This is a genomic window from Pleomorphomonas oryzae DSM 16300 (assembly GCF_000422965.1).
Taxonomy (GTDB): domain Bacteria; phylum Pseudomonadota; class Alphaproteobacteria; order Rhizobiales; family Pleomorphomonadaceae; genus Pleomorphomonas; species Pleomorphomonas oryzae.
Window position 1 is genome coordinate 173,015 of the sequence record NZ_AUHB01000009.1, and the last position, 56,610, is coordinate 229,624.

The following is a 56,610-nucleotide window of genomic DNA, read 5'->3' on the forward strand; positions in this document are numbered from 1 at the left end:
TCGGATTGGCGCCTTAGCCCAATAAACAGAGCCGCCGGCGAAGAGGCATCGCCGGCGGCCTGATTTTGATGGGAGACTTATCGCTTGCGAGGCTGTGCCGTCGAGCCAGCGATAACCAGCTCGACTGGCAGTTCAATGACCCGGTCGCCGATACCATCGGCCTTATCACCGAGAATCATCTCCACAGCAGCCTCCCCCTTGCCGATGGCCGGCTGGCGGATCGTGGTGAGCGGCGGAACGAAGCTTGAAGCCTCTTCGATGCCGTCAAAACCGATCACCGAGAAGTCGTCGGGCACCTTGCGGCCGAGCGACTGCAGATAGGTTATGACGTGAAGCGCCACGCGGTCCGAGGTGCAAACGAAGGCGGTGGTTTCCGGATGGGCGGCAAGAACGGCATCGACGCCGGTACACACGCCGTCGTACTCGGAGCCGGTTTCGAAGACCGGTTGTGGTGGCAGGCCGGCAGCGTGGAAGACGTCGCGGTAGCCGGACAGGCGGCGCCGAACCACTTCGAAGGTCGACCGTTCGGCCCGGAGGTCATCGACGAAGCCGACGCGCACCTCTTTCTCGGTTTCGAAGGTGAAAACGGCGAAATGCCTGTGACCGAGGTCGACAAGATGCTGCGCCGCCTCGCGGGCGCCGCGATAGTCGTCGATCTTGACGACGTCGAGGCCGGGGCCGACCGGGAAATCCACCGCCACGAAAGGAAGGCCGCGCTTCTTCGCCAGTTCGACCAGCGTGTTGCCCTCGTTGAGGCAATGCAGGATGAAGCCGTCGACCAGTGCCGTGCGGATGTTCCAGGCGGCGATCTCGTCATCGGTCGCCGACACCAGGGAGATGCCGGCGCCGCGCGCTTCGCAGGCCCGGGCAACGCCGGACAGGAACAGGCGGGTATATTGATCGTCGAAGAAGCAATTGAGCGGCCCGATGGCCACAACACCGATAGCGTTGACGCGCCCTGCCCGCAGCAGCCGGCCACGCGGATCGGGACCTCGGTAACCAAGTGATCGCGCCGCTTCCTCGACCCGCTCGCGGAGTTGTTCTGAAACAAGACTCGGCCGGTTGAAGACGTTGGAAACCGTTCCCTGGCTGACGCCGGCGGCCCGCGCCACATCGGCAAGCTTCACGGTTTTGTTTTGCGAAGTTGAACTTTCACCCATCTGTCCGTCCGATGCACCGGAACTCCGGCTGTACTGACGAGGGACAACGGCGTCTCTCTTCCCGAGATCGCGACCTAAACCCGCGCAACGCCCGCCGGTCAAACCGGCAGGCGCCACCCGGAAGTCTGCCGCCCATGCCCCCCGGCGAACGTCAGACTGATCAGCTCAATTGATGCGACCGATCTCGTTGAAACGATATACGCAAAACCCTTGAGAACAACAAGAAACTTGCGTTTCGCAATCATCTCGATCGGTTAAGACTTGAGAAGCATGCCGTTCCCGAACTCAGGGTCGGCACCCGCAAGCCTAGCCGTTCGTCGCGACTGACGAAGGACGTTTCCTCCGGAGAAGGCGTTCTCCGGAGGAAGCACTTAGAGAATGAACCGGCTGAGGTCGGTATTGTGGGCGAGGTCGCCGAGCGCCGCTCTCACCGCGGCTCCATCGACGGTGATCGTCTCGCCGGCGCGGTCAGGGGCCGAGAAGGAGATATCGTCGAGAATGCGCTCCAGCACCGTCTGCAAACGTCGAGCACCAATGTTTTCGACGGTGGCGTTGACGTGGACGGCGATCTCGGCAATGGCGTCGATGGCATCGTCGGTGAAGGACAGTGTCACCCCTTCGGTCTGCATCAGCGCCACATATTGCTTGATGAGGCTCGCCTGCGGCTCGGTCAGGATGCGGCGGAAGTCGTCCTTGTCGAGTGGCTTCAACTCGACGCGGATCGGCAGACGGCCTTGAAGCTCGGGCAGCAGGTCCGATGGCTTGGCGACGTGGAAGGCACCGGAGGCGATGAACAGGATATGGTCGGTCTTCACCGAGCCGTGCTTGGTGGATACCGTCGTGCCTTCGATAAGCGGCAGCAGGTCACGCTGCACGCCCTCACGCGACACCGATCCGTCGCGACCGTCCTTGGCGCAGATCTTGTCGATCTCGTCGAGGAAGACGATGCCGTTGTTCTCGACCGCGTCGATCGCCTCGGCGACGATCTTGTCCTGATCGATCAGCTTGTCGGCCTCCTCGGCGGTGAGCAAATCGTGGCTGTCCTTGACGTTGACGCGGCGGGTCTTCTTCACGCCGCCCATCATCTTCTGCATCATCTCGGAAAGGTTGATGACCTGCCCGCCCGGCATGCCTGGGATTTCCATGCCGCCGGGACCAGGGCCCGTGGCCGTCAGTTCGATCTCGATCTCCTTGTCGTCGAGTTCGCCGGCCCGAAGCTTCTTGCGGAAGGTGTCTCGGGTCGAGGGGCTCGCCGACGTGCCGACCAGCGCGTCGAGCACCCGCTCCTCGGCGGCAAGATGTGCCTTGGCCTCGACGTCCTTGCGCCGCTGCGTCCGAACAAGCGAGATGCCGACCTCAAGAAGGTCGCGGACGATCTGCTCGACATCGCGGCCGACATAGCCGATCTCGGTGAATTTGGTGGCTTCGACCTTGACGAAGGGCGCGTTGACCAGACGGGCGAGACGACGGGAGATCTCCGTCTTGCCGACGCCGGTGGGGCCGATCATCAGGATGTTCTTGGGCAGCACCTCTTCGCGCAGCGAGGAGTCGAGCTGCAGGCGGCGCCAGCGGTTGCGCAGCGCAATGGCGACGGCGCGCTTGGCGTCCTTCTGACCGACGATGTGACGGTCGAGTTCGGAGACGATTTCGCGGGGCGAGAAATCGGGCATGTCTTTATCCTTAGGTGGAGCGGTCCGGAGTGGCGCACGAGGGCCAGCAACCCGGACGGATGGAACTCAGGCCTTGGGCAGGCTTTCGACGATGACATTCTCGTTGGTGTAGATGCAGATGTCGGCGGCGATCTTCATGGCCTTGCGGGCGATCGCCTCGGCGTCATTGCTGCTGTCGGCAAGCGCGCGGGCGGCGGCGAGCGCGTAAGTGCCGCCAGAGCCGATACCGGCGATGCCGCCCTCGGGTTCGAGAACGTCTCCGGTGCCGGTCAGCACCAACGTCACGCTGGCGTCGGCGACGATCATCATCGCCTCAAGCTTGCGAAGATAGCGGTCGGTCCGCCAATCCTTGGCAAGCTCGACGCAGGCGCGCATCAGCTGGCCCGGATACTGCTCCAGCTTGGCTTCCAGCCGCTCGAACAGCGTGAAGGCGTCGGCGGTGGCGCCGGCGAAACCGGCGATGACGTCACCGCGGCCAAGCGGCCGCACCTTGCGCGCCGTGTGCTTGATCACCGTCGCGCCAAGGGTGACCTGCCCGTCGCCTGCGATCACCACCTTGCCGTCCTTGCGGACCGATACGATGGTGGTGCCGTACCAGGTGGACGGGTTCGTATGTTCCATCATGAGATGCTCCTTGCGGCAACGGCCGTCCGCCCGTGGCGCGGAAGCCGTCCCTGAATGACGCCTTTATGTAGGACAGAAATGCCTCTATGCAACTTGCCTCTGGCAAAGCCCGCATCACGGTTCCGAAACCGTCAGGAGACCCATCGATGAAGCTCATGGCCTTCGGCCTCGGCTATAGTGCCACGGCAGCTCTGCGCCGCCTCGCCCCCAAGGATGCCGTCGGCACGACGCGCTCGACAGCAAAGGCCGCCGCCCTCGCCTCGCTGGCCGACATGCACCTGTTCGACGGATCGCGCGAAGCGGCCGAAGCCTTGAGGCCCGCGCTGTCGGGTATCAGCCATATCGTCGTGTCTATCGCGCCCTCCGAGGGACCAGATGGCGGTGATCGTGTGTTGCCGGTGCTCGCCGAAGCCCTCGCCGACGAGAAATCGCTTGTCTCCATCGCTTATCTCTCGACGGTCGGCGTCTATGGCGACCATGACGGCGCCTGGGTGGACGAGACCTCCGAATGTCGCCCCAGGAGTGCCCGATCGCTCGCTCGCGTGAAGGCGGAAAACCAGTGGCTGGCCTTTGGCGAACAAGTCGGCGTGCCGGTGGCGGTGCTGCGCCTGTCCGGCATCTACGGACCGGGCCGCAACGCCTTCGTCAACCTGACGGACGGCAGCGCACGTCGGCTCATCAAGCCGGGTCAGGTCTTCAACCGCATTCATGTCCAGGACATCGCGGCAGCCGTGGATCGCGCCTTCGCGACAGGGGCCAGCGGCCCCTTCAACATAACCGATGACGAGCCGGCGCCACCGCAGGACGTTGTCGCCTATGCGGCCGATCTGATGGGCGTGGCGCCGCCACCTGAACAGGATTTCGAGACGGCCGAGCTGTCACCGATGGCCCGCAGCTTCTATGGCGAGAACAAGCGGGTCGCCAACAGCCTGAGCAAATCCACTCTCGGACTTACCTACGCCTATCCGAACTATCGCGCCGCCTTCGCCCGCATGTGGGCGGAGGGAAGCTGGCGCTGAACGACAAACCGCCCCATCGATGAACAACGGGGCGGTTGGAATGATGGCGAAACTATTTGATCAGGCGAGCGTTGCCGCCGCCTTCTGCAGCTTGTTGGCGGCTTCATCGATCGATTGCGTCGACCGGCTGATACCATCCAGTGCCTTGGCAATCTCCTCGACGCCGCTCGCGGCGGTATGCATGCTGCCGGACATGTTCTGCGTCACGGCCGCCTGCTCCTCCACCGCGGTGGCGATCGACGACGATATCTCATTGATGCGGCCGATGATGGCCGTGATGCCGTCGATGGATTGAACCGCCTTGGAAGAAATGGTCTGTACCGCCGCGATTTCACTGGCGATTTCGTCAGTGGCGCGGGAGGTTTGAGCGGCGAGCTGCTTCACCTCGGATGCGACCACGGCGAAGCCCTTGCCCATTTCGCCAGCGCGTGCCGCCTCGATGGTGGCGTTGAGGGCCAGAAGGTTGGTCTGGCCGGCGATGGTGTTGATCAGCTCGACCACCTGATCGATCTTCTGCGCCGCCGTCGCCAGACCTGAGACGACCTTGGTCGCCGTATCGGCCTGGGTGACGGCCTCCTGAGACACCGACAGGGCGACGCTCACCTGACGGCTGATCTCCGCGACAGAAGAGACAAGCTCCTCCGCTCCGGCGGCCACCGCCTGAACGTTGGAGGCGGTGATGCCGGCGGTCGAGTTGGCGCCTGTGGCCTCGGTGTTCGATCGGGCGATCATGTCGGCGACTTCGCCCAGTTCGCGATTGATTTCCGCCTGGGCGGCCTGACGCTTGCGTCGCCGCTCCATGACGGCGGTGATGTCGGTCGCAAACTTGGTGACGCGAACAAGATGGCCGCTGAGATCGAAGATCGGATTGTAGGTCGCCTGTAGGAAAATATCCCGTCCACCCTTGCCGACGCGGTGGAATTCGTCCGACTTGAACTCGCCGGCCCTGAGGTCTTCCCAGAACTTCTTGTAGGCGGGGCTGTTGCGTTCCTCAGGTGTGACGAACATCGTGTGATGTTTGCCGACGATCTCCTGAAGACGGTAGCCGAGCGCCTTTTGGAAATTCTCGTTGGCATCAATGATGGTGCCATCCGGGTTGAAGGAGATGACAGCCTGGGCGCGGTTGATGGCGTTGATTTCGCCCTGAATCCTGGCATCTTCCAGCTTGCGTTCGGTCACGTCGGAGGCAAACTTCATGACGCGATAGACCTTGCCGGACTTGTCCAGCAGTGGGTTGTAAGTGCCTTGGATCCAGACCGAGCGCCCTCCCTTGCCGATGCGTCGAAACTCGGCCGACACGAACTTGCCGGCCTGCAGATCGCGCCAAAAGGCAGTGTAATCCGGACCTTTCACTTCCGTTGGATCAACGAAAATCGAATGATGCTTGCCGACGATGTCGGCGAGCTCATAGCCCATGACCTTCAAGAAATTGGCGTTGGCAGTGAGGATTCGGCCCGTCGGATCAAATTCGATGACCGCCAGAGAACGGTCGAGAGCCGCAAGCACCGCCGCCTCGTGACTTGAAAAAGGCCACATCAATCTCAGCTCCTACCCTGCCCATCGACCAGCAGCGTCAAGCAATGGTCCGGGATCTGGCCGAGAAATATGCAGATCGCATATAATGAGAGCCAACCGGAAAATATCACGCGCGGCCGAGGCTACATTGCCTGTCACAATCACTTAACTGATTATTTATTTACGGAGCGTTTACGCCACCTTAAGCACGGGTAGATCGGACCATCTGCTTTCCGCTGCGTGGCTAAAACCACTCTCGGAGAATTCGTAACGCTCACCATTAGTAGAAATACTTCGTGACCACCCGACCAACCCGCCTGCAAAGCGTTACCTGTCTTCGGTCATCGCAAACCTGTCCGGCGCCATAGGACTGGCGCCGATCCATCGAGCCGTATAAGAAATGGGCGCCTTTTCAATCGCGGTGACCCCAATGCTGAAAGCACGCGTCATCCCCTGCCTCGACGTCAAGGACGGCCGGGTGGTCAAAGGGGTCAACTTCGTCGACCTCATCGACGCCGGTGATCCGGTCGAGGCCGCCGCCGCCTATGACGCGGCCGGCGCCGACGAACTCTGCTTCCTCGACATCACCGCCAGCCATGAGAATCGGGGCACCATCCTCGACGTGGTCCGCCGGACAGCCGAGCGCTGCTTCATGCCGGTCACGGTGGGTGGCGGTGTTCGATCGGTCGAGGACATCCGCGAGCTGCTACTCGCCGGCGCCGACAAGGCGTCGATCATGTCGGCGGCGGTTCGTGATCGCGATCTGGTGCGCCGCGCCTCCGAGAAGTTCGGCGACCAGTGCATCGTCGTGGCCATCGATGCCAAACGCGTCTCCTCCGATAACGGCAAGCCGCGCTGGGAGGTGTTCACCCATGGCGGCCGGCAGGCGACCGGCATCGATGCCGTCGAATATGCTCAGGAAGTAGTGTCGCTCGGCGCCGGGGAGCTTCTGTTGACCTCGATGGACCGTGACGGCACCAAGATCGGCTTCGATCTCGAGTTGACCCGCACCATCGCCGACTCGGTGTCTGTGCCGGTGATCGCCTCGGGTGGGGTCGGCACGCTCGACCATCTCGTCGAAGGCATTCGCGACGGACATGCCGGCGCCGTGCTGGCCGCCTCGATCTTCCACTTCGGCACTTTTACAATCGGCGAGGCCAAGGCGCATCTCGCTGCGGCCGGCGTTCCGGTCCGCCTCCAGGGATGAACGGCATGGCTGACAGCACTTTCACGCTCTCCGATCTCGAAGCGATCGTCGCCGACCGCCTCAAGAATGGCGATGTCACGTCCTACACGCGCAAGCTTGCTGAAAAGGGCCTCCCCAAAGCAGCTCAAAAACTTGGCGAGGAGGCGGTGGAGACGGTGATCGCGGCGCTTGGCAGTGACACCGACGCCGTGACTTACGAGAGCGCCGACCTCCTCTATCATCTTCTCGTCGTGCTCGCGCTCAAGGGGATCCCCCTCGAAGAGGTTCTCACCGAACTGAAGCGCCGCACCGCCCAGTCCGGCTTGCAGGAAAAGGCCAGTCGCTCGGGCGACTGACCCAGAGCCTTGGTGCGTCGGCTTCGGCCGACGGCCATTTGCCGCATGCATCTGAAATCAGCGGATCGCCAAGCAACGATCCGGAGATGGTGACGAATGGAACAATTCGTGCGGAAAGCGTTGTCGCCTTACGAAGTCTATACCCGCGCCGATTGGGCCGTCCTCCGGGCCGGCATGCCTCTGACATTGACGCTCGACGATGTCATTCGGCTGCGCTCCCTCAACGACCCGGTGCAGCTCGACGAGGTATCCGACATCTTCCTGCCGCTGGCGCGGCTATTGTCGCTCTATGTCGAATCGGCCCAGTCGCTGCATTCGTCGACGCGCCGCTTCCTCGGTCGCTCCGACGCCAAAAAGCCGTTCATCATCGGCATTGCCGGCTCTGTCGCCGTCGGCAAGTCGACGACCGCCCGTATTCTGAGAGCCATGCTGGCCCGCTGGCCGTCGTCGCCGAAGGTCGATCTCGTCACCACCGACGGTTTCCTGTTTCCCAACGCGGTGCTGCGTGAGGAAGGCCTGATGGAAAAGAAGGGCTTCCCGGAAAGCTACGACCGGGCGGCACTGCTTTCGTTTCTCACCGATATCAAGGCTGGCAAGCCCAATGTCTGGGCACCGGTCTATTCCCACCTCGTCTACGACATCGTCCCGGACGAACGGATTGTCGTGGACCAGCCGGACATCCTGATTCTTGAGGGGCTCAACGTTCTGCAGACTGGCAAGCTGCCGCGCGACGGACGCGCCATTCCCTTCGTCTCCGACTTCTTCGACTTTTCGATCTTCATCGATGCCGACGAAGCCGACCTGCAGCGGTGGTATGTCGAGCGGTTCATGCGTTTGAGGCAAACCGCCTTCCGCGATCCCCAATCCTACTTCCGCCGCTACGCCGAGATTTCCGAAGAGGAAGCGTTGGAGACCGCCATCGGTCTCTGGACGCGCATCAACCTCGCCAATCTCCGCGAGAACATTCAACCGACCCGCCTCAGGGCCGATCTGGTGCTGCGCAAGAGCACCAACCACGCCATTGAGCAGGTCATGCTCAGGAAGCTCTGAGGCGTCGTCTGCGCAAAAGACGGTCTCTCATGCCGAATGCGCCTTCTGACCACCGATCCACGTCGATTGGAGATCGAAAGTCGGGGTCATCAGCAGGAAATCGGCGTCGAAGCCGGGAGCGACCCTGCCCTTGCGATGTCCGACACGCATGGCTTCGGCCGGATAGAGAGTGGCCATGCGGATCGCCTCGTCGAGACCGATGTCGAAATGCTCGGCGGCATAGCGCACCGAGGAGAGCATATCGATGTCGGCACCGGCCAGCGTGCCGTCGGCGAGCGCCAGGCGGCCGTCGCGGCGGAAAATGGTTCGGCCGTTGAGCTCGAAATCGGCCAGATCGGTGCCGATGGTCAGCATGGCGTCGGTGACCAGGAATATCCGTCCAGGTCCGCGCTTCGCCCTGAGGGCTATCCGGGCCGCCGCCGGATGCACGTGAATGCCATCGGCAATGAGGCCGGCAGAGATGCCGCTTTCGAGGATCGCGCCGACCATGCCCGGCGTGCGATGGCCGAGCGGGCTCATGGCGTTGAAGAGATGGGTCGCCGTGGTGGCGCCGGCGGCGATGTAGGCCAATGCCGTGTCATAATCGCAGTCGGTATGGCCAAGACTGATGACACCGCCGGCAGCGACAAGACGCCGCACAGCGTCGACCGGCGTCGATTCAGGAGCAACCGTCAGCATCGTCGGGCCGGCACCGGCGAGCGCACCCATGAGTTCCCTGATATCCGTGTCGTCCATGGGGCGCACATAGGCCGCCGCATGGACGCCTCGCTTGGTGGCGGAGAGATGCGGCCCCTCGAGATGCAGACCGAGAAAGCCTGGCACACCGGCCGCCCGCGCCGCCTTGCCGGCGGCAATGGCCTCGGTGCGTGCCTCGCGGCGGTCGGTGATCAAGGTGGGCAACAGCGCCGTCGTACCGAAACGGGCGTGGGCCGTGCAGATCCGCTCGATCGTCTTGAGCGAGGGCGCATCGTTGAAATTGATACCGCCGCCGCCGTTGACCTGCAGATCGATGAAACCGGGCACCACGAGAAGGCCGCGGGCGTCGATCACCTCGGCGCCGGCCGGCGCATTGCTGGCGGGAACAAAGCGACCGTCGGCCACGGCAATGACTGCGTCGTCGCGCCAAGTATCGCCGTCGAACAGGCGAGCACCGCGAATGAGAAGGGCGGACATTGGAACGTCTCCTTAAGTGGTGACGGATCAGGACTGAGGGAGCGTCAGCTCGGCGACGAAGTCGTAGGCGTCGGCTCGATAAAGCGACCGGGTGAATTCCACCACCCGGCCGGAAGCGAGATAGGAAATGCGCTCGATGGACAGGCCGGCGTCGCCGGTCTGGACGCCGAGCAGCGCCGCATCATCGCCGCGAATGTTGCAGGCGGAGATGCGTTGCACCGCGCGCACCGGTCGGTGACCGCTCCGGGCCAATACCTCGTACAGCGAGCCAGTGACGGCGGCGGGGTCGGGCAGGACCTCGGCCGAGAGCGACGCCCTTTCAAGGGCAAGCGGCAGATCGTTGGCGATCCGGAGGCGTTCGAGCCGGGCAACCAGCCCCCCGCCGGCAAGTCCCAGCATCATCGCCTCCTCCGGCGATGGCAGGTGCAGCCCCCGATCGAGCCAACGCGAGCTGGCTTTGAGGCCGCGCCGCGCCATGTCCTCGGTGAACGAGGTCAGCAGCGACAACGATTGCTCCACCCGCTGCACCGGCTTCACCACGAAGGTGCCGGAACCATGGCGCCGCACCAGGAGACCGGCTTCGACCAGATCGTCAACCGCCTTGCGCACGGTAACGCGGCTGATGCCGGCGAAATCGGCGATCTCACGCTCCGGCGGGAGCGCGTCGCCATGCTTGAGCTGGCCGGCATTGATTGCCGTCTCGATGGCTTGCTTGAGCTTGAGGTAGAGCGGCCCGGTGCCGGCTGCCTGCAATTGCTCGGGAGAGAGAAGGCTGGAAATGTCGCCGCTCATGCCGCCCCTCCCTCATGTCCAAAAAAATGCCGAACGGCCAGGGCCACCGCCCCGGCAAGTGCGTTGCTGATGGGAGCAACCAGGCGCGGCAGATGCCGCTTGGCGAGGTAAGCGGGATAAAGCGGTGCGAGGCCACCCAGTAGCGCGATGCGGTCCACACCATCGGCAGCGATGCGATCGAGCGCCATGTCGACCGACGCGGCCGCCTTCCTGACGATATCGAGCCCGATGGGATCACCACTCTCCGCCGCCGCAAAAACGGCCGGCGCAAAACGCCCGAAATCACCCGGCGTTGCCGTTCTGGCAAATTCGACCATGGGTCCGGGCGCGCCGCCGAATTCGGCGAGCAGCCGATCGGAGAGGGGCGAGCCGGCAATGATGCGATCGTAGGCGAGCAGCGACGCGGCCAGGGCTGCACGGCCAAGGCTGGCGCCAGAGCCGAAGTCACCAATGACGAATCCCCAGCCGCCGTAGGAGCGAACCAAGTTGCCCTGTCGCGCAAAAAAGATCGAACCCGTTCCGAGAATTGCCACTGCGCCGTCAGCGTCGCCAAGAGCGCCCTCAAGGGCGATGAGGCCGTCCGAGACCACCTCCACGCTGCCGGCCGGCAACGATGACATGATGAAGGCGGCGGTATCGCTGACATTGCTGCCGGCAAGGCCCAGCAGCACGCCGGAACGCTGGAGTGTGTTGTTGTCCAATCCCGCAGCCGCGATAGCCGCGTTGATGGCGACCAGGATGTTGGCCAGCGCCCCGGCGCGATCGCTCAAAACGTTGGCGGCGCCACCAGCGCCAGTGGCAATGACGCGCCCGTCAGGGCCTGCCACAGCCGCCCGGCAACCGGTTCCACCCCCGTCGACGCCAATTACGAAATCCACCATGGACGCCCTCCTCCTCAGAAAGTACCAAAAAAATACCATTTGCCAATCGGCTTGTTGGTGGCTCCCACCGATTTTTTGAAGAGATTGCCTTATTTATTTGATTTTACGAACAAAAATCATAGACGCCGCTCTTGGCCACATCGTCATCACGGCAAAAATGAATGAATTATGATTGCCCCTCTAGACAAGTGGTAGCTTTTTGGCATTATTGCCCCAGTGGGGAGTGACACAATGACGGCACAGCTCGGCACCGAGGATCGTGACAGCCATGCGAGAGGGTTCGACACCCTGCCGCCAGCGCGGATACTCGAAGTGCTGGCCGCCGCCCAGGTTGCTGCCGCTCGGTCCGTCGAAGCGGCCATTCCCGCCATAGCGGATGCCGCGAGCCTGGCCGCCGGAGCATTGGCCTCGGGTCATCGCCTCGCCTATGTCGGCGCCGGCAGCTCCGGCCTGATGGCGCTCGCCGACTGTCTGGAATTGCCTGGCACCTATGGCATCGGCCTCAATGAGGCCATCGTCATCCTGGCCGGAGGTCGTGACAGCCTTGTCGACATGTTGGGGTCAGGTGAAGACGACGTGGAGGCCGGCGCGGCCGACCTCGCAGCGTCCGCCATCGGCCAGGGCGACTGCGTGATTGCCGTCTCCGCCTCGGGCTCGACGCCCTATACGCTGGCCGCCGCTCGTGCGGCCAAGGCGCGTGGTGCCGCAGTGATCGGTATCGCCAACAACAACGGGGCGCCGCTTCTCAGCGCCGCCGACGTCGCCGTTCTACTGAAAACTCCGCCCGAGGTGGTGTCCGGCTCAACGCGCATGGGCGCGGCAACTGCGCAGAAGATCGCTCTCAACATGCTGTCGACGCTGATGGCCGTCCATCTCGGCCATGTGCATGACGGCCATATGGTCAACGTCAGGGCTGACAACGAAAAGCTCCGCATGCGCGCTGCCCGCATCGTGACCGACATCACCGGTATTTCGACCGACACGGCATCAGGGCTCCTCAAGGAGAGCCGTGGTTCGGTCAAGCACGCCATTCTACTCGCCGCCGGCGCGGGAGATATCGAGGCGGCGGATGCCGCTCTCGTCGAGGCCGGCCAAAACCTGCGTCGGGCGATGTCGCTCGTCGCAAAATCATAATCGGGGTTCTCACGCGCGTCTTCGAGCGCGAACAAAGGGAGACGGACGATGTATCGTACTACGTTGCAGGGTATCCTGCTGGCATCGAGCATCCTTGCCGGCGTCGGTGCGGCCGCCGCGGCCGACGTCACGCTCAATATCGAGAGCTGGCGCAACGACGACCTGCAGATCTGGCAGGAAAAGATCATTCCGGCCTTCGAGGCCAAGCACCCGGGCATCAAGGTCACTTTCTCGCCGAGCGCGCCGACCGAGTATAACGCGGCGCTCAACGCCAAGCTTGACGCCGGCTCAGCCGGTGACCTCGTCGCCTGCCGGCCGTTCGACACGTCGCTCGAACTGTTCAACAAGGGCAAGCTCGAGGATCTGACGGCCCTCGAAGGCATGAAGAACTTCTCGGACGTCGCCAAGGCCGCCTGGTCCACCGACGACGGCAAGAAGACCTTCTGCGTACCGATGGCCTCGGTCATCCATGGCTTCATCTACAACAAGGATGCCTTCGCGAAGGCCGGCGTCGAAGTGCCGAAGACCGTCGACCAGTTCTTCGCGGTCCTCGACAAGATCAAGGCCGAAGGCAGCTACATCCCCATGGCCATGGGCACCAAGGACATGTGGGAAGCCGCCACGATGGGCTACCAGAACATCGGCCCCACCTACTGGAAGGGTGAGGAAGGCCGCAAGGCGCTGATCGCCGGCGCGCAGAAGCTGACCGACGACCCGTGGGTCGAGCCCTATCGCGTGCTCGCCAAGTGGAAGCCTTATCTCGGCGACGGTTTCGAAGCCCAGACCTATCCGGACAGCCAGAACCTCTTCACGCTTGGCCGCGCCGCCATCTACCCGGCCGGTTCGTGGGAGATCTCGCTGTTCAACACCGCCGGTCTGAAGCTCGGCGCCTTCCCGCCGCCGGTCGTGAAAGACGGAGACACCTGCTACATCTCCGATCACAACGACATCGGTATGGGCCTCAACGCGGCCAGCAAGAACAAGGACCAGGCCAAGGTCTTCCTCGAGTGGGTCGCCTCGCCCGAGTTCGCCTCGATCTATGCCAACGCGCTGCCGGGCTTCTTCAGCCTGAACTCGACAGCCGTCGAGATGAGCGACCCGCTGGCCAAGGAGTTCGTCTCCTGGCGCGAGAAGTGCAAGCCGACCATCCGCTCGACCTACCAGATCCTGTCGCGCGGCACGCCCAACCTCGAGAACGAGACCTGGACGGAATCGGCCAACGTCATCAACGGCACCGACACGCCGGAAGCCGCTGCCAAGAAGCTGCAAGCCGGCCTCGACAGCTGGTACAAGCCCGCCAAGTGATGTGAAATGCGAGCGACGGCGCGGTCTTCGCGCCGTCGTCCTCTCCACTCCCGGTCCCTCACCGACCAGCCGCTGGCGCCCCAGAGATCGACATGACTGACCTTGCACCCGAACAGGGCACGGAAGCCGCTCGGCGGCGACCGCGGCGCTGGCACATCTTCGTCTTCCTTGCTCCTGCCGTCGTCGTCTACACGGCGGTGATGATCCTGCCGCTGTTCGAAACGCTCCGGCAGTCCTTCTTCAATACGGTCGAAGGCGAAAAGGTCTTCGTCGGTTTTGCCAACTTCGCGACGCTATTCGGCGACCCGCGCTGGGCGGCCGACTTCTGGAACGCGTTGCGCAACAACTTCATCTTCTTTCTGATCCACATGGCCGTGCAGAATCCGATCGGCGTCGCCCTAGCGGCGTTGCTGTCGCTGCCAGGCTTGAAGTTCGGCGCCTTCTATCGCACCGCCTTTTTCCTTCCGACGCTGCTCTCCTTCGTCATCGTCGGCTTCATCTGGAAACTGATCCTGTCGCCGATCTGGGGCGTCGCGCCCTGGCTGATGGATCTCGTCGGCCTGAAGTCTGCTTTCGGGCCCTGGTTGGGCAAGCCCGGCTCGGCGCTGATCGCCGTGTCGCTGGTCTCCGTCTGGCAGTTCATCGGCATTCCGATGATGCTGATCTATGCCGCGCTTCTCAACATTCCCGAGGAGGTCATTGAGGCGGCCGAGATCGACGGCATCGTCGGTTGGGGGCAGTTCTTCAAGATCAAGCTACCGCTGGTGCTGCCGGCCATCGGCATCATCTCGATCCTGACTTTCGTGGGCAATTTCAACGCCTTCGACCTTGTCTACACCATGCAGGGCGCACTGGCCGGGCCGGACAAGGCGACCGATATTCTCGGCACCTTCCTGTACCGGACCTTCTTCGGCTTCCAGCTGCAGCTCGGCGATCCGTCGATGGGCGCCACCATCGCCACCATGATGTTCCTGATCATCCTGACTGGCGTCTGCATCTACCTGTTCGGCATCCAGCGGCGCATCCGCCGCTACCAGTTCTGACGGGAGGAACGCATGTCCAAGGCAAGACAATCGACACTGCGCACCAGCCTCGTTCATGTGGCGCTGATCGCCTATACGCTGGTGGCGCTGTTCCCGGTGTTTCTAACCATCATCAACTCGTTCAAGAGCAAACAGGCGATCTTCGGCCAGCCGCTTCGCCTGCCGGGTCCCTCGACCTTCAGCCTGATCGGCTACGAGACCGTGCTGAAGCAAGGCGACTTCATCACCTACTTCCAGAACAGCACCATCGTCACGGTTGTGTCGATCTTCCTGGTGCTGCTGCTCGGCGCCATGGCCGCCTTCGCGCTGTCCGAATATCGCTTCCGCGGCAATACACTGATGGGGCTCTATCTCGCCATCGGCATCATGATCCCGATCCGCCTGGGCACGGTGGCTTTGCTGCAGGGCATGGTGGCGACCGGCCTCGTCAACACGCTGACCGCTCTCGTGCTGGTCTACACGGCGCAGGGGCTGCCGCTCGCCATCTTCATTCTGTCGGAATTCATGCGGACCGTATCGGACGACCTCAAGAATGCCGGACGCATCGACGGTCTTTCCGAATACGCCATCTTCTTCCGTCTGGTGCTTCCGCTGGTGCGGCCATCCATGGCGACGGTGGCCGTCTTCACCATGATCCCCATCTGGAACGATCTGTGGTTCCCGCTGATCCTGGCCCCCAGCGAGAGCACCAAGACGGTGACGCTCGGCGCCCAGCTGTTCATCGGCCAGTTCGTCACCAACTGGAACGCCGTGCTGGCGGCGCTGTCGCTCGCCATCTTCCCGGTGCTCATCCTCTACGTCATCTTCTCGCGGCAGCTGATCCGCGGCATCACCTCGGGAGCGGTCAAATGACATCGCCCGTTCGCGTTCTTTCCGCCGGCCTTGGCAACATGGGCCGAAGCCACGCCCTCGCCTACCACCGCAATCCCGGCTTTGAGATCGTCGGGCTGGTCAACCGCACCAAGGTGGCGGTGCCGGACGAACTCAAGGGCTACGACATTGCCCCCTCGTTCCCCGAGGCCCTCAAGGCGCTGAAGCCGGACATGGCGTCGATCAGCACCTATTCGGAGAGCCACGCCGACTATGCGGTGATGGCCATGGAACAGGGCTGCCACGTGTTCGTGGAGAAACCGCTGGCCACCACGGTGGCCGACGCGCGACGGATCATCGACTGCGCCATCGCCAACCGGCGCAAGCTGGTCATCGGCTATATCCTGCGCCACCATCCGTCGTGGCAGCGCTTCATTGTCGAGGCGCGGACGCTCGGCGGCCCCTACGTGTTCCGCATGAACCTCAACCAGCAGTCCTCCGGCAAGACCTGGGAAACGCACAAGGCGCTGATGAACACCACGCCGCCGATCGTCGACTGCGGCGTCCACTATATCGACGTCATGTGCCAGGTGACCGACGCCGAGCCTGTGGAAGTGCGCGGCATGGGGCTTCGTCTCTCCAACGAAATCGCCCCCGACATGTACAACTATGGCCACCTGCAGGTGCTGTTCTCCGACGGCTCGGTCGGCTGGTACGAGGCTGGCTGGGGACCGATGATGTCGGAGCAAGCGTTCTTCGTCAAAGACATCATCTCGCCGAACGGCTCGGCCTCCATCGTCATGAAGGAAGGCAAGTCGGACGATGTCGATGCGCATACCCGCACCTCGACCATCCGCATCCACAAGGCCGCAACCGGCCCTGACGGGGCTTTTCTCGCGCCCGATGCCGACTACACGATGACCGGCGAACCGGGCCATCAGGAGCTCTGCGAGCTGGAGCAGGCCTATATGCTGAAGGCCATCGTCGAGAACATCGACCTCACCCAACACATGAACGACGCGTTGAAATCGCTGGCCGTCTGCCTTGCCGCCGACGAGAGCGTTCGCACCGGCAAGCCGGTTAAACTGCAAGGATGACGCCCCGTGGGATCGCTTGAACTCAAGAACATCAGGAAGTCCTTCGGCTCCATGGAAGTGCTGAAAGGCATCGACCTCCAGGTGAAGGACGGCGAGTTCGTCATCTTCGTCGGTCCGTCGGGCTGCGGCAAATCGACGCTGCTGCGCTCGATCGCCGGCCTCGAGGACGTCACCTCGGGCACCGTGCTGATCAACGGTGAAGACGTGACGGTGACGCCGCCGGCCAAGCGCGGCATCGCCATGGTCTTTCAGACTTATGCGCTCTATCCGCACCTCAGCGTGCGCGACAACATGTCGCTCGGCCTCAAGCAGGCTGGCACGCCCACCGCCGAGATCGACGTCCGCGTTGCCAAGGCAACGGACATGCTGTCGCTGGAGCCCTATCTGAAGCGCCGGCCGGCCGAACTGTCGGGCGGCCAGCGCCAGCGCGTCGCCATCGGCCGCGCGCTGGTGCGCGAGCCGGAACTCTTTCTGTTCGACGAGCCGCTCTCCAACCTTGACGCCGCGCTGCGTGTACAGACCCGCGTGGAGATCGCTCGCCTGCACCGCCAGCTCGGCGCCACCATGATTTATGTGACGCATGATCAGGTGGAAGCGATGACGCTGGCCGACCGCATCGTGGTGTTGAATGGCGGCGTCATCGAGCAGATCGGCTCGCCGATGGAACTCTACAATCGCCCCGCCAATATGTTTGTCGCCGGCTTCATCGGCTCGCCGCAGATGAATTTCATCGAAGCGGCGCGAGTTGGCGAGGCGGGCGCCACCATCGGCATCCGGCCGGAACATCTCGGGGTATCCCCCGCTGAAGGGCGGTTCCGCGGCAAGGTGATCCACGCCGAGCATCTCGGTGCCGACACCAATCTCTATCTTGAGACCGAGAATGCCGGCCTCGTCACGGTGCGCCTGTTCGGCGAGCATCGCTATACGGCGGACGACATCGTGTATGCCACGCCGGAGGCGGGCAAGATCCACCGCTTCGATGAGAACGGCAAAACGATCGTTGCCTGACACTGTCCTTGAAACGCCACCTCCGGGTGGCGTTTCTTTTTGGCTGCCAGCAATTGCGATCAAGCGATATCTTTTGGCCCAGGGCATGAAGAGGACGCCTCTCAACCCGCGAGGATGAAAATGGGCGTCCTGGAAAAGGCGATCTGGTACCTGGAGCTGAACGTCGGGCGACCGATGACGCTTGCCGAGCTGGCGAAGCTCTGTTCGGTCAGCCCCTGGCATCTGGCACGTCTCTTCCAGACGAATGTCGGTCTCGCACCGATGAGCTATCTGAGAACCCGGCGGCTTGCGATCGCCGCCGAGGCTTTGGCGTCAGGAGACCAGGAGATCCTGCCCATCGCTCTCGATGCCGGCTACAGCTCCCATGAGGCGTTCACTCGGGCTTTTGCCAGTTGCTTCGGCGTGCTGCCGAGCACCGTTCGGCAGACCCGAACCACAAGCCAACTGACCTTGATGGAGCCATGGACCATGCACAAGGACATGATCGTTGACCTAGCCGCCCCCAAGATGCGCGAGCGCGGCGCGTTTCGCGTCATCGGCCTATCGACGCGCTGCACGTTCGAGACCAATGCCGTCATTCCTCGCCTCTGGGGCGATTTCAATCCGCGCTGCGGCGACATCCCATCACCGGTGGGCAAGGCTGCCTATGGCGTCTGCTGCGACATGGAAGCAGACGGGCATTTTCGGTACGTCGCGGGCCTCGAATCGACGTCGACACGCGTTCCCGAGGGGTTCGATTTCGTCGACATCCCGGCCAGCCGATATGCCGTGTTCGAGCACGTCGGCCATCTCTCGGACTTCAACAAGACCGTCTACACCATCTGGAACAAGGCGCTGCCGGATGCTGGGCTAGAGCCGGCCAAGACCCCGGACTTCGAGCTTTACGACGAGCGCTTCCATCCCAAGACCGGCGATGGCGTGGTGGAAATCTGGATTCCCATCGCCCGATAGAAGAGACGGCACCGCCCTCCGTCGCGCAAGACCGACTACCTGTGCCGTACGGAGGGCGTCCTCAGCGTCACCAGTTCCTCGGACGCGGTGGGATGAACGGCCATGGTGCGATCGAAGTCGCGCTTTGTGGCGCCCATGGTCATCGTAATACCAACGACCTGGATCATCTCGCCGGCTTCCGGTCCCATGATGTGGACGCCGAGCACGCGGTCGGTAATGGCATCGACGACGACCTTCATGAAGGTGCGTTCGTCGCGGCCGGCGAGAATGTTGCGCATCGGCCGGAACTCAGTCTTGTAGATATCCACCGCCTTATAGGCCGCGCAGGCCGCTTCCTCGGACAGACCGACGGTGCCGATCTCCGGCGTGGTGAAAATCGCCGTCGGCAGGATCGAATGATCGGCGAAGCTCTCCTTGCCGCCGAATACCGTATCGGCGAAAGCGTGACCTTCACGGATTGCTACCGGCGTCAGTTGAGCGCGATTGGTGACGTCGCCGACGGCGTAGATGCCGGAGATCGACGTTTCCGACAGCGCGTTGACGACGATGGCGCCATCCTGATCGAGCGCCACACCCAGGTTTTCGAGGCCGAGCCCGGTGGTGTTCGGCTTGCGGCCGGTGGCGGCGAGAATGAGATCGGTGTCGAGATTGGCACCGTCCATCAGCTCGACGGCGAAACCGACCGTCGTCTTGTCAATGCGCCGCGCCTGGACGCCGGTCCTGAGGTCGATGCCACGCGCCCTCATCGCATCGGCGAGCTTATCCCTCACCTCGCGGTCAAAGCCGCGCAGCACCTGCTCGCCGCGATAGAGCACGGTGGTGGCAACGCCGAGGCCATTGAGGATGGATGCGAATTCGAGAGCGATATAGCCGCCGCCGACCACGATGGCCTTTTCAGGCAGGGCCGGTAGATCGAACATATCGGTCGAGGTGACGGCATGTTCCATGCCAGGAACGTCCGGCAGAACCGGGCGATTGCCGGTAGCGATCAAGATGCGGTCGGCCGTGATGGTCCGCTCCTCCGCCACAAGGCGGATTTCATTGGGGCCGGTAATGACCGCACGATCGCGGATGACCTCCACGCCGGACCGCTGCAGGTTGCCGACATAGATGCCTTCGAGGCGGGTGATCTCGCGTTCCTTGGCCGCTCTCAGGGCCTGCCAATCGAAGGTCCGATCGCCGACCGTCCAGCCGAAACCGGCAGCGTCATTGAACTCACCGGCAAATCGGGACGCATAGACCAGCAGCTTCTTCGGCACGCAACCGCGAATGACGCAGGTGCCCCCCACCCGGGATTCTTCGGCAATGGCCACACGAGCGCCGTAGCCTGCCGAAATGCGAGCGGCGCGAACTCCGCCGGAGCCCGCGCCGATGACGAAGAGATCATAGTCGAAGGATGCCATCACCAACCGCCGTATAGAGGAACCAATGTCCTCATATCACGCCGGCGGTCGGTCGTGGCAACCGCGTCACTTAGAAGTTATAGCCACGCTTGTTGAGCTCATCACGCGAACGGGTGACGATCTCGGTGGAGATGGCGTCGCGCCAGATGCCGGCGGAACGCATCGAATCCTGGATGATCACCGGGGCCATCTGGCCATATTTCTCGCCGACCGGCGACTTGAAGAATGCCGTGATCTGCTTGAGTTCCTCTTCGCTGAACCGGCCGGCCCAGACGCGCTCGAGCTCGCGATCGAGCTCCGGACGACGCTTGGCAAGATCGAGAGCGACGGAGCTCACCACTTCCTCGATGTCCTTGGCGGCGCCCGGGTTGGAACGCTGGAACAACGCCTTGGTCTGGTCGGCCAGGGCGATGAGAATTTCGTTGAACTGCTCGGACGCATGGGCCGCGGCGATGGTCTCGCGGGCTGCGGCGATATGGGACTCGGTGAAGTCCTCAGAAAGGGCCGGAGACGCCAGCGCGGCGATCACCATGGCCGCCGCCAGTGGGCGGCGGAGAAGGTTCAGGGTCCGGTGCATACACAAATCTCCGATATCGACTTCGTCGTTGGTTTCATTGGTCCCAGGGGGCAAGCTTTTGTGACAACCTCCCACATCGCCAACGCCACGTCATCGTGGAATCGTTGACGGCGTCGGTTATCGAAAGTGCCGTCGCCCCAGCCTGTGAAACCGAATTCTGGCGAAATGATGCGCCCGCCGCGTTCAAGCCTCATTTCCCCCGAAACGGTCCCCGCTGGTTTGCCGCAATCTGGGCCATGTCGCAAGCCCGTTGCACGGAGTCGCGACCTTTGACCCACCCTGCCGACAGCTTTGACGGCAGGTAGCCTTAGCGTCTGCCCCTGAGCATGCTAAATCCTTATCCTCATTGGGTAAGGAAAGGCGAGAGGATCGATGCGTCCAGTTGTGGTTTTCGATCTTGATGGCACGCTTCTCGACACAGCGCCCGACCTTCTGCGGGCGCTCAACCGCATCCTCGATGCCGAAGGCCTTTCCGCCGTCCAGCGTGCCGACGTAGCGGGTCTGTTCGGCCATGGAGCGCGGGCGCTGATCGGCGAAGGGTTTCGCCGAGCCAACCGCCCGCTCGATGACATGCGTGTTCCCGAGTTGGTCGAGCGATTCGTCGCCCATTATGCAGCGGAGATAGCGGCGGAGACGCGCCCCTACCCCGGCCTGATCGACGCCCTTGCACGCCTTGCCCGGCGCGGCTTCGGTTTTGCCGTCTGTACCAACAAGCGGGAAGTGCTGAGCCACGCCGTGCTGAGTGGCACCGGCCTTTCCGCACTGTTCTCGGCAGTCATCGGTGGCGATAGCCTGCCAGAGCACAAGCCGCATCCGCGCCCGCTGCTCGAGGCGGTAGCGCGTGCCGGTGGCAGTCCGGACATGGCAGTCATGGTTGGTGACAGCGAAACCGACATCGCCACGGCACGAGCTGCCGGCATACCGGTGATCGCCGTGGATTTCGGCTACGGCGGCCGGCCAGCCGCCGAATTTGGCGCCGACGTCGTCATCAGTCATTACGACGACTTGGATCGGGCCATTGATACGCTTCTGCCGAACCCAACATAAGCGCCGGTATTGGCTGGAACGGCAGGCGCCGGACCGCCGCTCCGTGCTTTGGGAAATCTTCGTCCGGCCCGGCGTCTATTCACCCGTCTCAGCGTTTGTTGCGCCGACCGGCTTTGATTCCGGCGAGCCCTGCTGGCGCAAAAAGATCGAGAGGACGACCAGCACGGCGGTCGACAGAAATTCCGACTGCCAGTTCTGGAAGGACTCAAACCACAGCTGAGCGTCAAATAGATAGGCCATCATCGACTGAGGGATCTCGCCATGCCGGAGCGCCTCTTCGCTGGCCGCGGCGGAACTGGCCGACCAGTGCAAAACAAACGACAGCACGAACAGAAGAGCCAATGCCAAGCCCAGGCTGTTGCAATATAGCCAAGAGAGAACGGGGTGACGTTGCCGGAGCTCGGCAGGCAGTTCGTCGTTTGGCCGGCCGGGATCGTCCGGATCGCGCGACTCCGAAGAGCCGCGCTGAAACAGCATGGCCGTCAAAATGACGTAGGCCGACATTTGCAGGAATTCGCTTTCCCAGTTCTCGAACAGCGACGACAGGAAAGCGCCGCTGACGAGATAGGCGAAAAGGCCGATAGCCGGTGCCCCATGCTTGGCGAGTTCGTCGTTGTGGTTCACATGGCCGGCCCAGACCATGCCGATAAAGCTGAACAAAAACATCGCCATCAGCGCAATCGTCAATCCGTTGTCTCTGAAAAAGGCTCTCACACTCACTCTCCTTCCCCAGTGCCGAGCACCACGGATGCCAACGCATCAAGGCAGCGGATCGCATCGACAGGGCAGACGCCATCTTCAGACGGCATCGGCTCGCTCAGGCGCTGTGATCGGACGGGATTCTTATTCAGACTGCCTGAAAGAAACGCCGGCTCGCCCATTCCGTTCCGATCGAGCAGCCAGATCGAACGGACTGTTGGCACGGCACCGCTTCAGTCATTCTTGAGGCCGGTTGCGTACTGCATGCGGCGCAGCAGCCACAGAATGGCCACCCCGGCGAGACTGGCGACCAACGCGACGGACCATATCCCCAGCCCACAGGCGAGGCCGATGGCTCCGGAGAGCCACATGCTGGCGCCGGTCGTCAGCCCCTTCACATCGCCCTTGGTGAAAACGATAACCCCGGCCGCAAGGAAGGTGATTCCGGCGGTGACGGCTTCAACCAGCCGGATGGGATCGAGCCGCATGGCGGGGTTCCCCACCGCCAGCCTGTCCATCATGAACAGCGTGATCATGCAGAAGGTAGCGACGGCGAGCCCGACCAGCATATTGGTTCGCAAACCAGCCGGATTCTTGTGGACGCCTCGTTCAAGCCCAATCAGACCGCACAGCAGGGCAGCGCCGATGGTCCTAAGCAGAAGGATCTCTATCGGCAATGGGAATTCAAAGGTGAATTCCTTAACGAGGCTTTGCGGCATGGTGATTCTCCTGCTTTCCGGCACAAGCCTTTAGTCGGAGAAAGGTTCCGGGAAATCCTTACGCAGCTGTCACCGTACTAATACTAGGTTCGTCGACCGGAAAGCTCATGAGATGGTCGGTTGATGAAGTTGGCTTCTCTCCTTGCGAAAGCTGACAAAATATTGGGACGCTCCCAGGTTTAGTATTTGATGAAGCTGAGATAATTCCGTCGGCTAACTGCCAGCTATACAACACCTGCGCGAATTAGTGATCGCTCGCCCCTTGTAAACAATACCAGGGCGATCTCTATGAACCGAGCCAAGCGTCGAATCATGACATAGCCAAAAGGCTGAATCCTGCGGTTTATTGGGTCACGAATATTTTTTCGTTGTTAACGAGTGCCGGCTAGACAGGAGGTAGCTGCCGTAATGACAGCGGCGTCTGAACTGGGGGCTCCAGTGAACATTCAATCGATTAAGGTCAAAATCGTCGCATTGTCAGTGGTTTGTCTGCTGACGACTGTCGCGGCCGTTGTTGGCTATGGCATCTACGCCAACAAGCAACTCAACGAGCAGACGAACAAGAGTGTCTCGCAGTTGCTCGATGCCAAGTCCCGCGAAGCCCTTCAGGCCATCGCGACAACTCAAGCAGGCGACATCCGCGCCGAGGTCGATACGGCCTTCGCGGCAGCCCGCAATATGGCCCGTGCTTTTGAGGTCATGGCGGGGGACAGTCAGTCGGGCACACCGGTCGAGCTGCGCAGAGCTCAGCTGAACGCGACGCTCCTCAACGTCCTCAAGGACAATCCTCGCTTCAACGGCACTTACAGTGCCTGGGGCGTCGACAGCATCGATGGCAACGACGCCGCGTTCAAGGGCAAGACGAACCTCGGCTCGGATCAGACAGGGCGCGCGCTTCCCTATTGGACTCGCGACAGCGCCGGCAAGATCGCGCTTCAGCCGCTCGTCGAATATGACAGCCGCGAGAGCCATCCCAACGGTTTGATGAAAGGTGGCTGGTTCATCGGCCCACAGGAAACCGGCAAGGAAAGCATTCTGGCTCCCCTGCCCTACATCGTCCAAGGCAAGGCGGTCTTCCTATCAACGATGTCGGTTCCCATCACGGTCAACGGCAAGTTCCTGGGCGTCGCCGGTGCCGACTTCGATCTGTCCGCCATTCAGAAGCTGGCAGAAGCCGTCGACGGGCAGATTTACGGTGGCGAGGGTGCCGTTACCATCGTTACCGACAAGGGATTGATCGTCGCGTCCAGTCTCGACCCAACAGCCATTGGCGGCCCCCTGTCGAAGATCGACACCGCCTGGCAAGATGAAATGACCACGATCACCTCGGGCAAGCAGGCCATCACCTACGATCAGGCATCGGATCGTCTGCGGGTGTTCGCTCCGGTGACGCTCGGCCGTACAGGTATGAACTGGTCGGTCATCATCCAGATCCCGCGTGCGGTTGTCATGGCGGATGTCACCAAGCTCGCGAATGAAAATGCCGCAGCCCAGGGCGACAGCAACAGCAACCAGGCCATCGTGTCGCTGGTGGCTACCCTTGCCGGCATCATCGTGATGTGGCTGGTGTCGCTGTCGGTCAGCAAGCCGATCCAGCGCCTCACCACTGCCATGGAAGGCCTTGCAGCCCGCAAGACCGGCATCGTCGTGCCGGGTACCGACCGCAAGGACGAGATCGGCGCCATGGCGCGGACCGTCGGCGTCATCCAGGATAACGCCGTCATCGACGCCAAAGCGGCGACCGAACAGGCGGCAGCCAACGACGCCCGCATCGCGGCGGAACGCAAGGCAGCGATGGACCGCATGGCTGACGAGTTCGAGAGATCGGTCGGCGCCATCGTCGGTTCGGTTTCCTCGGCATCGACCCAGCTTCAGTCGGCCGCCCAGACCTTGACCAGTACGGCCGAGGATACGTCGGTGCGCTCCGCCGAGGTTGCCCAGGCATCCGAAGAAGCTTCTGCCAACGTCAACACGGTGGCCTCGGCTTCCGAGGAAATGGCGGTTTCCGTCCAGGAAATCAGCCGCCAGGTTGCCGAGAGCGCCAGAATGGCAGCTAGCGCCGTGCAGGAAGCCGTCGGCACTGCCAAGACGGTGAAAGACCTGTCGGACGCAGCCCAGCGGATTGGCGAAATCGTCGACCTCATCGGCAATGTTGCCGGCCAGACCAACTTGCTGGCCCTCAACGCGACGATCGAAGCGGCCCGTGCCGGTGAAGCCGGAAAGGGCTTTGCCGTGGTCGCTTCCGAGGTCAAGAATCTGGCCGATCAGACCGCCAAGGCGACGGCGCAGATCAGCGCGCAGATCTCCGGCATCCAATCGTCCACCGGAACGGCGGTCTCGGCGATCGACAGCATCTCCAAGACCATCGAAAAGATGGACGAGATCGCTGCCCTGATCGCCTCGGCGGTTGAGGAACAGGCGGCCACGACGCAGGATATTGCCCAGAACGTGCAGAGCGCGTCGACCGGCACCTCCGGCGTTTCGCGGAATATCGTCCTGGTCACCCAGGCCGCGTCGGCCACCAGCGCCGCTGCCGAGCAGGTTCTGAGTTCCTCGGCCGAGCTGTCGCAGCAGTCGGAAATGCTGAAGGAGCAGGTTAGAACCTTCCTGGCGACAGTCCGAGCTGCCTGAAGCCGATTGACAACCATGAGACCTGCGAGAGACCCTTGGGTTTCCCGCAGGTCTTTCTTTTTGAAGTCATTCGCGCCCGAAACCATCAGGGAGCTGGAAACCGACGCGCCGATACGTGATGATCGCCTTGTCAGCCAACCATCGATTTGGCAACCAAGGCATCAGTTGACTTGGGCTTCGCCGTCCCGACGGTGTGTCAGGCCCACCGAGGAACCCTTCAATGACCTCCTCCCTCAGCCAGGACGAAATCCGCCGTTACTCCCGCCATTTGCTCCTGCGGGACGTCGGCGGGCCAGGGCAACAGAAGCTGAAGGCAGCCAGGGTTCTGTGTATCGGGGCCGGCGGGCTCGGCTCTCCGATCATCGAATATCTGGCCGCCGCCGGCGTCGGCACGCTTGGGCTCATCGACGACGATGTGGTGTCACTGTCCAATCTGCAGCGGCAGGTGGTGCACTCCACCGCCAACGTCGGCAAGCTCAAGGTGGAAAGCGCGGCCGAGCGCGTCGCGGCTTTGAACCCGCACGTGGCCACAGAGCTGTTCCCGGTTCGGCTTGATGGCGCCAACATCGCCGAGATCTTCGCCGGCTTCGACATCATCGTCGACGGAACGGACAATTTTCCGACACGCTTTTTGGTGGCAGACGCCGCCTATGCGCTGGGTAAGCCACTCGTTTCGGCGGCCGTGCAGGAGTTCTACGGCTCGGTGACGACGCTTCAGCCCTATGTGCTCGACGAAGACGGCAAGCCCGCACCAAGCTGGCGCTGCCTGATGCCGCGCGAACCCGAGGGCGATGTGCCGACCTGTTCTCAGGTCGGCATTCTCGGCGCGGTGGTCGGCGTGCTCGGGACGCTGGCGGCCTGCGAAGTCTTGAAGTTGATCACCGGCGTCGGCAAGCCGCTGATCGGTCGCCTGCTGATGGTCGACATCCGCGATATGAAGGTCGACACCATCGGCTACCGGCGCCGACCGGATACGCAGGTTCCGGAGTTGCCTGGCCTGCAGGCAGACGTGGGATAGCCCTGCCCCGACAGTGTCATACCAACTCGCGAAGATGCTGACGCATCCGCTCACTGAGAGCATTGCCGATTTCTCATGCGCCTGATGCAGATGAGAAATCGGCAATCAGAATCCCAAGGGGCATTTTCAATACCTCCTGGTATCGGGCTTTGCTAAAGCCGAATGACCTCCACCGTTTCGCCAGCGGCTATGGCCGGCGCATATTCGGGCCGGATCACCAGCGCATTCGCCATGGCCATGGTCCGCAGCAGGGATGAGTCCTGCCGCGCGAAGGGAGTGGCGCGGAGCTGCCCATCCCTCATGGAGATCTCGCCACGCAGATAGTCGCGCCGCATATCGTTGGCTGCGAGAGGCGCATCGAGAATGGCGGTCGATGTTCCCGGCAGCACATCGCCAAGGCCCAGCATGGCGCGGATCAGCGGCGCCAGAAACAGCACGCCGCAAACCAGCGTCGACACCGGGTTGCCGGGAAGGCCGAGTACATGGGCCTGATCGATACGGCCGTGCATCAGCGGCTTGCCGGGGCGCATGGCTACCTTCCAGAAGCCGATCGCAGCCCCTTCCGCCTCGAGAGCCGCGCGGGTGAAGTCGTGATCGCCGACCGAGGCGCCACCGATCACCACCACAATGTCAGCCCCATCATCCAGGCCGCGCCGAATGCGTCGGCGCAATGAGCCGAGATCGTCAGGCGCGATGCTGAGATCGATCGGTTCGCCCCCCGCTTGCCGGACGAGATAGGCAAGCGCCACCGATGAAGAGGCGATGATCTGGTGAGGCTGCGGGTCACCTCCCGGCGGCACCAGTTCGTCGCCTGAAGCGATCAACGCCACACGCGGCCGGCGTCGCACCAGCAAGCTGTCGTGATTCATGGCAGCCGCCAGCCCAAGCGAGGCGAAGCCGAGATGCGTCCCGGCGTGGAGGCCAACGTCGCCCTCGTTGAAATCGAGGCCACGAGGACGGACATACTGGCCGGCGGCGAGCGCTATCTTGAAGCGGACACGATCGAGGTCCCGTTCGGCATCCTCCTGCATGACGACGCAATCGGTTCCCGAGGGCAACGGCGCGCCGGTGAAGATGCGGACCGCTTCGCCCTCGCCGACGGCCCTGCCGAAGGCGTGTCCGGCGGCCGATTCCCCCACGACGCGAAACCAAGCGTCCCCTGACGAAGCCGCCGCGCGGACGGCGTAACCGTCCATCGACGACAAGGATACCGGCGGCTGCGTCCGACGCGCCTCAAGGTCGACCGCGAGCACGCGGCCGCCCGCTTCGCTCAGGGACACCCGCTCGTTGCCTGTCGGCCGGACGGCGGACAGGAGTTCGGACTGGGCAGCCTCAACGGAAATCAGCGTCATGACAACTCCTGTTCAGGCACTAGTGCACTGACGCATTCATTCGGTCCACGCTATGGACAACGCGAGGCGAATGAATGCGTCGGAAAGTGCACTACCAACAAATTGACTCTAGTGCAGTTTACGACACCGACACTTGATCGGTCACTTGCCATCAACGTGAATCAAGTGTCGGTGTCACTGCACTAGCCAGCCAATGGCCGGACTTGCCACCGCTCTTCTCGACGAGGTGGATGGCCTCGATGCGCACGCCCTTTTCGACCGCCTTGACCATATCGTAGATGGTCAGACAGGCGACCGAAACAGCGGTGAGCGCCTCCATCTCGACGCCGGTCTTGCCGGTGCAGCGCACTGTTGCCGATACGGCAATCCCAGGCAACTCCGGATGAGAATCGAGTTCCAGCGCCACACCGGAAAGCGCCAGCGGATGGCAAAGGGGAATGAGGTCGGCCGTCTTCTTCGCCGCCATGATGCCGGCCAGGCGCGCAGTGGCGATCACGTCGCCCTTCGGCACCCTGCCGTCGACGATCAGCGCCAGCGTCTCGGCCTTCATGATCACCCGTCCGCTCGCCGTTGCCACGCGGTGGGTGACCTCTTTTTCGCCCACGTCGACCATATGGGCAGCGCCCTTGTCGTCCAGGTGACTGAGACCGTCCTTCATGACGTGCTTTTCTCCAGCAAAGTTGAGACTTGGGCCACCAGTTTGTCCGTCGCCCGCTCCGATCCCTGAAAGCAACGAGGACGCAACACATGCCCGCGACACTGACCAAGCCGCCCCGGCGATCGCCTTCGATACCGCATCAACGGTCCTTGGCCAACCTCAAGGCCGTTGCCCTCGACTACGACGGCACCATTGCCGAGCGCGGCCGGATGAGCGCATCCACGGAGGCGGCGCTGCAATCTTTGCGTTCCGCCGGCTTCCGGCTGATCCTGGTATCCGGCCGGCGGCTCGAAAATATCCAGCAGATCTGCGGCGCACTCGATCTGTTCGATGCGGTGATCCTGGAAAACGGCGCTACAGCCTTCTGCCCAGCGACCGGCACCGAGCAATTGATCGCACCACCCGTCGACCAACGCTTTGTCGCCGATTTGGAGCGGGAGCTTCCCGGCGAACCGTTGTTCGTCGGACGAGCGATGGTGGCGACGGCCACCGAGAATGCCGGTTGCGTGGAAGTGGTGATCGCCCTCGGCGGCTATGACCTTCATATCGTCGGCTGCGGCCGGCGGGTGTTGGTTTTGCCGAAGGGGGTCAACAAAAGCAGTGGGCTCTCTCACGCCCTCGCCAGCCTCGGACTGCGCCGGAACCAAGTGGTCGCAGTGGGCGACGAGGAAAACGACATCGAACTCTTCAGAGGCTGTGCCCTGACGGCAGCGGTCGGCAACGCCACGCCCACATTGAAATCGGCCGCCGACCTGATACTGCCGGGGGAGCATGGGCAAAGCGTGCAGTATCTTGCCGATATGCTGCTTGCCGGCGTCGCCTGAGGCGGCGGTTCCCTGAGGTTTGTTTCCGAGCATCAGCCACCCAAAACCGACAGGCGAAAGGTGCGAGTGGCTCGGCCAAGACGGTCGGTTGGCGAAGCACATGATCGTTGGGGCACGTCTTGACTTGTCTTGGGATCGGCTATCGCGCAGCAGACCGCCGCGCCATCCATGGCGGCGCGGCAGAGCCTGCTCAGCGCAGAACGCGCAGTTCCTCTTTGAGACTTTCGATGTTGGGAATGACGAAGGTGCGCGGGCTCGGCCGCTGGACATCGCCGGCCCGGATAAGCTCCGCCAATACCGTCGATACCGACTGGCGCGCCGCGCCAATGGCCATGGCAAGATCATCGCCATGCGGCGCGGCATCGATGACGACGCCCGCCGGGGTCTGGCGGCCGTCGTGCTCGGCCATTTCGCAGAGATAGCGGATCAAGCGGTAGCGCACGCTACGGAAGGCCATTTCGCCGACCATGGTGAGCGACCGGTTCAGCATCCTTTCGACGGCCGGCAGAATGCAATTTCCGAACTCCGGGTGATCGCGGATCAATCGCCGGAATACCGTGCGCGGTATCACCGCAGCCTCGCCTTCCTTGCGCACCTCCACCACCATCTCCGGCTGGAGCGGCACGGCGTCGCCCGGGCCGAGGGTGAACAGCGTGAGCTCCTTGCCCTCATGTGAGGCGAAGCAGCGATAGCGGCCCGATGCCACCACCAGGATGGCCTCTCCGGTCTCGTCCATCAGGTTGGCCCCATAGACGAGATGGCCGACCTTCATTTTGCGCAGCTTGGGGCCGCCGTCGGATTGCAATGTTTCGAGGACGACATGCGGCAGCGTATCCTTGGCAGCCGGTTCGGCAAGCGCCGGCCGTATCGGTTCCCGGTCGATCGTTCTGCCGGACTCTACGCCGCCTTGCGCCTTGCGCGGCATCTGCATACGGGCAAAGAAGGTCGATCCCTGCGCAGACTGCACCACACATTCGTCGGCGGACGCCTGGCGCGTTACGCTGGCGTGCTGCACCGAAAAGAGCTGCCGGAAATGCATGACGCCGATGGCCGACCAACTGAGACCGATCAGCTCGACCGCGGCCCGGTTGGCACCAACCAGACGATCACTGTCAAAGGCCAGCAATCCTTCATTGGGGCTACCGAGCAAGCGCGGATTTGAATGCAGATGCATCTGCTCGAAGCGTCCGTATCGCCGCTCGAACAGGCGCCGCTCGATCTCGTTCGCCGCCCGCTTGAGCAGCGGCAGCGAATAGTCGTGCGCTACCGTGACCGAGGTCGAAAGATCGATGATGCCGGCGAGAGCGCCGCATGGATCGATGATCGGCACCGCCGAGCAACTGATATCGGTATTGCCGTTGCAGAAATGCTCTGCCCCGATGACCGACAGGGCGAAGCGTTCGGACAGGGCCGTTCCGATGGCATTGGTGCCCATCGCCTGCTCCGACCAGTCGCCTCCGGCGCACAGGCCAAGCCGCTCCGCCTCATCGCTGAAGTTATTGTCGCCAAGGCGAACCAGCACCACGCCGTTGGGGTCGGTCAATACCACCACACCACCCAGCGGCTGCGTTTCGCGACACAGCGTGACGATCTCACCCCACGCGGAAACCAGCAGCTCCTCGTTGCGCTCCCTGAGTTCCTTGAGGGCGGTCTCGGTCAAGCGCGTGTCACGGCGCCTGGGTGTGCCGTTGACCAGGCCATGCATGCTGCTGCGCTCCCAGGAGCGCAGGATCGGCAGCGGCACCCCCTCGGGCACAATGCCGTCCGCCATGAACTTCGATCGAACGGCCAGCAAACCTCCCTGGTCGGGAAGGGGGCCGGAACGGGCGCGTTCATGCCGTACGGACGCGCTTCTACACGTTCCACAGGCGGCCGGGCCACCTGTCGGAATCGCACATGTGTCGGTTTCGAGCCGTTGAGGCAGGACCATTGCAGCACCCTCCAGGTGCATCCACCGCTGAAGTATCAAAGACTTCGTTCGCGTTTTTCTCGCGACGAGACCACCTCAGACGCGCCATCCAGCAGCGAGGCCGGACTTCAAGTAAAAGTGGGCTTTCCTGTCATGGATTCGATCATAAACTCTGCTGCGCTAAATCGTTATGATCCTTCAGTCTATGTTGTTTCAGTCCCTGTAACGATACAATTCTTCTTTTCTTGTCAGTCACTTATTCCTCCCCACGCATCATCGTCACCCTTCGCTTGCGGCAAAGCGAAAAAGGCGAGCCAGACGCTAACTTGACAGCAATGTTAATTTTCTCCGATTGCAATAGAGGCCCCGCGATCGGATGGCTCAGAAGCGCTGACCGAACTGCCTCGGTTGTCCACGGGTCGTCGGCGACGATGTCGATGGACAGGCGTGCGTGCCGACCCGTTCTCAGCTCGACCGAGAAGTCGATGACCCCTTCAACTGAGAAAATGGCATCATCGATCGTTTCCGCCGGTAGCCCCCCGCCTTTTCCGGAAATGATCGGCTCGTCCATTCGCCCGCCTAGTCGCAGCCGGCGGAGCACCGACCCGCAGCGACAGCGTGTTTCGATCATGCAGCCTCTGTCTCCGGTGCGATAGCGGATCAGCGGAAGGCCGCGGCGGCGCAAAGTTGTGACGACGACTTCGCCTGTCTGACCGGTTGGCAGTACCTCGCCGCTCTTCGCATCGATGACTTCGAGGTAGAGATCGGTTTCGCGGATATGCAGACCGTCGTGCGCCTCGCAGGCGAGCGCGCCGCCATATCCGGTTTCGGTCATGCCCCAGTGCTCGAACACCTCGGTGCCCCAGATGACGGCCAGCGCCGCCTTGAAACTTGGCGAAACGCTGTCGGCGCTGACCAGTGCCGTTTCGATCCGGAGGGGCGGGCCGCCATCAGTCGCCATGCGCCGCGCGGCAGCCCCCAGCGTCACCGGCATACCGGCAATCGCCACCGGCTGCAGTTCGCGCAAGGCGCCGACCATCGTATCCAGCGAACCATCGAGAGGGAGTGCCACGGGCAAGGCGCCGAACCGGCTCAGCCCTCGCATCAGCAGATCGCCGACGCTGTCGGGCCGCTGGGCGGGAAAAGCAACGGCCACCGAACTGCCCGGACGAACGATGGTCGCCATGCCATGCTCGAAATAGGCGACGATCGCCTCGATATCCGCTTCGGTGAAGAACAACCGCTTCTGCTGGCCAGACGTACCCGACGTCGGGATGGTCACGAGACGCACCGCGTCGCGCATCGGCAAGGCGATCAGCGAAGGATCGCCGCGCACGAGGTCGGCCGATGTCGTCAATGGCAACCGGGCAATGTCAGCGAGCTGGCCGAGAGTATGTGATTCCGGCCAGCCTTCCTGCGAACGATAGAAAGGGCTATGCGACCGGGCGTAAGCCATGGTCTCGTTCAGGCAGCGAAGCTGATAAGCCTCGACATCCTCGCGGATCGGCAGGTGCGCGGTACCAATCGTCCGCGCCACCCAGTCGTCGAGCGTTCCGAAACCGCTCATGTCGACGGCTCGCGGTAAAGAGACCGGCCGCCGATATCGGTCAGATTATAGGCGCAGAACGGAACGACCCGGCCGTCCGATTGCGCCACGTGGATATGGCATTGGCGCAAGCGGTCGAGATCGAGTGTCCAGGCATCCTGAAAAGCCATGCCGGACAAGGACAGGCGATGGCTCTGCTGTTCCAGAAAGGCATCGAAGGCTTCAAGACCGGCAACGGGCGCTTGCTGTTCAGGCGTTGTGGCCCACTGTCCCGCGACATAGCGCTGGGCGCGCACCACCTCCGGTGAACGCCTTGCCGTGGTGCCGCAACACCCCCCTTCGCCCACGGCCGCCTCGACCTCAGGGGAACCGCAGCAGCTGGACTGGGGCTCCGGATCGGAACGGAAGCGGCCGGCGCGATCGACGGCGAAGCGGCCACTGAAGGAGCAGAACGGATTCTCGGCCGAACCGGGACGAAAATCCTCCAGCCTGATCGCGCCGTCCGCATGATCGATGAGCGCCTCGATCACCTCCGGCAGGGTGATGCGGTCCTGATCCCTTGGAGCGCGAAGATTGCGCCCGAAATAGGAAACCGGCTGGAAATGCACCGCCCGCACCGTCGGCATTTCCGCCTTGGCGAAATCGACGATGGCTCCGATCTCACCGGTGTTGACGCCGGGAACCAGCGTCGGCACCAGCACGACGCCGACACCGGCGGCCCGCGCGCTGGCAATGGCAAGGCGCTTTTCTGCCAACAGGTTTCGGCCACGCAATTGCTTGTACACAGCGTCGCTGACACCATCGAACTGCAGGAAGACGCAGTCGAGCCCGGCGTCGACCAGCGCGGCGAGATAATCCGGCTCGCGGCCGATCCTGAGGCCGTTGGTGTTGAGCTGGACGAAATCGAAGCCCTTGGCGCGCACCAGCGCCACGATCTCCGGCAAATCGTCGCGGACCGTAGGCTCGCCGCCCGACAGTTGGATATGCACCTGCCCACTGCCGTCCCGCAACTTGTCGAGGGCGAGACCGATGTCGCCGATCGGCGTATCCACGCCGTGTCGCCCGGCCGAGGCAAAGCAGACCGGGCAAACGAGGTCGCAGCGCGACGTCACCTCGATCAGCACACAGCAGCTTTGCTGGCGGTGATCGGCACAAAGGCCGCAATCCCTTGGGCACCCCTCGGCGATGTCCGCGGCCGCGCTGACCGGCAGGGCGGTAGCGCGAGGACTGCGGGACCACATCTCGTAGCTGCGAAGCCCCCGCCATACCGGCGTCACGACGCGGCCATGCGTCGGACAGGTCTTGTCGAGATAAACCGTGTCACCGACGGCGAAGCGCTCGGCCGGAATGGTCGTGAGGCATTCCGGACAGACGCTGCGGGTGCGCCCGAAGGACAGGCGAACGGGGCCGGTCATCGTCAGCTCTCCACCGAGACGACAGGATTGCCAACCGACAGATGGCCGAGCGGACCGATCACCGCCTCGACAGCGGCGAGAACGGCGGCGACGGCCGCGCGGCGGCGTTGCGCCCCGGCCAGTGCCGCGGGATCGGCAGCGAACGCGGCAAGAGCCGGCGCAAAGCGGTCTTCCAGACTGACGCGTTGCTCACCCTTGATCAGCTTGTCGGCGAGAAACACCAGATGCCTCGCGTCGATCGGCTGCCCGGGTTCGAACGGCATGTTCATATGGGTGGCGACGATGTCAGCGACTTCGGTGAAACCATACGCCGCGACCTGCCGGGCGCCGGCCATCGCGTGATCGGGCTCGCCCTTGGCAACGTCATGCAGCAGCGCTCCGGCCCGGACAGCCTCGATATCGACCGGCATGCCCTTGGCGACCAGCCGGTCGGCAATCTCGACCGCCAGTTTCGCGACAATCGCGCAGTGACGGCGCGTCGGCTCCGGCGTGCCCACGGCATCCTGTATGGCCGCGCATTCCGCCTCGTCGGGGTGGCGGCGGTGTGGCAAGGCATCGGCAAGGCGGCGATAATCGCCAGAATAGTCCATATCGCGCAGCACGCCGCTATCGATGACGGCGATGGTCTGTGCGTGCTGTTGGTGGCGATCGAGAATGTCGCGCAGCGTTGCTTCGGGTGACGCTGCGAGGATTTCGGCAAACAGGCGTCGGCGGATCAAAGGCGGATGGCCGCACTGACCGCGAAAGGTCGGACGAAGAATGGCCGCCTCCCCCTGCCCGGCGCTTGTGGCGATCTGGGCCAGGGTGGTTGCCCGAACCAGCGGCACATCGACGGGCAGGATCATGGCGCAGTCGACCGTCTCGGGCAGCGCCGCAATGCCCGCCTTGATGCTCGACATCATGCCGTCCGCGAAACCCACGTTGACGACGGCCACCGCTCCGCGGGCCTCGACGGCCGGAACCATCCGCGCCGCCTCATTGCCGACGACAACATAGGCCGGCCCGATCGCGGCCTCGGCTATGGTTGAGATCACGTGTCCGAGCACCGTATCGTCGCCGAAGGGCAGCAGCGGTTTGAACGCCCCCATGCGCGACGACCAGCCGGCCGCCAACACGATCACGGCAATACCCGGCGGCTGGTTCTCGACCGGATCGCTCACGGTTTCTCCTCCTGTGGGACCACCGTGATATCTATGCCATGATCGGCAAGCGTTTCCTTGATCTTGCCCCAGGTCTCGATGATGAGGGCTGGGCAGCGGTCCCGCTTCAAGGACTCATCGAACTTCATGATGTCCGAACAGTTGATGCCGCCATATTGACCGGTGGCAGCGGCGGTAAACCAGCCGACGAAATCATCCAGCATGGCGCCCAGCTCGGGATGCTCGCTCTCGCCATCACCACCGCGCCCCGCATAGTAGCCGATGACGCAACAGCCGGCGGACAAGGCCCCGCAATTGAAGCCCTGCCCCATGCCCAGCGACAGGCCGGACATGGCCCGGACCAGATCCGGATCGTCGCGCCCCTGCGCTTCGAGGGCGAGGCGCATCAGGATGTGGCTGCACTTGAAGTCGTCGAGCAGCAATTCGGCAACGCGGAAGGAGTCCTCGTTCATGAGCTGGCGCTCCCTGCCGACGATATTGCCTTGGCCGACCTTATGGCGACCAACAGCCGGTAGCGCGGCCGGCCAGCCGCTTGTCCGGTGCAAGCGCGATCGCCCCACAAGGCGTCGAGCGAACCGTACCGAAAGATGAAGCGGGCAACAAAGGCGGGGAGAACGTCCGACCTGTCTTCCTCGTGAAGAATGGTGAAGCCGGCCGCTGCAATGTCGTCAACGAGCTCATCCCGCCCATCGTGACTTGGCCAATCGACATCGGCGAGCAGCAGTCGTCCGCCAAGTTTCATCACGCGGGCCCACTCGGCAAGCGCCGCCCGGCGGTCCGACATCAGTGACAGGCTGCATTCGGAGAGCACCGCGTCGACAGCGGCACTCGCGAACGGCAGATGAGCGCCGTCGCCATGGAATAGCGCTGAAACGACACGCGAGGCAGCGATCGCCAGCGCTCTCTCATCGCGGTCGACACCGATGCCGACGAAGCCATGCCGCTCGAGCCAGGAAAGGCTTTCGCCGGTTCCACAGCCGACATCGAGCACCAGGGAGCCGAGACGCAGGCGCGAGTGCTCGAACAACTCCTTGACGATCGCACCGTCGCCGGGTCGCAGCCGCTCACCGGCGGCATCCTCGACGCAACCACAGCCGAACAAGCCAGGAAGAGCGAGGGAATCCGCCATCACTTATCCTCCAGGGCCTGCTCGACCTTGAGCATCCGGCCGTATGCAAGCTCCTCGGAGATGTAGACGAAGCCGCATGACGGACAGCAGGGCAACTCGACCGGGAAGGTCTGGCCAAGATAGCTCGCCTCGACCTTGCGCATTTCCAAGGGTTTGTCACAGCGCGCACAGATGAGATCGGGAACACCGCCGGACATGTCGGTCATGGCTTCACCTCGACCTGCATGCGATGGCCGTAGGCCCGATGAATGACGAAGCCCGCTTCCGTCGGCTCATACTCTACCCAGGTGGTGACCGTGCCGATGCGGCCGGAGGTGGTCAAATGGCCGCTCGCCCGGTCCTTCAGAACGCGCCCTGTTCGCTGCGCCTCGGCAATGATGTCGGCGATATCGTCGACCAGCAGCAGCTTGCGTTCGATGTCGGCCCGGACGGCGTCGGCAATGATCAGGGGAACGGATGGGACCGGATCGCTCATGCTTTCTCCCCAGAGGTCTCGCCGCATACGTCGGCTCAGCCGCAACCGGTTGTCGCGACGCCCGGAAAAGCCGGGATCGGGGCGCGCCGCCGGATCGTCGTCACAGGGAAAGATCAGGTCAATGAGATGAAGGGCGCGCTTGCCACGCCGGGCGAAGTTGTCGCGGCACATGGCGCAATAGGCAAGATAATCAGCATCGCTCTCTTCGATCCGCCGGTCGACGAAGGCGTTGCCGACCTCCGGGTTGGCGAAGGACACAAGGCCACCGTAGCCACAGCAGGTGGTCTTCTCGGCGCCTGTCAGTTCGCGGACGTCCGCCCCCATCGACGCGGCGATCGACCGCACGGCGGCCTGAACCTCATGGGCGTGCCGGCTGGTGCAAGGATCGTGAATGGCGAGCGGCCCGACGACAGGCCTCGGCGTGGCGACATCCGGTAGGCCGATGGCGACAAGCTCGGTCCACAGCGAAGAAACCGGTATGGCCGGCAGAAATTCGCCGATCTCCTTGAGACAGGTCGAACAGGCGGTGACGATGCGCGGCCGCCCCTGCTCTTCCCATGTGATCTGAAGGCGATCGAGCACCTCCTCATGCAGCGCCTTGCGGCCCGACCAATGGGCCGGCGCGCCACAGCAGTCGAGCATGAAACCGACGCCGCCGGGGATGCGATCACAGAGGTGGCGATAGACCGCTTCCACCTGGCGCGGCGCCGAGGCCGGTAGCTGACAGCCAGGGAAGAACAAGACGGCGCTTCGATCGTAGCCCGGCTGATGACGAACGAAGGCGACCTCGTCCGAACGGCTGAAGGCCATGTCGCGCAAGGCGAAGTCGTGATGGGAGGCCGGCATATGGCCGCGTTCGACCATACTCTGGCGAGCGTCGAGGCAGACATCGCCCATGGCGAGATCGTTGGGGCAGAGCGTCTCGCAGAGGCCGCACAGGGCACAACTGTCGATCATCCGGTTGGACTTGCGATTGCCCATGATGATCGAGTCGTTGTTGTAGATCTCACGCACCGCCCGTTTGGGATAGGTCTTGTAATGGGCGAGATAAGCGCAGGCCTTGACGCACTCGAGGCAATGGCAGGGGAAGCAGCGCGCCGCTTCGCTCATCGCTTCCGCGCGGCAGTAGCCGGCGATGGGATCGGATGGCTCAACCGGCGGCACAACGGCGTGGCTCGCCGTATTGACATAAAGACAAGTGCCGGTGGCGTTATCATCGGCGCGGCTCGCCGTCAGTGAGGCACCCTGCAGGAAGCGATCGATGGAAACCGCCGCTCGCCGGCCGTCCCGAACCGAGAAGATGGCCGAATAGGTTTCGTCGTCTCCGGTATGAAGACTGCTGCCGAACACCGCCGGGCGTGACGTCGCCAGCGTTAGCGGATCGAGATCGAGACGCCCGGCGGATGTCTGGCGCAATGTCCCCGCGAATTGGATGGCCGGACCGGGGCCGATGGCCAGGAGAACGGCATCATGTGCTGCAACGAGCTCGTCGAGCATGAATAGGCCGTCGCCCCCCGTCACCCTTTGCCGACAGCGAATATCGATACCGAGCGAAGTGAGCGCCCCGAGATCCGCCTCGATTGCCGACGGCGGCAAGACGGACGGGTGGATGTCATGGCGGAGGCGTTCGAGCGGGCGAGCTTCGGCTTCGAAAATCGTGACGGCATGGCCCTTCATGGCAAGGTCGGCAGCTGCCGTAAGCCCAGCCAGACCGGCACCGACGATGGCGACCGACTTGGGTTTGCGCGACCGCTGGGCCACGCGACGGATTGTGGGATAGGCTTCTTCGACAAGAGCGCGCTCGAGCGCGCCCAGTTTGACGGCACCGCCGGCCTCGGCCCGACGACAGGCACCCTCGCAAGGGTGCTCGCAAATGTGGGCGATGATCGCCGGAAAAGGCACGATGCGCGCATAAAGGGCGATGGCCCCGGCGAAATCACCGGCGGCCATCTTCTCGGCCATAGCGCGCGCATCGACACGCAGCGGACAGGCAGCGGCGCATGCCGGCGGCTGCTCTTCGATGCAGAGCGCTTCCCATGCCTTGACCTGATCGCCATCCATGATGGTCTCGATGCGCGGTTGGTGAACCGAATGGGGTACGGGCGGCCCGGGAGAGGACGGGCCGCCCGCATTGCGGGGAGCGGGCGGGATGCTCCCCGACTGTCAGAACTCAGTTGTGCTGAAGTTCAGACTTCGCTGTCGGCTTGCCGGCCTTGGCCTCGAGCCCCATCCTGATCACCTCCGGCAGGGCGGGAACGCGGAACACGCGCACGCCGCAGGCGTTGTTGATGGCGTTGAGGATGGCCGGGTGCGGCGCGGTGAGCGGTGCCTCGCCGACGCCTGCGGCTCCGAACGGCCCGAGGTCGCGCGGCGTTTCGAGATAGAGGATCTCGATGTCGTCGGGCACATCCTTGGGATACGGGATGCCGCAGTCCTTGAGGTTGGTGTGCAGTTCCAGGTCCTCGAAGTCCTCGGTCAGGGCAAGACCGATGCCCTGGGCGAGACCGCCGTAGATCTGGCCATCCACCGTCGCCTTGTTGATGATGGTGCCGACGTCGACCGACGTGGTGAACTTGACCACCTTGGTCTCACCCGTTTCGAGATCGACTTCCACTTCCGGCAGGAACACCTCGTACATGTAGATCGGGAACGGGTTGCCCTGCGCGGTATCGGGCGAGCAGTCGGTGCAGGCCGCCGCCACCCACTTGCCGTCGTAGGACAGCGGGATATTCTCGGCCACCATCTCCTTGTAGGTGCGGAAGCTGCCGTCCGGCTTCTTCATGGCGTTCAGCATCATCTCTGCCGAAACGCGGATGGCGTTGCCGCAGAAGACGTTGGAGCGGCTGCCGCCAGCCGGACCGCCGTTCGGGCCGAAGGTGTCGGCCATCACTAGGCCGATCTGCTCCGGCTTGACACCGGTCGCGCGCAGCACCTCATGCGCCATGGTCTGGGCCGAGAGATCGGCGCCCTGGCCGTGGTCTTCCCACCCGGAATGGACGATGAAGCCGGTCGGCGTCATCTCCACGCGGGCTTCCGAGCTGTCGGGCCCGTCGAGACCGCAGCCGTAGATGCCGAGAGCCACGCCAACGCCGCGCTTCTTGTCGGTATTGGCCTTGTTGAACTCGGCGCAGCGCTTCTTGGCTTCCTGATACTTCGGCCGGATCATGTCGAACAGCTTCGGCAGCACCAGCACTTCCGGCTTCTGGCCGGTCGGAGTCGTCGAGTTCTCGTTGTAGAGATTCTTGTAGCGGAACTCGAAGGGATCCTCGCCCATCTTCTCGGCCAGCATGTCGATGGCGATTTCAGAGGCGAGGAAGGACTGCGGCGAGCCGTAGGCGCGGAAGGCCGAGCCCCAGGCATGGTTGGTCGCAACCGTGCGGCCCTTGCCGCGGATGTTTTCGAGATGGTAGCCGGCACCGGTGAACTGGGCCTGGCGCAACGTCACCAGATCGCCGAATTCCGAATAGGGGCCGTGATCCAGCCACCAGTCGGTTTCCATGGCGGTGAGCTTGCCGTTCTTGTCGCAGGCCAGGCGGATGTTGATGTTGGCCGGGCTGCGCTTACCGGTATAGGTGATGTTCTGGTACTGGTCGTAGACCAGCGACACCGGCTTCTTGGTGACCAGCGCGGCGACGCCGAGCAGGGCTTCCATGGTGGGCGAGAACTTGTAGCCGAAGGTGCCACCGGTCGGGTTCTGGATCAGCCTGAGCTTCTCGGGAGGAATGCCGAGGCCCGGGCAGATCATGGCGTGATGCAGATGCACGCCGATCGACTTGGACAGGATCGTCAATACGCCGTCGTCATCGACGAAGGCTTCGCCGCAGTCGGGCTCCAGATGCAAATGCGGCTGGCGCGAGCAGTAGGTGGTGATGTCGACCATCGCAGCGGCGCTGGACATCAGCGGCTTGGTGTCGCCACCCTTGACGACGCCCTGCTCGTAATAGGCATTGGGAACGCCGGGGTGGATTTCCATGGCGTCGGGCGCCAGAGCCGCGAAACCGGACATGTAGGCCGGCAGAACTTCGAGCTCGACCTTGACCTTCTTGGCGGCGGCGCGGGCATGTTCCTCGGTGTCGGCGGCGACGATGGCGATGGCATCGCCGAACTGGAAGATCTTCTCCTTGCAGAGGATCGGGCGATCCCAACCGTCACCCTTGTTGGTCGGGAAGGTGATGAGGCCGGTGATGGCGTTCTTGCCGCCCACGTCCTTCCAGGTGATGATCCGCTCGACGCCGAGCATCTTCTCGGCTTCCGCCGTGTCGATGTTCTTGATGAGGGCGTGGCTGACTTCGGCCTGCACCAGGGCAAGGCGCAGCGTGCCGGACGGCATCTTCAGCGCGACGTCGGCGCCGAAGTCCCAGGTACCCGTGACCTTGGCGACAGCCGACGGACGAATGTATTCGGTGCCGAGGATGGAGCCGTCTTCCTTGGCCTTCGGCAGGACGTCGTAGATGGTCTTCTCGCCGCGCATGATGGCGGCGGCATCCATCACCGAGTCGATCAGCGGCTTGTAGCCGGTGCAGCGGCAGAGGTTGCGGTTGCGGTGGAACCAGGCGCGGACTTCCTCGCGGGTCGGGTTGAGGTTCTTGTCCAAGAGCGCCTTGGCCGACATGATGAAGCCGGGCGAGCAGACGCCGCACTGGGCACTGCCGTGGGCCATCCAGGCGATCTGCAGCGGATGCAGGTTTTCAGGCGTACCGATGCCTTCGATGGTGACGACTTTCGAGCCGGCCGTCAGCTTTTCCATCGGCGTCACGCAGGCGCGGATGGGCTTGCCATCGATCAGCACCGTGCACGAGCCGCACTGACCGTCGGCGCAGCAAACCTTGCAACCGGTCAGCATCATCTGCTCGCGCAGCACGTCGGCGAGCGAGCGTTTGGGGTCGGCAACCACCCAGCGCTCCACGCCGTTCACATTGAGGGAAATGCGTTTCATATCTTCCTCCTAGGTTGATCCATCCGTCGCAGCATCCCCAATCAGCTGGCGGCAGAGAGAGAGGCTCCCTCTTCGGCCGCCCCACACCAGTCCATGGTCCGTGTCAGTGGACACGCCTTATCGACACCTCGGATGTGGGCGATCATTTCGGCGGTCACGGAGACCGCGATTTCCTCGGGCCCTTCGGCCCCAATTTCGAGACCAACCGGCGCGCGGACGCGCTGGAACGCTTCCGGAGCGAAGCCGGCGGCAACGAGATTCTTGTAGACGGTGAGCACCTTGCGCTTCGAACCGATCATGCCGATGTAGCCGGCCGGCGTGCCGAGCGCCCAGGCGAGCGCCTCCTGATCGAGGGCGTGGCCGCGCATGGCGATGAACACCAGCGACGAGGCGTTGGGCGTGAGATGTGGAGTTGTCTCGGCGAGCGGTCCGGCGTGGGTGCCGGCGGCCGCAGGGAAGCGCTCGGCATTGGCGAACTCGGCGCGGTCATCGACGACCACCGTCTCAAGGCCCAGCGTCCGGCAGATCGTCTCGGTCATCAGGCCGACGTGACCGCCGCCGAAAATATAGACGGTGCGGTTGGGCATGATCGCCTCGATATAGAACTGAAGATTGCCGCCGCAGATCATGCCGAGATCGAGCGTCGGGTTCTTGTGCAGGTCGATGGTCAGCATCTGCGACAGGCCACTTTCGATGACCTCGCGGGCGACCATGATCGCCCTGCCCTCGGCAGCGCCGCCGCCGACCGTGCCGGCAATCGTGCCGTCGGCCCGGACCAGCATTTTGGCCGCGGTCGCCGATGGCGTAGAACCGGATTGAGTGACGATGGAAACCAGCGCCGCACGGCGACCGGCATCGCGTTCCCGGATGAGTTCCTTGTAGATGTCCATGTCGTCCTCCGGCGGCTCGCGAGACGCGATACTTCCGGACGGTCAGCCCTCTTCGGCTTCTCTCTGCCGCCCCCCATTCTCCTCCGGGGGACGCAGCGTCGAGCGGCGACCTGTCCATGTTGGTCAGCGTCAGCCTTCGCGAGGGGGAAATCTGTCCGGTACAGGACTCGCCGGGCAGAAATCGGTGTCGCCTGTGTGACGGGTTTGGACAGGTGGAATGGGAACCTAGGCGGGATTGGCAGAAAACCGCCATTTGTGGGCGCTCCACCCCGCGCCGGGCGACGCATGCGTATGACCACTCATAGAGGGATGCCGCGTAGCCCTTGCCGACCAATGAGGGCGGCAACAAGCTCGCCTCGCCTGGCGTAGCCGTGACAATGAACGATGAAATTGCGAAGTGATGAAGCGGGTCAGCCGCCGGTCATCGGCGGAAACAGGGCAATTTCCCGCGCCGGGCCGAGTGGCTCGTCTTGCTCGATATGCAACTGATCGACGGCGACGCGGATGGTCGATGGCGATTCCAGCGCATAGGCATAATTGTCGCCGCGCCCGGACAGCCAGGCGATCAGGTCGCCGGCTGTACGGACGTGGCCGGGCAGGTTCAGATGCTCGTCGGAAAGACCGATGCGCTCGCGCACCCAGGCAAAATAGATGACGCGGACCTCACGGCTCTGCGGTTCCATCGGTCCCTCCCAACGTCGTGCGGCGCTCAGGCCGGAACCAAGGTGCCGGCGTGCGCCGCGGCGATATCGTCGGCGAGGCGGTCGAGCTCGGCGAACGCCGCCTCACGTGGCAGGCCCTTGACCATCACCGGCTCGAAGAAGGTGGCGCTCAGCTTCGGCAGCATCGACTGGATGATTTCCGGCAGATTGCCCTCCCAGCCGAACGAACCGATCACCGCCGCATACTTGGCCTTGAGGCCGAGCACGTTGGCGAGAAGGGCCGCGTAGGCGACGCTCGGGTGCGGCCCCGACAAGACTGTCGGCGAGGCGAATACCACGGTCGATGCTTCGACGAGGCTCATGGCGAACTCGCCGGTGTCGAGATCGACGACGTTGATCGGCTTGACGCCGATGCCGCGCTCGACGAGCCGGTCGGTGAGATAGCTGACCATCAGCGCCGTGCTTTCATACATCGACACGTAGGGGATGACGACGAAGGGCTTGGGCGCGTCGGACGTCCAGCTCCGATAGAGATCGAGAATGAAGGACGGTCGCGCGTAGACGGGGCCGTGGCTGGGGGCGATGAAGGCGAGATCGAGCGCACCGACCTTGTCGACAGCCTCCTTCGAGAAGCTCCGGTAGGGCATCATGATCTCGGCGTAATACCGCTTGGCCGCCGTCTCGACCCGCGCCTCGTCATCGGCGTAGAGGTCGGTGGTGGCGAGATGGGCGCCCAGAAAATCGCAGGTGAAGGCGACGCGCGCTTCCGGCACGTAGGTGACCATGGTGTCGGGCCAATGGACCCAGGGCGTCATCAGGAATTGCAGCGTCTTGTCGCCCAGTGACAGGCTGTGACCGTCACCGACGGTGATGAACGCGTCGCGGTCCACCGGCAGCGTATCCATGATGAAGCGCTTGCACTTGGCATTGGTCACCACCTTGGCCTCGGGAAACAGCTCGAGGACAGCCGGGATGGAGCCCGAGTGATCCTGCTCGGCGTGGTTGGCGACGATGTAGTCGATCCGCTCGATGCCCGACTTCTTGATGGCGGCGACGAACTCGGCCGTCTTGCGCGGATAGATGGTGTCGATCAGCGCCGTCTTCTCGCTACCCTTGACCAGATAGGCATTGTAGGTGGTGCCCTCCGGCAGCGGCACCAGCTCGTCGAACAGTTCACGATCCCAATCGATCGCCCGATACGAGACAATGCCGTCGGTTACCGTTTGCGGGATCATGTCCAAGACCTTTCAATGAGCGGCATGACTGGGGCGGTGAAGCGCATGACCGGACGCGGCGCCCATCGGCCGCCATCCTGCTGTCCGCCACACCTACATCCTGCCGAATGTCAGCGAACTTCACTTAAGACCATCGCTCGGGAATGAAATCGGGTCTGTCACGTAGAGGACAGGGATCAAAAATGATCTCTCTGTCAGACGACAAGCAGCATCCCGCTGCATTTGGTCGAGTCGACCAATCCCGGCCAAACCGCTAAGGAATGCTGTTGCCGCGTGTTGCGGCTTGCGGATGCAACGCCCTGAGTATGTTTCCAAGTCCAACTTAGTAATTCAGCTCCTCTCTGACGCACGCCTGATATTCAAGCTTGGAATCAAAATGCGATATGCACTTGTTTCTGATGGCGACTGCCGTCATTTCGGTGGCGTCATAATACCCATCCATACTGTCTTCTACATACACAAGATTTTTTTCCAGAAATTTTTTGTACGGAATATTAAATCCTGTCAAAAATGACATAGACTCCCGCACACACTTTTTTACTTCGGCCATATTTCCTGTCTTTACAATGATCTGCGCATTAACGTTGTGACGAATATATTCATCTGTCGATGACTCAAGATAGCACGATGCGTCATCCCGCAGCATGGAGAACATTTTAGGAAAAAGAATTTCTATCTTTCCTGCCTTCGCATCGTTCATAACGTTATCGCCGATTACTATGCGTATTTGACTTGAGGCCAGCTTGTCTTTGAAATTGAAGAAATAACCGTAAAATCGGGTCAGCTTTAAAACATACTCAACTTCCAAGGCATATTTATCTGCATCGCTAGTAGCCACATTTATAAAAATCGAATCCATAGGGTCGAATGACTTGTCACTCGTCTCCGACAATATGTAGTTCAGTATGTTCTGATGATCCAGGGCTCCGGATAACGCAGTTTCGGCGCACGCTGGCGTAGAGCCAGTCACAGCGATCACTAGGAGAGATAATAGTACGGAACAGAACCGTCTCACGGAGAAACATCTGGGTCTTTTATAGTTCACGGCGACCGCCCCCCACACAACGCTCGTTCCGAAGCGCCGTCTTCTCGAACATCGATCAATATTCTACACAACCAGCGCGAGGAAGGCCTTCATCTCGATACCCAGAGCAACGCCAGTAGTCACTATTGTTAAGTGGCGGCAGGCGAAGACACTGCGTCCATGGCTACGTCCTGAAAAACAAAGGCCCCGCTGTTGCCAGCAGGGCCTTTTGTTGGATGGTGGTCGCTGTAGGGATTGAACCTACGACCCCCGCAGTGTGAATGCGATGCTCTCCCGCTGAGCTAAGCGACCTTGAACCAACCTACTACAGGGTACGATCACGTTTTTCAAGGAAGCTTACACTGGCGATAACCAAGTGCTCTTCGCTGAGCGACGCGCCCGAACCATCGTGCGGTGGCGCGATATAAGGGTGCTCGGCGGGGCAAGTCAAGGCGTCGGGGGCACGAAAATTCGATGGCTGGGGACAGTGCGGACGAGCCCGGAACGCCTTCAGCGCAGATGATTGGCGCTCGGCCAAAGGGGTGCCGGCTGCAAAAAATTCCGCGGCGCCCGGGGGGATCTCCGGGCGCCGCGCGCAGGGCGCTGCGTAGGGGAAGCGCTCTCGACCGGGTCAGGCAGCGGTGTCGAGCAGAGTACGCAGCGAAGGATGTATGTCCGGGCTTTCCTCGGACAAGAATTTCAGTAGCGCCTTTTCGTTGGCGTGGATCACCCCGTCACGGCCGATGCGGTCGGCCAGCCATTTCACTTCCTCGGAGGTGACCGCTTCCGCCTCGCGGATGCGGGTCTCGTCGGCCTCAACTAGCATTGAAGATGTGTCATCTTGCTGACGCCAGGCTGACCAAATGCCACGCAGGCCGTTGGACAGCATGTTCGACAGCATGTCGCCGAACAGCGCGGTAACGCCGCCGGACGGCGCATCGAGCCAGGCGTCGCGGCTCAGCGTCTCCTCGCGCGACATCAGCGTGTAGCCGCGCGCCGCCATCAGGAAGGAGGCGATCGCCTTGACGAACAGGTCGGACCAGGCGGGGTCGTTCTCAGCCTCGCGGCTGCGATCGTTGAGGTCGAACAGCACCTCGGCTTCCTCGCGGCTGACGCCGACGGACCGTTCGCTGCCGAAAGCATAGAGGATGGAGCGCATGCGCTCGACGTCGGCGGCGGAGATAACCCCACCCTCGCCGTCGTCCGCGCCGTTCAGCACCGATCGCGACACTTCGGACAGCGCGAAAGCGGAAAGCTCCGCCGGAACCGAATCGGCCCGGCGCATGATGTTGACCAGAAGGTCGATCTCGAGATCGGTTGTGATGCCGTCAGCCGAGAGCACGCCGATCAGCCAGCGGGCCATATCCTCGCTGACGTGGCCGCTCGGCGCCGTCTGCAGCGCAACGTAATCGGTCAGCGCTTCGATATAGAGCTGGCGGCCGGCCACCGTCGGGAAGCCTTCCTCGGCGGCAAGACGGCAAAGGCGGCGGACTTCTTCCGCGTCGACGTCGCCATCCGCGTAGATCGCGGCGCGTAGACGGGCGACCGCATCGAGCGGCGCGGCGCCTGGCGCTATCGTCTTTCCGCTGTCGGACATCATCCCCGCTCCCGGTGGCTTCGGTTATTTGTGAAGCTACACCACAATTCCGACTTCGAGCTTAAGGGAACGGGTTAAAAAACCATTGAAGACAGATGGTTAACGGCGACATTCAGCGATTTCAGCGGCTTGCCGAGGACACAAGAGCCGTCCAGCCTCGACTCCGCCGGGAAAAGCGTCCGTCAGGCCGTGACCGTCTGCCGCGATCGTTAACCTCAGCTCTCGCCTTGCCGCTCGCGACGCAAGCGAGACCAATAGTCGAGGCGCTTCCTGAGCTCGCGCTCGAAACCACGCTCAACCGGCTGGTAGAACGACCGGCGGCCCATCTTCTCCGGGAAGTAATCCTGACCGGAGAAGGCGTCGGGCTCATCGTGGTCGTAGCGGTAGCCGGAGCCGTAGCCCTCGCCCTTCATCAGCTTGGTCGGGGCATTGAGGATATGACGCGGCGGCACCAGGCTGCCGAATTCCTTGGCGGCCGCCATCGCCGTCTTGAAGGCAGTGTACACGGCGTTGGACTTGGGGGCCGTCGCCACGTAGACGACAGCCTCGGCAATGGCGAGTTCGCCTTCCGGCGAGCCGAGCATCTCGTAGGCGCCCTGGGCGGCGATGCAGACCGACAGCGCCTGCGGGTCGGCAAGGCCGATGTCCTCGGCGGCCATGCGGATCACCCGGCGGATGACGTAAAGGGGATCTTCGCCGGCATCGATCATGCGGCAGAAATAGTAGAGCGCCGCGTCGGGATCGGAACCGCGCACCGACTTGTGCAGCGCCGAAATCAGGTTGTAGTGGCCGTCCTGCGCCTTGTCGTAGACCGGCGCTCGCCGCTGGACGATCTCCTGCAGCGTCTTGGCGTCGAATACCTCATCTTCGCCGGCGGCGCGCCAGACGTCCTCGGCAAGCGTCAGCGCGGCGCGGCCGTCGCCGTCGGCCATGCGGACCAGCGCCGCTCTCGCCTCTTCATCGAGCGGCAGCGGCTTGCCGGTGACCGCCTCGGCGCGGTCGAGCAACTGGCCGATCGATGTTTCGTCATGCGCCTTGAACACCAGCACGTGGGCGCGCGACAGCAGGGCCGCGTTGAGCTCGAAGGACGGGTTCTCGGTGGTAGCGCCGATCAGCGTCACCGTGCCGTCTTCCATCACCGGCAGGAAGCTGTCCTGCTGGGCACGGTTGAAGCGGTGGATCTCGTCGATAAACAGCAGCGTGCCGCGCCCGAGCGCCCGCCGCTGGCGCGCCGCCTCGAACAGCTTCTTGAGGTCGGCGACGCCAGTGAAGATGGCCGACGCCTGCTCGAAGGCGAGGTTGGTCTCGTGGGCAAGCAGGCGGGCTACGGTGGTCTTGCCCGATCCGGGCGGTCCCCACAGAATCAGCGAACCGAGCGAGCCGGAAGCCAGCATGCGGGTGATGGTGCCGCTCGGCCCGACCAGATGATCCTGACCGACCACTTCCGACAAGCTGGCCGGGCGCAGCCGGTCGGCCAGCGGCCGGCCCGCCCGATTATCCGCCGTGCTGACGCCGAACAGGTCGCTCATCGGAAGGCCATGCGCAGGACCTGACCGTTGCGGTCGATGGCGACGCGCCAGAACATCGGGTCGGAGTTGGCCACGGCAGCCAGCACCTTGGTCGCCGTGATGTCGTTGCCGTTGACCGAGACGATGATGTCACCCCGCTGCAGGCCGATACGATCGGCCGGCGAACCGGACGCGACGGCGGTGATCACCACGCCGGTCTGGCCGCGATAGGTCAGGCCGATTTCGGCAGCGACGGCTGGGGATACGTTGGCGACCGTCGCCCCCTGGAAGGGCGAATGTGCGTCGATCGTCAGAGTTTCCCGCGGCGTCGTCTCGGGCGCCGTCGTCAGCTTGACGGACACCTCGATCATTTTGCCGGCCCGGTTGATGGTCAGCTTGGCCACATTGCCGACACCCTTGGTGGCGAGGCGATAGTTGAAGACACGGGGATCGCTGACTTCGACGCCATCGACGGCAACGATCAGGTCGCCGGCATCGAGGCCGGCCTCCTCGGCCGGGCTCTTGCGAAGAATGGAAGTGATCAGCACACCCGAGGGCCGATCGAGGCCAAGGCTCTCGGCGATGTCGGAGGTGACCGGCTGCAGTTCGGCACCGATCCAGGGAAGCTCGACGGCCGAGCCGCCACGACGGGCCGAATCGACGAACACCTTGACCATGTTGGAGGGAATGGCAAAGCCGATGCCGTTGGAACCGCCGCCACGGGTGAAGATGGCCGTGTTGATACCGACCAGCTTGCCATCCATGTCGACCAGTGCGCCACCGGAATTGCCGGGGTTGATGGCCGCATCCGTCTGGATGAAGAACTGATAGTCGGAAATGCCCACCTGGCTGCGGGCCAAGGCCGAGACGATGCCCTGCGTCACCGTCTGTCCCACACCGAACGGATTGCCGATGGCGAGAACGAGATCACCCACCTGCAGCTCATCGGAGTTGGCGAGCGGCAGCGTCGGCAGTTCGCCCTTGGGGGTGCGGATCTTCAGCACGGCGAGATCGAGCTGCTCGTCTTTGAGCACCACGTCGCACTCGAACTCGCGGCGGTCGGCCAATGCCACCTTCACCTCATCGCCATCTTCGATGACGTGGTTGTTGGTGACGATGAGACCGGTAGGATCGACGATGACGCCGGAGCCGAGCGACTGCTGGTGCCGCTCGCGCTGTTGTCCGCCCAAACCGGGAATATCGCCGCCGAAAAACTGACGAAAAAACGGATCGTCCATCAGCGGCGAAGAGGCAACCTTGACCGTCTTGGTGGAATAGACGTTGACCACGGCCGGGCCGGCCACCTTGGCAACCGGCGCAAACGACAGCTTGACCTGCGCCTCGGAGGTCGGCAGCGCCCGTTCCTGAGCCGTCGCCGCTCCCAGCGACGCGCAGGCCAGGAAGCCAAAGGCCAGGATGAGGCGAGACAGTCCGTTGGGTCGCATCGCGTATCTCCGGAAGCGCATGATCGACATGCCGTCTTCTACGCCGCCGAATATGGCAACGAAAGGACGTCCAAACAACAAGGGGCGACCCGATGGGCCGCCCCTTGCTCAACTTTCAGCGACGCTTATCGACGATCAGGCGGCAGCCGTCTCGGCCTCGGCCGGCTGGGCAGCCTGGCGGGCCTTGTCGGCGGCGCCCTTGGCGGCGACGTCGCGATCAACGAACTCGATCACCGCGACCGCGGCCGAGTCGCCGTGACGGAAGCCGGCCTTCAGCACGCGGGTGTAACCACCGGCGCGGGCCTTGTAGCGGGGGCCAAGCACGTCGAACAGCTTCTTGGCAGCAACTTCGTTGTTCTGCAGCTCGGAAGCGAGCTGACGACGAGCAGCGAGATCACCCTTCTTGGCGATGGTCACCAGCTTCTCGACGATCGGACGCAGGTCCTTCGCCTTCGGCAGGGTGGTGACGATCTGCTCATGCTCGACCAGCGAGATGGCGAGGTTGGCGAGCATCGCCTTACGATGGCTCTGTGTGCGGTTGAACCGACGGCCCGCATTACCGTGACGCATGGCCTACTCCTATTTGTCTTTCGCGCGGCTCACGCCGGGCATGTTGTTTTGAACGAGCCGGAGAGCCACGCCCTCCGGCGAGCGTGATGCTCAGTAGTTGTGGTCTTCGTAGCGCTTGGCCAGGTCTTCGATATTCTCGGGCGGCCAGTTCGGGACTTCCATGCCGAGATGCAACCCCATCTGCGCCAGCACTTCCTTGATCTCGTTGAGCGACTTGCGGCCGAAATTCGGCGTGCGGAGCATTTCCGCCTCGCTCTTCTGGATCAGATCGCCGATGTAGACGATGTTGTCGTTCTTCAGGCAGTTGGCCGAACGGACCGACAGCTCGAGCTCGTCGACCTTCTTGAGCAGCGCCGGATTGAAGGCGAGCTCCGGAACGGTCTCGACCTTGGTGTCCTTCTGCGGCTCTTCGAAGTTGACGAAGATCGCCAGTTGGTCCTGGAGAATACGGGCAGCGTAGGCAACAGCGTCCTCAGGCTTCACCGAACCGTCGGTCTCGACGGTCAGCGTCAGCTTGTCGAGGTCGAGATCCTGGCCCTCGCGGGTGTTCTCGACCTTGTAGGACACCTTGCGAACCGGCGAGTAGAGGCTGTCGACCGGGATCAGACCGATCGGAGCATCTTCGGGACGGTTGCGGTCGGCCGGGACGTAGCCCTTGCCGGTGTCGACCGTGAACTCCATGCGGATCTCGGCGCCCTCGTCGAGGGTGCAGAGAACCAGCTCGGGATTCAGGATCTCGATGTCGCCAACGGTCTGGATGTCGCCAGCGGTGACGACGCCCGGACCCTGCTTGCGCACGACCATCCGCTTCGGGCCCTGGCCCTGCATGCGGACGGCGATTTCCTTGATGTTGAGGATGATGTCAGTGACGTCCTCACGCACGCCGCCGATCGAGGAGAACTCGTGCAGCACGCCGTCGATCTGAACCGCCGTCACCGCCGCACCCTGCAGCGAGGACAAGAGGACACGACGGAGCGCGTTGCCGAGCGTCAGGCCAAAGCCGCGCTCGAGCGGCGAGGCGACGACAGTCGCGAAGCGCTTCGGATCGCGGCTCGGGATAACCTCGAGCTTGTTCGGCTTCTTGAGCTCTTGCCAGTTCTTCTGGATGCTCACGTTGATACCCTTTCATATGAAGCGGTTCGCCGCGGGCCGCATCCCCCGCAGGGACCACCGCCTTGACGGGCCATGCCCGGCGCCTTGCCGGCCACCGGACGTTCGCGGATGAGCGTCAGACGCGGCGACGCTTACGCGGACGGCAACCGTTGTGCGGGATCGGGGTAACGTCGCGGATCGAGCTGACCAGGAAACCGGCGGCCTGCAGAGCGCGCAGCGCCGATTCACGGCCGGAGCCCGGACCGCAGACTTCGACTTCCAGAGTCTTCACGCCATGCTCGGACGCCTTGCGAGCGGCATCCTCGGCGGCCATCTGGGCGGCATACGGGGTCGACTTGCGCGAACCCTTGAAGCCCATGGTGCCAGCCGACGACCAGGAGATGGTGTTGCCCTGAGCGTCAGTGATGGTGATCATCGTGTTGTTGAAGGTAGAGTTCACGTGGGCGATGCCGGACGTGATGTTCTTGCGTTCGCGACGGCGGACGCGGCCTGCGGCTTCCTTGGCCATGCTCTCTTCTCTCTCGTTTCGATCTCGTCACCGCCGTAATTCCAGCGGCTACACCGGAGCGCACGCCTCTTGTAGAAACCCAGCGCACCGGAACGAATTCGGGAGGGCACCCTGCCCTTCCCCCTGTCGGCGAACGGTCCTCTCAGACCTTCCACCATGGACAAAGCGCCGACCGCGATTGCTCGCGGAACCGGCGCCATGTCCGAACCCTGTCGCCAGCCCGGCATTGCACCGGGCCGACGAAAAGGAATTACTTCTTCTTGCCGGCGATCGCCTTGGCCGGACCCTTGCGGGTACGGGCATTGGTGTGCGTGCGCTGGCCGCGGACCGGCAGGCCCTTGCGGTGACGCAGACCGCGATAGCAGCCGAGGTCCATGAGGCGCTTGATGTTCATCGCGGTCTCACGGCGGAGGTCACCCTCGACGACGTAGTCACGATCGATCACTTCGCGGATCTGCAGAACTTCGGCGTCCGAAAGCTCGTTGACGCGCTTGGCCTGATCGATGCCGACCTTGCCCAGGATTTCCTCGGCGAACTTCGGGCCGATGCCATGGATATACTGCAGCGCGATCAGGGCGCGCTTGGCGGTGGGAATATTGACGCCAGCGATACGGGCCACTTCACTTCACTCCTGTCGACGCGATCCTTTTGGATCGCTCCCTCCCCCGTTCGAGCCGTGGAGGTCGGTGTCTAGACGGCGGCCCATCAGGCGGCGCCGGCCGGGTTATTGTTCGCGAGACCGATAACACTGCGTCCAACATGGACAAGCGCATACGGGCCATCGCACGAAGAACCCGTGGATAGGTGGCGGTTCATAGCCGGAACCGGCCTCTCCGTCAACCTTTCGGACACGGGTTTGTCGCCGAAATCGCCGCCGGAAAGTCCGATCGGCGACCGATCGCCCGGCGATGGAACTCAAGTTCCTCGCTGGGCGTCCGTCTCATTCGAGGGCGGCGCGAATCGCGCTGGTGACCTCTTCGATGGGGGCCATGCCATCAACCGACTTCAACAAGCCGCTCTTGGCATAGAAAGGGGTCAGTGCCGCGGTCAGCGCCCGGAACTCTTCGAGGCGCTTGCGGAACACTTCCGGGTTGTCATCCTTGCGCACCGGCTGCCCGGCCGCCTTGGCGTCCTCGGCACGGCGAACGATGCGGTCGACAAGCTTTTCCGCGTCGACTTTGAATTCGATCACCGCATCGAGCTTGAGCTTCTTGTCGGCAAGCAGCTTGTCCAGCGCCTCGGCCTGAGCCACGGTGCGCGGGAAACCATCCAGCACGAAACCGTTCTTGGCGTCGGGCGCTTCGATACGATCGGAGACGATGCCGATGACAATCTCATCGGAGACCAGCTGGCCGGCGTCCATGACGGCCTTGGCCTTCTTGCCGATCTCGGTGCCGGCGGCGACAGCCTCGCGCAGCATATCACCGGTCGACAGCTGGACGATACCGTAACGGTCGACCAGCTTCTGCGCCTGCGTCCCCTTGCCGGCGCCCGGCGGCCCGAGAAGAATCAGCCTCATCTACGCTTCCCCCGAAGTTTGCTCTTCTTGATCAGCCCTTCGTACTGATGGGCCAGCAGATGCCCCTGGATCTGGGACACGGTATCCATGGTGACCGACACAACGATCAGCAGCGAGGTGCCGCCGAAGTAGAAGGGAACACCGGTGGTGGAGATCAGGAATTCGGGCAGCAGACAAACGACCACGAGGTAGATGGCACCGAGGACGTTGATGCGGGTCAGAACATAGTCGATGTAGGAGGCGGTGCGCTCGCCCGGCCGGATGCCGGGGACAAAACCGCCCTGCTTCTTGAGGTTCTCGGCCGTATCGGTCGGGTTGAACACGATGGCCGTGTAGAAGAAGGCGAAGAAGACGATCATCGCGGCGTAGGACAGCATGTAGAGCGGCTGGCCATGCGCCATCAACGTGCCGAAGGTCTGCAGCCAGCCGCCGGCGGCGTTGGCACCGGCAAAGCCGGTGATGGTGCCAGGGATCAGCAGGATCGACGAGGCGAAGATCGGCGGAATGACGCCGGACGTATTGAGCTTCAGCGGCAGATGGCTCGATTCGCCCTGGAACATCTTGTTGCCGACCTGGCGCTTCGGATACTGGATCAGCAGCCGGCGCTGGGCGCGTTCGAAGAAGACGATGCCGCCGATGACCGCCACGGCGAGGATCAGCACAGCCAGGATGATCGGCGTGGCGAGGGCGCCCTGACGGCCGAGCTCCAGCATGCCGACGAGGGCGTGCGGCAGGTTGGCGATGATGCCGGCGAAGATGATCAGCGACGTGCCCTGGCCGATACCGCGGGAGGTGATCTGCTCGCCCAGCCAAAGGAGGAACATGGTGCCGCCCATCAGCGACAGCACGGTGGATACCACGAAGGTCGGACCGGGGTTGAGGACGATCGAACCCTGCCCCTGCAGGCCGACGGCGATGCCGTAGGACTGAACGGCGGCCAAGAGCACCGTCAGGTAGCGGGTGTACTGGTTGATCTTCTTGCGGCCCGACTCGCCTTCCTTCTTGACCGCTTCCAGCGCCGGAATGACCGAGGTCAGGAGCTGGATGATGATCGAGGCAGAGATGTAGGGCATGATGCCCAGGGCGAAGATGGCCATGCGGCCAACGGCGCCGCCGGAAAACATGTTGAACAGGCCAAGGATGCCCTGACTCTGCTGCTTGAACGCATCAGCGAGCGCCTGCAGGTTTATGCCCGGCAGCGGGATGTAGGTGCCGAGGCGATACACCAGAAGGGCGCCAAGGGTGAACCAAATCCGCTTCTTGAGCTCTTCCGCCTTGGCGAGCGCGCCAAAATTCAGATTTGCAGCGAGTTGTTCTGCCGCAGAGGCCATGTCTCACTCCGCCCGAATGGGGAACCTCGGGGTGCACCGCCCCGCCGTTGCGAGACCGTTCCACCCGTCATGCCGCCGGCCTTAGCGCCTTCGAGCGATTCGATGAAGCGCCTTGTTCCGGTTTCGGACCGCCGCGGCGCAGGAATCCACGCGCAAGCCAATCCAGACCGTCCGCTATATAGACCCAAGTCGCGGACGAAATAAGCCCCCGGGAGATGCCGAATTCAACGCGTCGCGAAAACGATCACGTGAAGACGGCGTCATCCCGAGGGCGTTGTCGTTACGCCTTGGCGGCCACCGAAACGGTGATCTTGCCGCCGGCAGCCTCGATCGCCGCGACCGCGGGTGCCGAAGCACCGACGACCTCGAAGGTCAGGGCCGACTTGATCTCACCACCGAGAATGCGCACGCCATCGAGCGTACGGCGCAGCAGGCCGGCAGCGACCAGCGCTTCGACGGTCACCGGCGCCTTGGCGTCGAGCTTCTTGGCGTCGACAGCGGCCTGGACCTTCGTCAGGCTGATCTCGTTGAGATCGAGCGCGAAGATGTTCTTGAAACCGCGCTTCGGCAGACGGCGATGCAGAGGCATCTGACCGCCTTCGAAACCGGCAATGGCAACGCCCGACCGCGAGGTCTGGCCCTTGACGCCGCGACCGGCGGTCTTGCCCTTGCCCGAGCCGATACCGCGACCGACGCGCATGCGCGGCTTGTTCGCGCCTTCGTTATCCTTGAGCTCGTTGAGCTTCATTTCATCGATCCTTTCGACCGGCGGGTATCTCAGGCCTCGTCCACGACGCGGACGAGGTGCTGGACCTTCGCGATCATGCCGCGCACCGAAGGAGTATCCTCCAGCGTCGACGTGCGGTGCAGCTTGTTGAGACCGAGGCCGACCAGCGTCGCGCGCTGATCAGCGGGACGGCGGACGGGGCTGTAGAT

At 63.1% G+C, this 56,610-nt stretch carries 53 protein-coding genes and 1 tRNA gene (2 of these 54 only partly in view); 16 read left to right on the forward strand and 38 right to left on the reverse strand.

Going from position 1 to position 56,610, the window contains the following annotated elements:
• On the forward strand, nt 1–17 hold the 3' end of the coding sequence (locus G522_RS0115845) for an aldo/keto reductase (protein ID WP_026791889.1). 1,033 nt of this gene lie to the left of the window's left edge; the window shows 17 of its 1,050 coding nt (coding positions 1,034–1,050); its start codon lies beyond the left edge, outside the window; its stop codon occupies nt 15–17.
• A 60-nt stretch (nt 18–77) separates the two neighbouring features.
• Here G522_RS0115845 and G522_RS0115850 read toward each other — a convergent pair whose 3' ends face one another.
• The 3 genes from G522_RS0115850 to hslV all read right to left on the reverse strand — a co-directional run bounded on the left by G522_RS0115850 (nt 78) and on the right by hslV (nt 3,454).
• Nucleotides 78–1,160, reverse strand: a complete 1,083-nt coding sequence (locus G522_RS0115850; protein ID WP_026791890.1) for a LacI family DNA-binding transcriptional regulator — start codon at nt 1,158–1,160, stop codon at nt 78–80.
• Between the two features lie 371 nt (nt 1,161–1,531).
• The gene (gene hslU / locus G522_RS0115855; RefSeq protein WP_026791891.1) at nt 1,532–2,830 is read right to left on the reverse strand and encodes an ATP-dependent protease ATPase subunit HslU; all 1,299 of its coding nucleotides are present in this window, start codon (nt 2,828–2,830) and stop codon (nt 1,532–1,534) included.
• 66 nt (nt 2,831–2,896) lie between these two features.
• Entirely contained in the window at nt 2,897–3,454 is a 558-nt protein-coding gene (gene hslV, locus G522_RS0115860) for an ATP-dependent protease subunit HslV (RefSeq protein WP_026791892.1), read from the reverse strand.
• Nucleotides 3,455–3,600: 146 nt separating this feature from the next.
• Here hslV and G522_RS0115865 point away from each other — a divergent pair, with 146 nt between their 5' ends.
• Complete coding sequence (locus G522_RS0115865) at nt 3,601–4,473, forward strand: SDR family oxidoreductase (RefSeq protein WP_026791893.1); 873 nt, start codon at nt 3,601–3,603, stop codon at nt 4,471–4,473.
• 60 nt (nt 4,474–4,533) lie between these two features.
• On the opposite strand, the gene G522_RS0115870 is transcribed toward G522_RS0115865, so the two are convergent.
• The gene (locus tag G522_RS0115870; protein ID WP_026791894.1) at nt 4,534–6,009 is read right to left on the reverse strand and encodes a methyl-accepting chemotaxis protein; all 1,476 of its coding nucleotides are present in this window, start codon (nt 6,007–6,009) and stop codon (nt 4,534–4,536) included.
• A gap of 409 nt (nt 6,010–6,418) precedes the next feature.
• Between G522_RS0115870 and hisF the strand changes: the two genes are divergently transcribed.
• The 3 genes from hisF (at nt 6,419) to coaA (ending at nt 8,580) form a co-directional block, all read left to right on the forward strand.
• Nucleotides 6,419–7,195, forward strand: coding sequence for an imidazole glycerol phosphate synthase subunit HisF (hisF, locus tag G522_RS0115875; protein WP_026791895.1), 777 nt, complete (start codon nt 6,419–6,421; stop codon nt 7,193–7,195).
• Between the two features lie 5 nt (nt 7,196–7,200).
• A complete protein-coding gene (locus G522_RS0115880; protein WP_036839605.1) occupies nt 7,201–7,530 on the forward strand; it encodes a phosphoribosyl-ATP diphosphatase in 330 nt (109 codons plus the stop codon).
• Between the two features lie 96 nt (nt 7,531–7,626).
• The gene (gene coaA, locus G522_RS0115885) at nt 7,627–8,580 is read left to right on the forward strand and encodes a type I pantothenate kinase (protein WP_026791897.1); all 954 of its coding nucleotides are present in this window, start codon (nt 7,627–7,629) and stop codon (nt 8,578–8,580) included.
• A 27-nt stretch (nt 8,581–8,607) separates the two neighbouring features.
• Here the strand turns inward: coaA and nagA are convergent, their stop codons facing one another.
• From nagA to G522_RS0115900, 3 genes are read right to left on the reverse strand one after another with little or no spacing between them, the layout of a single operon-like run.
• Nucleotides 8,608–9,753, reverse strand: a complete 1,146-nt coding sequence (gene nagA / locus G522_RS0115890) for an N-acetylglucosamine-6-phosphate deacetylase (protein WP_026791898.1) — start codon at nt 9,751–9,753, stop codon at nt 8,608–8,610.
• A gap of 27 nt (nt 9,754–9,780) precedes the next feature.
• Nucleotides 9,781–10,545 (reverse strand): GntR family transcriptional regulator, encoded by a 765-nt coding sequence (locus G522_RS0115895; RefSeq protein ID WP_026791899.1) that lies wholly within the window; start codon nt 10,543–10,545, stop codon nt 9,781–9,783.
• A complete protein-coding gene (locus G522_RS0115900; protein ID WP_026791900.1) occupies nt 10,542–11,426 on the reverse strand; it encodes a glucosamine kinase nucleotide-binding domain-containing protein in 885 nt (294 codons plus the stop codon). The genes G522_RS0115895 and G522_RS0115900 overlap by 4 nt, the downstream gene beginning before the upstream one ends.
• Before the next feature lie 231 nt (nt 11,427–11,657).
• On the opposite strand from G522_RS0115900, the gene G522_RS0115905 reads away from it, so the two are divergent.
• The 7 genes from G522_RS0115905 (at nt 11,658) to G522_RS0115935 (ending at nt 18,774) form a co-directional block, all read left to right on the forward strand.
• Nucleotides 11,658–12,560 (forward strand): N-acetylmuramic acid 6-phosphate etherase, encoded by a 903-nt coding sequence (locus G522_RS0115905; RefSeq protein WP_036839606.1) that lies wholly within the window; start codon nt 11,658–11,660, stop codon nt 12,558–12,560.
• Nucleotides 12,561–12,608: 48 nt separating this feature from the next.
• A complete protein-coding gene (locus tag G522_RS0115910; protein ID WP_026791902.1) occupies nt 12,609–13,865 on the forward strand; it encodes an ABC transporter substrate-binding protein in 1,257 nt (418 codons plus the stop codon).
• A 92-nt stretch (nt 13,866–13,957) separates the two neighbouring features.
• Nucleotides 13,958–14,908: a carbohydrate ABC transporter permease gene (locus G522_RS27160; protein ID WP_051228691.1), complete on the forward strand. Its 951-nt coding sequence runs from the start codon at nt 13,958–13,960 to the stop codon at nt 14,906–14,908.
• Between the two features lie 12 nt (nt 14,909–14,920).
• A complete protein-coding gene (locus tag G522_RS0115920) occupies nt 14,921–15,760 on the forward strand; it encodes a carbohydrate ABC transporter permease (RefSeq protein ID WP_026791903.1) in 840 nt (279 codons plus the stop codon).
• Nucleotides 15,757–16,815: a Gfo/Idh/MocA family protein gene (locus G522_RS0115925; RefSeq protein WP_026791904.1), complete on the forward strand. Its 1,059-nt coding sequence runs from the start codon at nt 15,757–15,759 to the stop codon at nt 16,813–16,815. Before G522_RS0115920 ends, G522_RS0115925 begins: the two co-directional genes overlap by 4 nt.
• A 6-nt stretch (nt 16,816–16,821) precedes the next feature.
• Nucleotides 16,822–17,823, forward strand: coding sequence for an ABC transporter ATP-binding protein (locus tag G522_RS0115930; protein WP_026791905.1), 1,002 nt, complete (start codon nt 16,822–16,824; stop codon nt 17,821–17,823).
• A 120-nt stretch (nt 17,824–17,943) separates the two neighbouring features.
• The gene (locus tag G522_RS0115935; protein ID WP_026791906.1) at nt 17,944–18,774 is read left to right on the forward strand and encodes an AraC family transcriptional regulator; all 831 of its coding nucleotides are present in this window, start codon (nt 17,944–17,946) and stop codon (nt 18,772–18,774) included.
• A gap of 35 nt (nt 18,775–18,809) precedes the next feature.
• Here G522_RS0115935 and gor read toward each other — a convergent pair whose 3' ends face one another.
• A complete protein-coding gene (gor, locus tag G522_RS0115940; RefSeq protein WP_026791907.1) occupies nt 18,810–20,177 on the reverse strand; it encodes a glutathione-disulfide reductase in 1,368 nt (455 codons plus the stop codon).
• A 70-nt stretch (nt 20,178–20,247) separates the two neighbouring features.
• Entirely contained in the window at nt 20,248–20,754 is a 507-nt protein-coding gene (locus G522_RS0115945) for a DUF2059 domain-containing protein (protein ID WP_051228692.1), read from the reverse strand.
• A gap of 372 nt (nt 20,755–21,126) precedes the next feature.
• On the opposite strand from G522_RS0115945, the gene gph reads away from it, so the two are divergent.
• On the forward strand, nt 21,127–21,801 hold the full coding sequence (gene gph / locus G522_RS0115950) for a phosphoglycolate phosphatase (RefSeq protein WP_026791909.1): 675 nt from the start codon (nt 21,127–21,129) through the stop codon (nt 21,799–21,801).
• 75 nt (nt 21,802–21,876) lie between these two features.
• Here the strand turns inward: gph and G522_RS0115955 are convergent, their stop codons facing one another.
• Both G522_RS0115955 and G522_RS0115960 read right to left on the reverse strand, forming a co-directional pair.
• Entirely contained in the window at nt 21,877–22,515 is a 639-nt protein-coding gene (locus tag G522_RS0115955; protein WP_026791910.1) for a DUF6766 family protein, read from the reverse strand.
• Nucleotides 22,516–22,733: 218 nt separating this feature from the next.
• Complete coding sequence (locus tag G522_RS0115960) at nt 22,734–23,219, reverse strand: MgtC/SapB family protein (RefSeq protein WP_026791911.1); 486 nt, start codon at nt 23,217–23,219, stop codon at nt 22,734–22,736.
• Between the two features lie 438 nt (nt 23,220–23,657).
• Between G522_RS0115960 and G522_RS0115965 the strand changes: the two genes are divergently transcribed.
• Nucleotides 23,658–25,850, forward strand: a complete 2,193-nt coding sequence (locus G522_RS0115965; RefSeq protein WP_026791912.1) for a methyl-accepting chemotaxis protein — start codon at nt 23,658–23,660, stop codon at nt 25,848–25,850.
• 220 nt (nt 25,851–26,070) lie between these two features.
• On the forward strand, nt 26,071–26,868 hold the full coding sequence (locus G522_RS27165; RefSeq protein ID WP_051228693.1) for a HesA/MoeB/ThiF family protein: 798 nt from the start codon (nt 26,071–26,073) through the stop codon (nt 26,866–26,868).
• A 152-nt stretch (nt 26,869–27,020) separates the two neighbouring features.
• On the opposite strand, the gene G522_RS0115975 is transcribed toward G522_RS27165, so the two are convergent.
• Nucleotides 27,021–28,220: a molybdopterin molybdotransferase MoeA gene (locus G522_RS0115975; protein ID WP_026791913.1), complete on the reverse strand. Its 1,200-nt coding sequence runs from the start codon at nt 28,218–28,220 to the stop codon at nt 27,021–27,023.
• A 151-nt stretch (nt 28,221–28,371) separates the two neighbouring features.
• On the reverse strand, nt 28,372–28,878 hold the full coding sequence (gene moaC, locus G522_RS0115980) for a cyclic pyranopterin monophosphate synthase MoaC (protein WP_026791914.1): 507 nt from the start codon (nt 28,876–28,878) through the stop codon (nt 28,372–28,374).
• An 89-nt stretch (nt 28,879–28,967) separates the two neighbouring features.
• Here moaC and G522_RS0115985 point away from each other — a divergent pair, with 89 nt between their 5' ends.
• Complete coding sequence (locus G522_RS0115985) at nt 28,968–29,702, forward strand: HAD family hydrolase (RefSeq protein ID WP_051228694.1); 735 nt, start codon at nt 28,968–28,970, stop codon at nt 29,700–29,702.
• Nucleotides 29,703–29,892: 190 nt separating this feature from the next.
• On the opposite strand, the gene G522_RS29075 is transcribed toward G522_RS0115985, so the two are convergent.
• The 25 genes from G522_RS29075 to rpmD form a co-directional block, all read right to left on the reverse strand.
• Nucleotides 29,893–31,473, reverse strand: a complete 1,581-nt coding sequence (locus G522_RS29075) for a helix-turn-helix domain-containing protein (RefSeq protein WP_051228695.1) — start codon at nt 31,471–31,473, stop codon at nt 29,893–29,895.
• A 394-nt stretch (nt 31,474–31,867) separates the two neighbouring features.
• Nucleotides 31,868–33,178 carry a DVU_1553 family AMP-dependent CoA ligase gene (locus G522_RS27175; RefSeq protein WP_051228696.1) on the reverse strand — a complete coding sequence of 437 codons (1,311 nt, stop codon included), beginning with the start codon at nt 33,176–33,178 and terminating at the stop codon, nt 31,868–31,870.
• The gene (gene trsS / locus G522_RS0116000) at nt 33,175–34,572 is read right to left on the reverse strand and encodes a radical SAM (seleno)protein TrsS (protein WP_026791916.1); all 1,398 of its coding nucleotides are present in this window, start codon (nt 34,570–34,572) and stop codon (nt 33,175–33,177) included. Before trsS ends, G522_RS27175 begins: the two co-directional genes overlap by 4 nt.
• A 2-nt stretch (nt 34,573–34,574) precedes the next feature.
• Entirely contained in the window at nt 34,575–35,732 is a 1,158-nt protein-coding gene (locus G522_RS27180) for a DVU_1551 family NTP transferase (protein WP_051228697.1), read from the reverse strand.
• The gene (locus tag G522_RS0116010; protein WP_026791917.1) at nt 35,729–36,184 is read right to left on the reverse strand and encodes a DVU_1555 family C-GCAxxG-C-C protein; all 456 of its coding nucleotides are present in this window, start codon (nt 36,182–36,184) and stop codon (nt 35,729–35,731) included. Before G522_RS0116010 ends, G522_RS27180 begins: the two co-directional genes overlap by 4 nt.
• A complete protein-coding gene (gene trsM / locus G522_RS29080; protein WP_051228698.1) occupies nt 36,181–36,861 on the reverse strand; it encodes a DVU_1556 family methyltransferase in 681 nt (226 codons plus the stop codon). The genes G522_RS0116010 and trsM overlap by 4 nt, the downstream gene beginning before the upstream one ends.
• Nucleotides 36,861–37,067, reverse strand: a complete 207-nt coding sequence (locus tag G522_RS0116020; protein ID WP_210162934.1) for a DVU_1557 family redox protein — start codon at nt 37,065–37,067, stop codon at nt 36,861–36,863. Before G522_RS0116020 ends, trsM begins: the two co-directional genes overlap by 1 nt.
• Complete coding sequence (locus tag G522_RS0116025) at nt 37,064–39,397, reverse strand: pyridine nucleotide-disulfide oxidoreductase/dicluster-binding protein (protein ID WP_026791919.1); 2,334 nt, start codon at nt 39,395–39,397, stop codon at nt 37,064–37,066. Before G522_RS0116025 ends, G522_RS0116020 begins: the two co-directional genes overlap by 4 nt.
• Nucleotides 39,398–39,506: 109 nt before the next feature.
• Nucleotides 39,507–42,272, reverse strand: coding sequence for a molybdopterin-dependent aldehyde oxidoreductase (locus tag G522_RS0116030; protein WP_026791920.1), 2,766 nt, complete (start codon nt 42,270–42,272; stop codon nt 39,507–39,509).
• Between the two features lie 41 nt (nt 42,273–42,313).
• On the reverse strand, nt 42,314–43,162 hold the full coding sequence (locus G522_RS27190; RefSeq protein WP_051228699.1) for an XdhC family protein: 849 nt from the start codon (nt 43,160–43,162) through the stop codon (nt 42,314–42,316).
• Between the two features lie 410 nt (nt 43,163–43,572).
• A complete protein-coding gene (moaD, locus tag G522_RS0116040; protein WP_026791921.1) occupies nt 43,573–43,845 on the reverse strand; it encodes a molybdopterin converting factor subunit 1 in 273 nt (90 codons plus the stop codon).
• 26 nt (nt 43,846–43,871) lie between these two features.
• On the reverse strand, nt 43,872–45,059 hold the full coding sequence (locus G522_RS0116045; RefSeq protein WP_026791922.1) for an FprA family A-type flavoprotein: 1,188 nt from the start codon (nt 45,057–45,059) through the stop codon (nt 43,872–43,874).
• 322 nt (nt 45,060–45,381) lie between these two features.
• Nucleotides 45,382–46,029, reverse strand: a complete 648-nt coding sequence (locus G522_RS0116050; RefSeq protein ID WP_156886954.1) for a hypothetical protein — start codon at nt 46,027–46,029, stop codon at nt 45,382–45,384.
• A 291-nt stretch (nt 46,030–46,320) separates the two neighbouring features.
• A tRNA-Val gene (locus tag G522_RS0116055) sits at nt 46,321–46,395 on the reverse strand.
• Between the two features lie 319 nt (nt 46,396–46,714).
• Nucleotides 46,715–47,683, reverse strand: coding sequence for a hypothetical protein (locus G522_RS27195; protein ID WP_036839611.1), 969 nt, complete (start codon nt 47,681–47,683; stop codon nt 46,715–46,717).
• Between the two features lie 212 nt (nt 47,684–47,895).
• Nucleotides 47,896–49,209 carry a replication-associated recombination protein A gene (locus G522_RS0116065; RefSeq protein WP_026791924.1) on the reverse strand — a complete coding sequence of 438 codons (1,314 nt, stop codon included), beginning with the start codon at nt 49,207–49,209 and terminating at the stop codon, nt 47,896–47,898.
• Entirely contained in the window at nt 49,206–50,633 is a 1,428-nt protein-coding gene (locus G522_RS0116070) for a DegQ family serine endoprotease (protein ID WP_084633218.1), read from the reverse strand. The genes G522_RS0116065 and G522_RS0116070 overlap by 4 nt, the downstream gene beginning before the upstream one ends.
• Nucleotides 50,634–50,768: 135 nt before the next feature.
• Nucleotides 50,769–51,203 (reverse strand): 50S ribosomal protein L17, encoded by a 435-nt coding sequence (rplQ, locus tag G522_RS0116075; protein WP_026791926.1) that lies wholly within the window; start codon nt 51,201–51,203, stop codon nt 50,769–50,771.
• A 90-nt stretch (nt 51,204–51,293) separates the two neighbouring features.
• Nucleotides 51,294–52,316, reverse strand: coding sequence for a DNA-directed RNA polymerase subunit alpha (locus G522_RS0116080; protein ID WP_026791927.1), 1,023 nt, complete (start codon nt 52,314–52,316; stop codon nt 51,294–51,296).
• A 115-nt stretch (nt 52,317–52,431) separates the two neighbouring features.
• Nucleotides 52,432–52,824, reverse strand: a complete 393-nt coding sequence (gene rpsK / locus G522_RS0116085) for a 30S ribosomal protein S11 (RefSeq protein WP_026782401.1) — start codon at nt 52,822–52,824, stop codon at nt 52,432–52,434.
• 250 nt (nt 52,825–53,074) lie between these two features.
• Complete coding sequence (gene rpsM, locus G522_RS0116090) at nt 53,075–53,443, reverse strand: 30S ribosomal protein S13 (RefSeq protein ID WP_026791928.1); 369 nt, start codon at nt 53,441–53,443, stop codon at nt 53,075–53,077.
• Between the two features lie 321 nt (nt 53,444–53,764).
• Entirely contained in the window at nt 53,765–54,343 is a 579-nt protein-coding gene (locus tag G522_RS0116095) for an adenylate kinase (protein ID WP_026791929.1), read from the reverse strand.
• A complete protein-coding gene (gene secY, locus G522_RS0116100; RefSeq protein WP_026791930.1) occupies nt 54,340–55,674 on the reverse strand; it encodes a preprotein translocase subunit SecY in 1,335 nt (444 codons plus the stop codon). The genes G522_RS0116095 and secY overlap by 4 nt, the downstream gene beginning before the upstream one ends.
• 280 nt (nt 55,675–55,954) lie before the next feature.
• Nucleotides 55,955–56,422 carry a 50S ribosomal protein L15 gene (rplO, locus tag G522_RS0116105; protein WP_026791931.1) on the reverse strand — a complete coding sequence of 156 codons (468 nt, stop codon included), beginning with the start codon at nt 56,420–56,422 and terminating at the stop codon, nt 55,955–55,957.
• A 29-nt stretch (nt 56,423–56,451) separates the two neighbouring features.
• Nucleotides 56,452–56,610 carry the 3' portion of a 50S ribosomal protein L30 gene (rpmD, locus tag G522_RS0116110; RefSeq protein WP_026791932.1) on the reverse strand. Its footprint extends 45 nt past the window's final position, so the window shows 159 of its 204 coding nt (coding positions 46–204); its start codon lies off the right edge, out of view; the stop codon is at nt 56,452–56,454.

Coding starts and splice junctions, on each gene's coding strand:
- G522_RS0116095 (WP_026791929.1), bottom strand. CDS start 54,343: ATGAGGCTGATTCTTCTCGGGCCGCCGGGCGCCGGCAAGGGGACGCAG.
- G522_RS27165 (WP_051228693.1), top strand. CDS start 26,071: ATGACCTCCTCCCTCAGCCAGGACGAAATCCGCCGTTACTCCCGCCAT.
- G522_RS0116070 (WP_084633218.1), bottom strand. CDS start 50,633: ATGCGACCCAACGGACTGTCTCGCCTCATCCTGGCCTTTGGCTTCCTG.
- gor (WP_026791907.1), bottom strand. CDS start 20,177: ATGGCATCCTTCGACTATGATCTCTTCGTCATCGGCGCGGGCTCCGGC.
- G522_RS0115910 (WP_026791902.1), top strand. CDS start 12,609: ATGTATCGTACTACGTTGCAGGGTATCCTGCTGGCATCGAGCATCCTT.
- G522_RS0115975 (WP_026791913.1), bottom strand. CDS start 28,220: ATGACGCTGATTTCCGTTGAGGCTGCCCAGTCCGAACTCCTGTCCGCC.
- G522_RS27160 (WP_051228691.1), top strand. CDS start 13,958: ATGACTGACCTTGCACCCGAACAGGGCACGGAAGCCGCTCGGCGGCGA.
- G522_RS0115865 (WP_026791893.1), top strand. CDS start 3,601: ATGAAGCTCATGGCCTTCGGCCTCGGCTATAGTGCCACGGCAGCTCTG.
- rplO (WP_026791931.1), bottom strand. CDS start 56,422: ATGAAGCTCAACGAGCTCAAGGATAACGAAGGCGCGAACAAGCCGCGC.
- G522_RS0115920 (WP_026791903.1), top strand. CDS start 14,921: ATGTCCAAGGCAAGACAATCGACACTGCGCACCAGCCTCGTTCATGTG.
- hslV (WP_026791892.1), bottom strand. CDS start 3,454: ATGATGGAACATACGAACCCGTCCACCTGGTACGGCACCACCATCGTA.
- G522_RS0115960 (WP_026791911.1), bottom strand. CDS start 23,219: ATGCCGCAAAGCCTCGTTAAGGAATTCACCTTTGAATTCCCATTGCCG.
- G522_RS0116010 (WP_026791917.1), bottom strand. CDS start 36,184: ATGAACGAGGACTCCTTCCGCGTTGCCGAATTGCTGCTCGACGACTTC.
- G522_RS0115900 (WP_026791900.1), bottom strand. CDS start 11,426: ATGGTGGATTTCGTAATTGGCGTCGACGGGGGTGGAACCGGTTGCCGG.
- rpsK (WP_026782401.1), bottom strand. CDS start 52,824: ATGGCCAAGGAAGCCGCAGGCCGCGTCCGCCGTCGCGAACGCAAGAAC.
- G522_RS0116045 (WP_026791922.1), bottom strand. CDS start 45,059: ATGATCCCGCAAACGGTAACCGACGGCATTGTCTCGTATCGGGCGATC.
- G522_RS0116065 (WP_026791924.1), bottom strand. CDS start 49,209: ATGAGCGACCTGTTCGGCGTCAGCACGGCGGATAATCGGGCGGGCCGG.
- gph (WP_026791909.1), top strand. CDS start 21,127: ATGCGTCCAGTTGTGGTTTTCGATCTTGATGGCACGCTTCTCGACACA.
- G522_RS0115880 (WP_036839605.1), top strand. CDS start 7,201: ATGGCTGACAGCACTTTCACGCTCTCCGATCTCGAAGCGATCGTCGCC.
- G522_RS0116025 (WP_026791919.1), bottom strand. CDS start 39,397: ATGGATGGCGATCAGGTCAAGGCATGGGAAGCGCTCTGCATCGAAGAG.
- hisF (WP_026791895.1), top strand. CDS start 6,419: ATGCTGAAAGCACGCGTCATCCCCTGCCTCGACGTCAAGGACGGCCGG.
- nagA (WP_026791898.1), bottom strand. CDS start 9,753: ATGTCCGCCCTTCTCATTCGCGGTGCTCGCCTGTTCGACGGCGATACT.
- coaA (WP_026791897.1), top strand. CDS start 7,627: ATGGAACAATTCGTGCGGAAAGCGTTGTCGCCTTACGAAGTCTATACC.
- G522_RS29075 (WP_051228695.1), bottom strand. CDS start 31,473: ATGGCGGACGGCATTGTGCCCGAGGGGGTGCCGCTGCCGATCCTGCGC.
- G522_RS0116020 (WP_210162934.1), bottom strand. CDS start 37,067: ATGACCGACATGTCCGGCGGTGTTCCCGATCTCATCTGTGCGCGCTGT.
- G522_RS27195 (WP_036839611.1), bottom strand. CDS start 47,683: ATGATGTCCGACAGCGGAAAGACGATAGCGCCAGGCGCCGCGCCGCTC.
- trsM (WP_051228698.1), bottom strand. CDS start 36,861: ATGGCGGATTCCCTCGCTCTTCCTGGCTTGTTCGGCTGTGGTTGCGTC.
- G522_RS0115905 (WP_036839606.1), top strand. CDS start 11,658: ATGACGGCACAGCTCGGCACCGAGGATCGTGACAGCCATGCGAGAGGG.
- G522_RS0115925 (WP_026791904.1), top strand. CDS start 15,757: ATGACATCGCCCGTTCGCGTTCTTTCCGCCGGCCTTGGCAACATGGGC.
- G522_RS0115985 (WP_051228694.1), top strand. CDS start 28,968: ATGCCCGCGACACTGACCAAGCCGCCCCGGCGATCGCCTTCGATACCG.
- hslU (WP_026791891.1), bottom strand. CDS start 2,830: ATGCCCGATTTCTCGCCCCGCGAAATCGTCTCCGAACTCGACCGTCAC.
- moaC (WP_026791914.1), bottom strand. CDS start 28,878: ATGAAGGACGGTCTCAGTCACCTGGACGACAAGGGCGCTGCCCATATG.
- G522_RS0115850 (WP_026791890.1), bottom strand. CDS start 1,160: ATGGGTGAAAGTTCAACTTCGCAAAACAAAACCGTGAAGCTTGCCGAT.
- G522_RS0115895 (WP_026791899.1), bottom strand. CDS start 10,545: ATGAGCGGCGACATTTCCAGCCTTCTCTCTCCCGAGCAATTGCAGGCA.
- secY (WP_026791930.1), bottom strand. CDS start 55,674: ATGGCCTCTGCGGCAGAACAACTCGCTGCAAATCTGAATTTTGGCGCG.
- trsS (WP_026791916.1), bottom strand. CDS start 34,572: ATGACCGGCCCCGTTCGCCTGTCCTTCGGGCGCACCCGCAGCGTCTGT.
- G522_RS0116030 (WP_026791920.1), bottom strand. CDS start 42,272: ATGAAACGCATTTCCCTCAATGTGAACGGCGTGGAGCGCTGGGTGGTT.
- G522_RS0115935 (WP_026791906.1), top strand. CDS start 17,944: ATGGGCGTCCTGGAAAAGGCGATCTGGTACCTGGAGCTGAACGTCGGG.
- G522_RS27190 (WP_051228699.1), bottom strand. CDS start 43,162: ATGGACATCTACAAGGAACTCATCCGGGAACGCGATGCCGGTCGCCGT.
- moaD (WP_026791921.1), bottom strand. CDS start 43,845: ATGGAACCGCAGAGCCGTGAGGTCCGCGTCATCTATTTTGCCTGGGTG.
- G522_RS0115870 (WP_026791894.1), bottom strand. CDS start 6,009: ATGTGGCCTTTTTCAAGTCACGAGGCGGCGGTGCTTGCGGCTCTCGAC.
- G522_RS27175 (WP_051228696.1), bottom strand. CDS start 33,178: ATGAGCGGTTTCGGAACGCTCGACGACTGGGTGGCGCGGACGATTGGT.
- G522_RS0115945 (WP_051228692.1), bottom strand. CDS start 20,754: ATGCACCGGACCCTGAACCTTCTCCGCCGCCCACTGGCGGCGGCCATG.
- rplQ (WP_026791926.1), bottom strand. CDS start 51,203: ATGCGTCACGGTAATGCGGGCCGTCGGTTCAACCGCACACAGAGCCAT.